The sequence below is a fragment of the Streptomyces sp. NPDC091376 genome (assembly GCF_044757085.1).
GTDB classification, from domain to species: Bacteria; Actinomycetota; Actinomycetes; order Streptomycetales; family Streptomycetaceae; genus Streptomyces; species Streptomyces pratisoli.
Genome location: NZ_JBIVUF010000026.1, coordinates 1 through 56,177, shown reverse-complemented (window position 1 = coordinate 56,177; position 56,177 = coordinate 1). Strand labels below are relative to the sequence as shown.

52 protein-coding genes and 1 riboswitch are annotated in these 56,177 nt (G+C 71.5%); of the genes, 32 read left to right on the top strand and 20 right to left on the bottom strand.

Annotation, left to right across the window (positions count from 1 at the left end):
* Positions 1–254: 254 nt before the first annotated feature.
* On the bottom strand, positions 255–428 hold the full coding sequence (locus ACIQMR_RS34610; RefSeq protein WP_401396038.1) for a PGPGW domain-containing protein: 174 nt from the start codon (positions 426–428) through the stop codon (positions 255–257).
* A 435-nt stretch (positions 429–863) separates the two neighbouring features.
* On the opposite strand from ACIQMR_RS34610, the gene ACIQMR_RS34605 reads away from it, so the two are divergent.
* The 4 genes from ACIQMR_RS34605 to ACIQMR_RS34590 all read left to right on the top strand — a co-directional run bounded on the left by ACIQMR_RS34605 (position 864) and on the right by ACIQMR_RS34590 (position 3,092).
* Positions 864–1,355, top strand: a complete 492-nt coding sequence (locus ACIQMR_RS34605; protein WP_401396035.1) for a hypothetical protein — start codon at positions 864–866, stop codon at positions 1,353–1,355.
* Positions 1,356–1,449: 94 nt separating this feature from the next.
* Positions 1,450–1,977 (top strand): GNAT family N-acetyltransferase, encoded by a 528-nt coding sequence (locus ACIQMR_RS34600; RefSeq protein ID WP_401396032.1) that lies wholly within the window; start codon positions 1,450–1,452, stop codon positions 1,975–1,977.
* The gene (locus tag ACIQMR_RS34595) at positions 1,974–2,204 is read left to right on the top strand and encodes a hypothetical protein (RefSeq protein ID WP_401396029.1); all 231 of its coding nucleotides are present in this window, start codon (positions 1,974–1,976) and stop codon (positions 2,202–2,204) included. The genes ACIQMR_RS34600 and ACIQMR_RS34595 overlap by 4 nt, the downstream gene beginning before the upstream one ends.
* A 174-nt stretch (positions 2,205–2,378) precedes the next feature.
* Positions 2,379–3,092 carry a VOC family protein gene (locus tag ACIQMR_RS34590; protein ID WP_401396026.1) on the top strand — a complete coding sequence of 238 codons (714 nt, stop codon included), beginning with the start codon at positions 2,379–2,381 and terminating at the stop codon, positions 3,090–3,092.
* A 164-nt stretch (positions 3,093–3,256) separates the two neighbouring features.
* On the opposite strand, the gene ACIQMR_RS34585 is transcribed toward ACIQMR_RS34590, so the two are convergent.
* Complete coding sequence (locus ACIQMR_RS34585; RefSeq protein ID WP_401396023.1) at positions 3,257–3,643, bottom strand: MerR family transcriptional regulator; 387 nt, start codon at positions 3,641–3,643, stop codon at positions 3,257–3,259.
* A gap of 117 nt (positions 3,644–3,760) precedes the next feature.
* Between ACIQMR_RS34585 and ACIQMR_RS34580 the strand changes: the two genes are divergently transcribed.
* Together ACIQMR_RS34580 and ACIQMR_RS34575 are read left to right on the top strand one after the other, a co-directional pair.
* Positions 3,761–4,834, top strand: coding sequence for an alkene reductase (locus tag ACIQMR_RS34580; RefSeq protein ID WP_401396020.1), 1,074 nt, complete (start codon positions 3,761–3,763; stop codon positions 4,832–4,834).
* A gap of 337 nt (positions 4,835–5,171) precedes the next feature.
* On the top strand, positions 5,172–5,702 hold the full coding sequence (locus ACIQMR_RS34575) for a choice-of-anchor K domain-containing protein (RefSeq protein ID WP_401396018.1): 531 nt from the start codon (positions 5,172–5,174) through the stop codon (positions 5,700–5,702).
* A gap of 72 nt (positions 5,703–5,774) precedes the next feature.
* Here ACIQMR_RS34575 and ACIQMR_RS34570 read toward each other — a convergent pair whose 3' ends face one another.
* The gene (locus tag ACIQMR_RS34570) at positions 5,775–6,578 is read right to left on the bottom strand and encodes an SDR family NAD(P)-dependent oxidoreductase (RefSeq protein WP_401396015.1); all 804 of its coding nucleotides are present in this window, start codon (positions 6,576–6,578) and stop codon (positions 5,775–5,777) included.
* A gap of 82 nt (positions 6,579–6,660) precedes the next feature.
* Between ACIQMR_RS34570 and ACIQMR_RS34565 the strand changes: the two genes are divergently transcribed.
* Positions 6,661–7,287: a TetR/AcrR family transcriptional regulator gene (locus ACIQMR_RS34565; protein WP_401396012.1), complete on the top strand. Its 627-nt coding sequence runs from the start codon at positions 6,661–6,663 to the stop codon at positions 7,285–7,287.
* Positions 7,288–7,346: 59 nt separating this feature from the next.
* On the opposite strand, the gene map is transcribed toward ACIQMR_RS34565, so the two are convergent.
* The gene (map, locus tag ACIQMR_RS34560) at positions 7,347–8,114 is read right to left on the bottom strand and encodes a type I methionyl aminopeptidase (protein ID WP_401396009.1); all 768 of its coding nucleotides are present in this window, start codon (positions 8,112–8,114) and stop codon (positions 7,347–7,349) included.
* Between the two features lie 191 nt (positions 8,115–8,305).
* On the opposite strand from map, the gene ACIQMR_RS34555 reads away from it, so the two are divergent.
* On the top strand, positions 8,306–9,286 hold the full coding sequence (locus ACIQMR_RS34555; protein WP_401396006.1) for an alpha/beta fold hydrolase: 981 nt from the start codon (positions 8,306–8,308) through the stop codon (positions 9,284–9,286).
* A 299-nt stretch (positions 9,287–9,585) separates the two neighbouring features.
* On the opposite strand, the gene ACIQMR_RS34550 is transcribed toward ACIQMR_RS34555, so the two are convergent.
* Positions 9,586–10,341, bottom strand: coding sequence for a dienelactone hydrolase family protein (locus ACIQMR_RS34550; protein ID WP_401396003.1), 756 nt, complete (start codon positions 10,339–10,341; stop codon positions 9,586–9,588).
* Positions 10,342–10,616: 275 nt separating this feature from the next.
* On the opposite strand from ACIQMR_RS34550, the gene ACIQMR_RS34545 reads away from it, so the two are divergent.
* Positions 10,617–11,567 (top strand): hypothetical protein, encoded by a 951-nt coding sequence (locus ACIQMR_RS34545; RefSeq protein WP_401396001.1) that lies wholly within the window; start codon positions 10,617–10,619, stop codon positions 11,565–11,567.
* Positions 11,568–11,576: 9 nt separating this feature from the next.
* Here the strand turns inward: ACIQMR_RS34545 and ACIQMR_RS34540 are convergent, their stop codons facing one another.
* Positions 11,577–12,059, bottom strand: coding sequence for a peroxiredoxin (locus tag ACIQMR_RS34540; protein ID WP_401395998.1), 483 nt, complete (start codon positions 12,057–12,059; stop codon positions 11,577–11,579).
* A gap of 212 nt (positions 12,060–12,271) precedes the next feature.
* Entirely contained in the window at positions 12,272–13,678 is a 1,407-nt protein-coding gene (locus tag ACIQMR_RS34535) for a short-chain fatty acyl-CoA regulator family protein (RefSeq protein ID WP_401395995.1), read from the bottom strand.
* 442 nt (positions 13,679–14,120) lie between these two features.
* On the opposite strand from ACIQMR_RS34535, the gene aceA reads away from it, so the two are divergent.
* The 8 genes from aceA (at position 14,121) to ACIQMR_RS34495 (ending at position 26,165) form a co-directional block, all read left to right on the top strand.
* Positions 14,121–15,404 carry an isocitrate lyase gene (gene aceA / locus ACIQMR_RS34530; RefSeq protein WP_401395992.1) on the top strand — a complete coding sequence of 428 codons (1,284 nt, stop codon included), beginning with the start codon at positions 14,121–14,123 and terminating at the stop codon, positions 15,402–15,404.
* 103 nt (positions 15,405–15,507) lie between these two features.
* Positions 15,508–17,103 (top strand): malate synthase A, encoded by a 1,596-nt coding sequence (gene aceB / locus ACIQMR_RS34525; RefSeq protein WP_401395989.1) that lies wholly within the window; start codon positions 15,508–15,510, stop codon positions 17,101–17,103.
* On the top strand, positions 17,100–17,969 hold the full coding sequence (locus ACIQMR_RS34520) for a 3-hydroxybutyryl-CoA dehydrogenase (protein ID WP_401395986.1): 870 nt from the start codon (positions 17,100–17,102) through the stop codon (positions 17,967–17,969). The genes aceB and ACIQMR_RS34520 overlap by 4 nt, the downstream gene beginning before the upstream one ends.
* Positions 17,970–18,231: 262 nt before the next feature.
* Positions 18,232–18,453: riboswitch (cobalamin riboswitch) on the top strand.
* Between the two features lie 168 nt (positions 18,454–18,621).
* Positions 18,622–20,940, top strand: coding sequence for a 5-methyltetrahydropteroyltriglutamate--homocysteine S-methyltransferase (metE, locus tag ACIQMR_RS34515; protein ID WP_401395983.1), 2,319 nt, complete (start codon positions 18,622–18,624; stop codon positions 20,938–20,940).
* A gap of 209 nt (positions 20,941–21,149) precedes the next feature.
* Complete coding sequence (locus tag ACIQMR_RS34510) at positions 21,150–22,070, top strand: cobalamin-binding protein (RefSeq protein WP_401395981.1); 921 nt, start codon at positions 21,150–21,152, stop codon at positions 22,068–22,070.
* Positions 22,071–22,261: 191 nt separating this feature from the next.
* Positions 22,262–23,122 carry an ABC transporter ATP-binding protein gene (locus tag ACIQMR_RS34505; RefSeq protein WP_401395978.1) on the top strand — a complete coding sequence of 287 codons (861 nt, stop codon included), beginning with the start codon at positions 22,262–22,264 and terminating at the stop codon, positions 23,120–23,122.
* Positions 23,119–24,093, top strand: coding sequence for an iron-siderophore ABC transporter substrate-binding protein (locus tag ACIQMR_RS34500; protein WP_401395975.1), 975 nt, complete (start codon positions 23,119–23,121; stop codon positions 24,091–24,093). The genes ACIQMR_RS34505 and ACIQMR_RS34500 overlap by 4 nt, the downstream gene beginning before the upstream one ends.
* 5 nt (positions 24,094–24,098) lie before the next feature.
* Positions 24,099–26,165, top strand: a complete 2,067-nt coding sequence (locus tag ACIQMR_RS34495) for an iron ABC transporter permease (RefSeq protein WP_401395972.1) — start codon at positions 24,099–24,101, stop codon at positions 26,163–26,165.
* A gap of 50 nt (positions 26,166–26,215) precedes the next feature.
* Here the strand turns inward: ACIQMR_RS34495 and ACIQMR_RS34490 are convergent, their stop codons facing one another.
* The 3 genes from ACIQMR_RS34490 to ACIQMR_RS34480 form a co-directional block, all read right to left on the bottom strand.
* Positions 26,216–26,893, bottom strand: coding sequence for an NAD-dependent epimerase/dehydratase family protein (locus tag ACIQMR_RS34490; RefSeq protein ID WP_401395969.1), 678 nt, complete (start codon positions 26,891–26,893; stop codon positions 26,216–26,218).
* Between the two features lie 42 nt (positions 26,894–26,935).
* Positions 26,936–27,856, bottom strand: a complete 921-nt coding sequence (locus tag ACIQMR_RS34485) for an SDR family NAD(P)-dependent oxidoreductase (RefSeq protein WP_401395966.1) — start codon at positions 27,854–27,856, stop codon at positions 26,936–26,938.
* 154 nt (positions 27,857–28,010) lie between these two features.
* On the bottom strand, positions 28,011–28,901 hold the full coding sequence (locus ACIQMR_RS34480) for an alpha/beta fold hydrolase (protein WP_401395963.1): 891 nt from the start codon (positions 28,899–28,901) through the stop codon (positions 28,011–28,013).
* 259 nt (positions 28,902–29,160) lie between these two features.
* Between ACIQMR_RS34480 and ACIQMR_RS34475 the strand changes: the two genes are divergently transcribed.
* The 5 genes from ACIQMR_RS34475 to ACIQMR_RS34455 all read left to right on the top strand — a co-directional run bounded on the left by ACIQMR_RS34475 (position 29,161) and on the right by ACIQMR_RS34455 (position 34,729).
* The gene (locus ACIQMR_RS34475; protein WP_401395960.1) at positions 29,161–29,673 is read left to right on the top strand and encodes a CGNR zinc finger domain-containing protein; all 513 of its coding nucleotides are present in this window, start codon (positions 29,161–29,163) and stop codon (positions 29,671–29,673) included.
* Between the two features lie 128 nt (positions 29,674–29,801).
* Positions 29,802–31,523: an MOSC domain-containing protein gene (locus tag ACIQMR_RS34470; RefSeq protein ID WP_401395957.1), complete on the top strand. Its 1,722-nt coding sequence runs from the start codon at positions 29,802–29,804 to the stop codon at positions 31,521–31,523.
* A gap of 208 nt (positions 31,524–31,731) precedes the next feature.
* On the top strand, positions 31,732–32,088 hold the full coding sequence (locus tag ACIQMR_RS34465) for an ArsR/SmtB family transcription factor (RefSeq protein WP_401395954.1): 357 nt from the start codon (positions 31,732–31,734) through the stop codon (positions 32,086–32,088).
* Positions 32,085–32,339: a hypothetical protein gene (locus ACIQMR_RS34460; protein ID WP_401395951.1), complete on the top strand. Its 255-nt coding sequence runs from the start codon at positions 32,085–32,087 to the stop codon at positions 32,337–32,339. Before ACIQMR_RS34465 ends, ACIQMR_RS34460 begins: the two co-directional genes overlap by 4 nt.
* 236 nt (positions 32,340–32,575) lie before the next feature.
* A complete protein-coding gene (locus ACIQMR_RS34455; RefSeq protein ID WP_401395948.1) occupies positions 32,576–34,729 on the top strand; it encodes an MMPL family transporter in 2,154 nt (717 codons plus the stop codon).
* A gap of 138 nt (positions 34,730–34,867) precedes the next feature.
* Here the strand turns inward: ACIQMR_RS34455 and ACIQMR_RS34450 are convergent, their stop codons facing one another.
* Together ACIQMR_RS34450 and ACIQMR_RS34445 are read right to left on the bottom strand one after the other, a co-directional pair.
* A complete protein-coding gene (locus tag ACIQMR_RS34450) occupies positions 34,868–35,656 on the bottom strand; it encodes a CbtA family protein (protein WP_401395945.1) in 789 nt (262 codons plus the stop codon).
* 19 nt (positions 35,657–35,675) lie between these two features.
* Positions 35,676–35,903, bottom strand: a complete 228-nt coding sequence (locus ACIQMR_RS34445; RefSeq protein WP_266387249.1) for a CbtB-domain containing protein — start codon at positions 35,901–35,903, stop codon at positions 35,676–35,678.
* Between the two features lie 314 nt (positions 35,904–36,217).
* Between ACIQMR_RS34445 and ACIQMR_RS34440 the strand changes: the two genes are divergently transcribed.
* Together ACIQMR_RS34440 and ACIQMR_RS34435 are read left to right on the top strand one after the other, a co-directional pair.
* Positions 36,218–36,787 (top strand): histidine phosphatase family protein, encoded by a 570-nt coding sequence (locus ACIQMR_RS34440; protein ID WP_401395942.1) that lies wholly within the window; start codon positions 36,218–36,220, stop codon positions 36,785–36,787.
* Between the two features lie 299 nt (positions 36,788–37,086).
* Positions 37,087–39,663, top strand: a complete 2,577-nt coding sequence (locus ACIQMR_RS34435; RefSeq protein WP_401395939.1) for a Pls/PosA family non-ribosomal peptide synthetase — start codon at positions 37,087–37,089, stop codon at positions 39,661–39,663.
* Positions 39,664–39,691: 28 nt separating this feature from the next.
* On the opposite strand, the gene ACIQMR_RS34430 is transcribed toward ACIQMR_RS34435, so the two are convergent.
* Positions 39,692–40,411 (bottom strand): SDR family oxidoreductase, encoded by a 720-nt coding sequence (locus tag ACIQMR_RS34430; RefSeq protein WP_401395936.1) that lies wholly within the window; start codon positions 40,409–40,411, stop codon positions 39,692–39,694.
* A 192-nt stretch (positions 40,412–40,603) separates the two neighbouring features.
* Complete coding sequence (locus tag ACIQMR_RS34425; RefSeq protein WP_401396106.1) at positions 40,604–41,983, bottom strand: MFS transporter; 1,380 nt, start codon at positions 41,981–41,983, stop codon at positions 40,604–40,606.
* Positions 41,984–42,168: 185 nt separating this feature from the next.
* Here ACIQMR_RS34425 and ACIQMR_RS34420 point away from each other — a divergent pair, with 185 nt between their 5' ends.
* The gene (locus tag ACIQMR_RS34420; protein ID WP_401395933.1) at positions 42,169–43,104 is read left to right on the top strand and encodes a helix-turn-helix transcriptional regulator; all 936 of its coding nucleotides are present in this window, start codon (positions 42,169–42,171) and stop codon (positions 43,102–43,104) included.
* Between the two features lie 25 nt (positions 43,105–43,129).
* On the opposite strand, the gene aspA is transcribed toward ACIQMR_RS34420, so the two are convergent.
* A complete protein-coding gene (gene aspA / locus ACIQMR_RS34415) occupies positions 43,130–44,578 on the bottom strand; it encodes an aspartate ammonia-lyase (protein ID WP_401395930.1) in 1,449 nt (482 codons plus the stop codon).
* Between the two features lie 119 nt (positions 44,579–44,697).
* Positions 44,698–45,720, bottom strand: coding sequence for an asparaginase (locus tag ACIQMR_RS34410; RefSeq protein ID WP_401395928.1), 1,023 nt, complete (start codon positions 45,718–45,720; stop codon positions 44,698–44,700).
* 214 nt (positions 45,721–45,934) lie between these two features.
* Here ACIQMR_RS34410 and ACIQMR_RS34405 point away from each other — a divergent pair, with 214 nt between their 5' ends.
* Complete coding sequence (locus ACIQMR_RS34405; protein WP_401395925.1) at positions 45,935–46,390, top strand: Lrp/AsnC family transcriptional regulator; 456 nt, start codon at positions 45,935–45,937, stop codon at positions 46,388–46,390.
* A 35-nt stretch (positions 46,391–46,425) separates the two neighbouring features.
* On the opposite strand, the gene ACIQMR_RS34400 is transcribed toward ACIQMR_RS34405, so the two are convergent.
* A complete protein-coding gene (locus ACIQMR_RS34400; RefSeq protein WP_401395922.1) occupies positions 46,426–47,700 on the bottom strand; it encodes an MFS transporter in 1,275 nt (424 codons plus the stop codon).
* A gap of 134 nt (positions 47,701–47,834) precedes the next feature.
* Between ACIQMR_RS34400 and ACIQMR_RS34395 the strand changes: the two genes are divergently transcribed.
* The 6 genes from ACIQMR_RS34395 to ACIQMR_RS34370 all read left to right on the top strand — a co-directional run bounded on the left by ACIQMR_RS34395 (position 47,835) and on the right by ACIQMR_RS34370 (position 53,946).
* On the top strand, positions 47,835–48,866 hold the full coding sequence (locus ACIQMR_RS34395) for an ABC transporter substrate-binding protein (protein ID WP_401395919.1): 1,032 nt from the start codon (positions 47,835–47,837) through the stop codon (positions 48,864–48,866).
* The gene (locus ACIQMR_RS34390) at positions 48,856–50,073 is read left to right on the top strand and encodes an iron chelate uptake ABC transporter family permease subunit (RefSeq protein WP_401395917.1); all 1,218 of its coding nucleotides are present in this window, start codon (positions 48,856–48,858) and stop codon (positions 50,071–50,073) included. Before ACIQMR_RS34395 ends, ACIQMR_RS34390 begins: the two co-directional genes overlap by 11 nt.
* Entirely contained in the window at positions 50,070–50,852 is a 783-nt protein-coding gene (locus ACIQMR_RS34385; RefSeq protein ID WP_401395914.1) for an ABC transporter ATP-binding protein, read from the top strand. The genes ACIQMR_RS34390 and ACIQMR_RS34385 overlap by 4 nt, the downstream gene beginning before the upstream one ends.
* A 187-nt stretch (positions 50,853–51,039) precedes the next feature.
* Positions 51,040–51,864 (top strand): Rossmann-like domain-containing protein, encoded by an 825-nt coding sequence (locus tag ACIQMR_RS34380; RefSeq protein WP_401396103.1) that lies wholly within the window; start codon positions 51,040–51,042, stop codon positions 51,862–51,864.
* Complete coding sequence (locus tag ACIQMR_RS34375) at positions 51,861–52,976, top strand: GHMP kinase (protein WP_401395911.1); 1,116 nt, start codon at positions 51,861–51,863, stop codon at positions 52,974–52,976. Before ACIQMR_RS34380 ends, ACIQMR_RS34375 begins: the two co-directional genes overlap by 4 nt.
* Positions 52,909–53,946 (top strand): pyridoxal-phosphate dependent enzyme, encoded by a 1,038-nt coding sequence (locus tag ACIQMR_RS34370; RefSeq protein WP_401396100.1) that lies wholly within the window; start codon positions 52,909–52,911, stop codon positions 53,944–53,946. Before ACIQMR_RS34375 ends, ACIQMR_RS34370 begins: the two co-directional genes overlap by 68 nt.
* Here ACIQMR_RS34370 and ACIQMR_RS34365 read toward each other — a convergent pair.
* From ACIQMR_RS34365 to ACIQMR_RS34355, 3 genes are all read right to left on the bottom strand, one after another.
* Positions 53,915–54,742, bottom strand: a complete 828-nt coding sequence (locus ACIQMR_RS34365; protein WP_401396097.1) for an ABC transporter ATP-binding protein — start codon at positions 54,740–54,742, stop codon at positions 53,915–53,917. The two genes, ACIQMR_RS34370 and ACIQMR_RS34365, sit on opposite strands and share 32 nt — an antisense overlap.
* Positions 54,743–54,777: 35 nt before the next feature.
* A complete protein-coding gene (locus ACIQMR_RS34360) occupies positions 54,778–55,896 on the bottom strand; it encodes a FecCD family ABC transporter permease (protein WP_401395908.1) in 1,119 nt (372 codons plus the stop codon).
* Positions 55,893–56,177 (bottom strand): ABC transporter substrate-binding protein (locus ACIQMR_RS34355; RefSeq protein WP_401395905.1); only part of this gene is annotated, 285 nt, incomplete at its 5' end. The genes ACIQMR_RS34355 and ACIQMR_RS34360, both read right to left, overlap by 4 nt.

Below are 56,177 nucleotides of genomic sequence, written 5' to 3'. Positions count from 1 at the left end.
TCGAGGGGCCGCCGTCCGTGGACGCCTGCCGCAGGGCGAGTCAGGTCAGGGCCTCATCCATCCCGACGAAGACCCGGCCGTCCCTGTCGAGGGCTACCGACCGGACGGGCGGTCCAGGACTGAGCATTTCTCCCGGAGTTCTCCGATCCGGACACGAGACACAGGCGAGGAGGCTGCGGGTCGGCAAGCCATCCGAGGAGAGCCGCCGCCGCGGGTTCAGTCGATTCCCTTCCTTTGCGGGTGGCAGGAGGCTGTCAGCCCCGACGTTCTCGGCCGGCCCTGCGCGCAACGGCTCCTGCCGCAAGGAAGACCAGACCCACGACGAGTACCGGAAGTCCAGGCCCGGGAAGCACGTACATCGCTGCGCCGGCCACGGTGAGGACAGCGCCGATCGACATCAGCGTGATGCCGATTTGAGACTGGGACACGGTCATCTCTCCTTGTCTGATGAAGCCTTGCTACGAGGCGGTTCGCGGGAAGGAAAGCGGATGCCCTCCGGGCAGCGGGGCAGGGCCGATCAGCTACTGGCCCGCTCATCGGGCGTCAACTGGCGCCCCGGAGTGATCAGTATCCCCAGTAGATCTTCGACGAGTAGACGTAGATCCGGCGGTATGTGGTCCACCGCACAGAGGTCCTGGAGTTGGGTGGTGCAGACCGATACCATCTCGGCCGGCACCTTCTCGCGGCTCCATGAACGCAAGGTGCAGCGGACACGCGCTGAGTGCGCCAGCTCGTGTAGGACGACTTACCGGGCTAAGTGATCTTGAAGCTGCTCCGCCGGCCGGTCCACGCATACCACGGGATCTTGCACGGCAGGCGCCGCGAGCCCTGCCGGACGTGCTCGACGGATGGGTATCCAAGGGATGGCGATGATTCTGGAGTTGCTGCCGGACGTGGGAGTTGCCACGCTCAGGCTCGGTAAGTCGGCCGACGAGGCGGTCGCGGCCGCGCGCGAACTGGGCTTCGCCCCGTCCGACCTCGACTACGGCGACGCGCCGGGACAGGTGCTCTGCGAACACGGGGAGTCCCTGACGGAGTTCAATCTCGGCTTCACCAAGGGCGCGTTGACCGACATCCATGTGTACCGGTTCCGGATCGAGGACGCTGATGTGGCGGTCGTCCTCGACGGTCTCGACGTCTTCCGAACCCCCGGCGAAGAGCTGCTGGAGCGGCTTGAGGAACGGGGCCACACGGTCGAGCAGAACGACGACGGCGTGGACACCCTTCCCGACCTCAAGGTGATCCTGTCGAACGAGAGCAGCTTCGAGTACCCGATGGACGAGGAGGGAGACCCGATCTACTTCGACTACGCCCTCGTCACCTCGGTGGACTTCCGGGGGCCGCGCGGCGACTGACGCCGGCGGCCGTCGACCGGGTGGGGCGCGGGCCGGTGGGTCGATCGTTCCGCGAGTCTTGATCGCTGCCGGGCCTGCTGATTGGCTGGCCGGCATGACCGACCTCGGACCTGCCGCCTGGCCGCCTGCCCCGATCAGGACCGAGAGGCTCGTACTCCGTGAGCCCGAAGCCAGGGGCCGTGCGGCGTTCATCGAGTTGCTGGCCTCGCCAGAGGTGGGCACCTACCTCGGCGGCCCCCGGCCGCGTGACGAGCTTGAACGCGAGGTACCCGGGGTGCCCGAGCGGTGGCCCGGGAGCTTCGTCGTTGATGTCGGCGGGTCGATGATCGGCCAGATCCTGCTCAGGAGGGCAACGGGGCACCGGCGCCCGGCTGCCACGGGGAAGGCCGAGCTCGGCTACGTGTTCCTGCCGCAGGCGTGGGGATTCGGGTACGCCGCCGAGGCGTGCGCGGCGGCACTCGGCTGGCTCGCCGGTGTCCTTCCCGGCGAGCCGGTGGTGCTCACCACCCAGACCGCCAACGCCCGTTCGATGCGCCTCGCGGCGAAGCTGGGGTTCACCGAGGTGGAACGATTCGAGGCCTACGGCGCCGAGCAGTGGCTCGGGATGCGGTCCGGATCGTGAGCGGCTTGGCGGCGTTGTCGAAGCGGACCTGGGTGGACTGGGCTGTCTTCCTCTGGACGGTCGTGACCGCGGCCAGGTGCAAGAGCCCGTTTCTGGTCGTCTTCTTCTCGGTCGTCGCGCTTGCGGCCGCGGTCATCGGGGTCCGTAGGATCTGGCGGCTCGTACGCCCGGCCGGCTCGGCGCCGACGCGTTCCGCGAGCAAGGCGGGGGCACACCAGGGAAGTTGAGCGAGAGCCGGATTCCTCGGACATCTCGTCCCTCTCCAGAGAGCTGATGACGACCCCGAGCAACAATCCGGCAGCTCAGCGTTCCCGCGCAGCAGAGCCGCACCTATCCTCGTTCGAGGCGCAGACATGGCGCCCCGTCGCCAGTTGGCAACCGGACCGAGGAAGTGTGGCGCAATGACCAGCCGACTCATCGCGATCTCCTTCGACGCGCACCAGCCGCAGCGCCTGGCGCATTTCTGGTCCGGGGTCCTGAACGTGGTGAGTGCCGACGATTCCTACGACGGCGTCGCCCTGAAGTCCGGGAACGACGCCGGCTACCGCCTCGGCTTCCGTCCCACCCGGGCGCAGAAGTCCGCCCAGAACCGGCTGCACTTCGACCTGACCAGCTCCTCACTGGAGGATCAGCAGGAGACCGTGGCCAGGGCGCTCGACCTCGGCGCGCGGCACGCCGACGTCGGCCAGGGTCCCGACGCGGCTCACGTGGTCCTCGCCGACCCCGAGGGCAACGAGTTCTGCGTCCTCGAGCCGGGCAACACGTTCCTCGCCGGCTGTGGCTTCATCGGAGCGCTCGCCTGCGATGGTTCGCAGGCCGTGGGTTACTTCTGGAGCGAGGCGCTGGGCTGGCCGCTGGTCTGGGACCAGGACGAGGAGACCGCCATCCAGTCGCCGAACGGCGGTACGAAGATCACGTGGGGTGGTCCGCCGCTGATGCCGGACCCCGGCAAGGACCTGCGCTTCGACCTCGCGCCGGACGGCGATCAGCAGGCGGAGGTCGAGCGCCTGGTCTCCCTCGGGGCGAAGCGTCTCGACTCGGCCCGGGGCGAGGACGGCGCGGTGCTGCTGGCCGACCCCGACGGCAACGAGTTCCGCGTGCTCGCGCGCCGGTGAAGCCGGCACCCACGGCCGCGTTCAGCGTGCCGCTGCGGGTCCACGGTCCGAACCAGCAGCAGGCCGGCGTCCTTGCCCGGCCCCGACAGCGCCCCGCCCGTGGATGCGGGTGAGGGGTAGAGCTCGACGAGTTCGCCGACGTCGGCCGCTGCGAGGTTCGTTCATCAGGCTCGGGGGGCGGCCTCGGCTGCGCGCAGGCTCTCCCGGTGCGCCTGAGCCGCGGCCATCACCTGGTCGAGTGCGTCCCGGGTGCGGCTGAGGTCGGCGATGTGGTCGGAGAGCCGGTCACGTTCCTGGATCATCCGCTCCAGTGCGGCGTCGGAGTTCTCCTCGCTGGGCGAATCGACACACGGCAACAGTTCGGCGATGGTGCGGCTGGAGAGCCCTGCGGCATACAGGCGCTGAATGAACGTGACCCGCTCCACCTCGTCGTCCGTGTAATGCCGCTGGCCGCTGGCGCTGCGGGTGCTGGTGAGCAGACGCTGCTCCTCGTAGTAGCGCACCGACCGGACACTGACCCCGGCCCGCGCCGCGAGCTCCCCGATACGCATCTCGTCCTCCTGGCTATGACCCGCAGCACAACAGCTTGCCTCTGACGTCAATGTCAGGTTTTAGCGTAGCTGCTGTGCCCGAGGTCCGGGCGCTACGGAGCATGAAGGAGCCCCACAGTGACGACGCTTTTCGACAGCCATCGCCTTGGCGACCTGACCCTGCCGAACCGTGTGGTGATGGCCCCGATGACGCGGGTCCGGGCCGCCGCCGGCGGTCTGGCGACACCGTCGATGGCGACGTACTACGCCCAGCGGGCGACGGCCGGGCTGATCCTCACCGAGGGAGTGCAGCCGAGCCTGGTCGGGCAGTCCAATCCGGGGACGCCGGGACTCCACACCGATGAACAGGTCGACGCATGGCGCCCGGTGACTGCCGCGGTGCACGCCAACGGCGGCCGGATCTCCGCCCAGATCATGCACGGCGGACGGGTCTCCCACTCCGACACCACCGGTACGCAGCCGGTCGGGCCCTCGGCCGTCCCCGCCGTCGGTGACGTGTTCACCCCGGCCGGGCCCCAGCCCGCGCCCGTGCCGCGCGCCCTGGACACCGCCGAGGTGTCCGAGCACGCCCAGTCGTACGCCGAGGCGGCTCGTCGCGCCGTCGACGCCGGTTTCGACGGTGTAGAGCTGCACGGCGCCAACGGCTATCTGATCTCGCAGTTCCTCTCCTCCAACGCCAACGTGCGCACGGATCGCTACGGAGGCTCGGTGACCAACCGGATCCGGTTCGCCGTCGAGGCGACGGCTGCCACGATCGACGCCGTGGGCAAGACCAGGACGGGCATCCGCCTCTCCCCGGGCGGGACGTTCTGGAGCGTGACGGAGACCGACGTTCCCGCGCTCTACGCCGCGCTGCTCACCGAACTCGCCCGCCTCGAAGTGGCTTACGTCCATCTCGAAGCCACCACCGACGAACACGTGCTCCTCGGCCTGCGCCGAGCCTGGCCGGGCACCCTCATCGTCAACCCGACACTGCCGATGGGACCGAAGCAGACCAGCCGGACGGAGGCGGATCACTGGCTCGGCCTGGGCGCCGACCTCATCAGCTTCGGCCGCGCCTTCATCGCCAACCCCGACCTCGTCGAGCGACTGCGGCTCGGACTTCCGATCGCCCCGGTGGACGAAACCACGTACTACCAGGGCGGCGACGCGGGCTACCTCACCTACCCGGCGTATCAGCACGCGGGTTGATGCGGCAGGCGGGCTACTCGAACCGCCGGACGTCGAGGTTGAGTCGGCGTCCGGTCCGGTCCGGCCGGTCACGGCCGGACCGGTCCCGTCCGCGTTCCGTCCGGTCCCGTCCGTGTTCCGTCGATGAGGCGGAACGACGACCGTCATGGGCTGAGTCCGACAAGCGGGCCGGGCTCGCACACGCGATCGACGCTGTGATCACGCCATGTCGACACCTGTCTCATTCTCCCGTTCAGGTCCCCCTGTCCTTGCGCTTATGGTGCGTCAGGGGGCATTCGCGACAGCCCCGGCCCGATGGAAGTTCGCCGGATGAACCCGGGGAAGGAGCACTCCTGGCATGGTCAATGTCCTCAGCAGCGGCGTCTGGACGGGTGTCGACGTGGACGCATCGCAGTTCAGCGGTCTGCAAACCAAGCGTCTCGCCTGGGGCGACGTCACGGACGACGTGAAGAGCGCCTACGTCTTCGAGGGGTGCTCCACCCAGGTGTCACTCGACGGCACTCCGAGCGTGATCGGCACCTTCAAGCACTACAACCACGTGATTCCGATGCCGCCGAACCCGATGTTCACCGCGGAACTCACCGTCACCGTGGCCTTCGGCAACAAGGACAGGCGCACGGTCGGCCCGATGAAGTTCCAGCATCACGAGACGCCCAACGTCGGCGCGTCACAAGAAGACACAGTCGAACTGGAAGAGGTCAAGTTCGAGCAGGTCGTGGAAGTCGAAGGCCGCTGGTACGACATGCACGTCCAGGGATTCCTGCAGTTCGGCCAGATCACCAGGCACTTCGTCAGCATCGAGGACGCCAAGGACCCCAACACCGCCGAGCTGAGAGCCTCGTTCACCCCCTACCAGGGCCAGGCATAGCCTCGATACAGCGCCGCACACCGGGCTGACTCCGCGCCGTCTCACCAATCCAGCCGCAGGACGCCGTAATCCTCATGCCCCCTCGGCGGTGAGCCGGCCGATGGCCCGGATGACCTGCCGTCGGGTGGCCACGCGGCGGGCGAGGAAGGCCATCACCCGATTCATGCGTCCCGCGATGACGCTCGGGGGCGGGTTCCGGCGGTCCAGGGCGCTCAGCGCGGTGCGGACGACGTCGGCGGGCGAGGCGAGCCTGGCTCCGCCGGCGGCCTGCTCCGTGCCCGCCACGTCGAAGAATTCGGTCCGTGTGGCACCGGGCGACAGTGCCAGCACCCGCAGACCGGTGCCGCGCGACTCCTCCCACAGCGCCTCGGTGAGGCTCAGTACGAACGCCTTGGTCGCCCCGTAGAGCGCCATGCGTGGGTTGGGCTGGTAGGCCGCCATGCTCGCCACGTTGACCAGCACCCCGCGCCCCGCCGTACGCAGCTGCTCGATGAAGGCGCGGCTGATGTCGGCCACCGCGGTCACGTCGACGGCGATCTCCCGGCGCAGCCGTACCGGATCCGCCTGGTGGAAGGGGCCGAAGCCGCCGAACCCGGCGTTGTTGATCACGCTGGTGACACGCACGCCGAGCCGCTCCATCCGCGCGGCCAGCGCCTGCCCGGGGTTGTCCGTGGCCAGGTCCATCTCCACGACGTGGACCTGGATCCGGTGCCGTGCGCGCAGCTCGGCGGCCAGCTCCTCCAGGCGTTCCCGGCGGCGGGCGACCAGCACCAGGTCGGAGCCGCGGGCGGCGAGCCGGCGGGCGAACTCGGCGCCGAGACCCGCGCTGGCGCCGGTGACCAATGTGATCTGTCCGCGATAGTCGACGGCTGCCATGGCTACCTTCTTTCAGTCGATGCCTTCCTGGCAGTTAATGCCAACTGGTCGGCATCTGTCTAGAGGGGGTAGCCTGACGCCCATGACGACCTTGTGGGACCGTTCGCGGCAGATCGCCGTCCAGGCGATCCTGGACACCGCGGTCCGCCTGTTCGCCGAACAGGGCTACGAGCGGACGACGATCACGCAGATCGCACGGGAGGCGGGGATCTCGCAGCGCTCCCTGTTCCGCTACTTCGGCACCAAGGAGGACCTGGTCTGCGGCGACCAGGAGGCGCTGGGCAAGCTGCTGAAGCAGACCGTGGAGCAGCAGCCGGCCGAGATGTCCGCGTGGGATGCGCTGCGCGCCGGGTTCGAGGTCGTCCTGACCGCCAACCACACCCCGGAGCGGGTACTACAGCTGTCCCGCCTCATCTTCGACACCCCCTCGCTGCACGCCCGCTACATCGAGAAGCGACTGCGCTGGCAGGCCGACCTCGTCCCGGTCATCCAGGCGCGGATGGACACCGGCGCCCGCCCCGGCCCAGCACCCGCCCAGACCCCGGACCCTGCCACCGCCCAGACCACCGACCCGCGCGCCAAGGCGATCGTCGCGACGGTCTTCGCCTGTGTCGACACGGCAACCGAGCTGTGGACCAGACACGACGGACAACTCGACCTGGCAGACCTCTACGACCAGTGCCTCGCAGCGGTGCGGAGCCGCGACTGAGAGCGCCGAACCAGGCATCGAACGGTCCGGTCCCGGATCCGGCAGCGTCCGGGAGAACGTCAGGGCAGGGTCAGGATGCGGGGACCCAGGTCGGTGATGGCGACGGTGTGCTCGATGTGGGCGGCCCGGCTGCCGTCGGTGGTGCGCAGGGTCCAGCCGTCGATATCGGTGCGGTAGACGTTCTGCCCGCCGGCCATGAGCATGGGTTCGATGGCGAGGACCAGGCCGTGACGGAGAGGGAATCCACGGCCCGGGCGGCCTCGGTTGGGGACATGAGGGTCTTCGTGCATGCGGCGGCCGATGCCGTGGCCGCCGAAGTCGGCGGGCATGCCGCAGCCCGCCTTGCGGGCGACGGTGTCGATGGCGTGGGAGATGTCGCCGATGCGGCCGCCCACCCGGGCGGCGGCGATGCCGGCGTCGAGGGCCTGCTGGGTGGCGTCGATCAGATCGAGGTCACCGGGGCGCGGTGTTCCGACGGTGAAGGTGATGGCCGCGTCGCCCGTCCAGCCGTCGAGGTGGGCGCCGCAGTCGATGCTCACCAGGTCGCCGTCGCGCAGCCGGTAGCCGGTGGGGATGCCGTGTGACACGGCGTCGTTGACGGACGTGCAGATCACGGCGGGGAAAGCGACCGGGGCGAAGGACGGCCGGTATCCGAGGAACGGGGAGCCGGCTCCGGCCTCGGCCAGAACCGACCGGGCCGCTTCGTCCAGCTCTCGCAGGGACACCCCCACGCCGGCCGCTTCTCGGACTGCGGCCAGGGCGCGGGCCACCACCCGTCCGGCTTCCCGCATCGCGTCCAATGCGGCATCGGTCTTGATCTCCACCATGCGTCGGGCTCCCCACAGCACGTCGATCCAATACTTATACCGGTATTAGTATCACGGCCATGGAGCTCCACCGACACTCTCGGAACCCCCGCTTTGCCGAACCGGCAACAAGACTCGCCGCGCCCGTGCCGTCACGCGCATGATCGGGGACCGGTCCCGGCGCACGGCCGGCCGGCATCCCTGGAGGAGTCATGTCGCAGCAGGCCACGGAAGTCACCCACCGGCTGGTCCCCTCGCCCGCGGGCCGGACCCACCTGGTGGAGCAGGGCACCGGGCCGCTGGTGTTGCTCGTGCACGGCTTCCCGGAGTCCTGGTATTCCTGGCGCCACCAGTTGCCGGCCCTGGCCGCAGCCGGGTACCGCGCGGTCGCGATCGATGTCCGCGGCTACGGCCGTTCCTCCAGGCCCGGCGATCCCGAGGCGTACCGGATGCTGGAGCTGGTCGAGGACAACGCCGCCGTGGTGCACGCGCTGGGTGAAACGTCCGCGGTCGTCGTCGGCCACGACTGGGGGTCGGCCATAGCCGCCGACTCCGCCCTGCTCAGGCCGGACGTCTTCCGCGCGGTGGGGATGCTCAGCGTTCCGTACGCCCCGCGCGGCGGACCGCGGCCGAGCACGGTCTTCGCGCAGCTGGGCGGGGACGAGGAGTTCTACGTCTCCTACTTCCAGGAGCCCGGCCGGGCCGAGGCCGAGATCGAGCCCGACGTGCGCGGCTGGCTCGCGGGCTTCTACGCCGCCCTGTCCGCCGACACCATGCCCGCGCCCGACGCACCCGGCCCGCACTTCGTCGGCCGAGGCGGGAGGCTGCGCGACCGCTTCCCCGCCGGGCGGCTGCCCGTCTGGCTCGGCGAGGACGATCTGGACGTCTGCACCGGGGAGTTCGAGCGGACCGGCATGACCGGAGCCCTCAACCGCTATCGGAACATGGACCGGGACTGGGAAGATCTCGCCGACTTCGACGGCGCCCCCCTCACCCAGCCGTCCCTGTTCGTCGGTGGCGCCCTGGACGCCTCCACCACGTGGATGGCCGATGCGATCGCGGCATTCCCCACCACCCTGCCCGGCCTGGTCTCCTCCCGGATCCTCGACGGCTGCGGCCACTGGATTCAGCAAGAACGCCCCGCCGAGATCAACCGGCTCCTGACCGACTGGCTCGCCTCCCTGCCCGCCTGAAGCCTCTACGGAAACCGGGCACGTGTCCGGCAGCGGCCGGGCGCCGGCCCGCCGGAATGCTCGGCGTCGTCGTCACTCGTGACCTCTGCATCGCTGGCCGGCGCTCGGCCGAGTCCCGATGCATCGCTCACCGACACTCGGCGCCGACTCCCGAATCGCCGTCACAGTGCTGCTTGTTCCCGGGCTGTGGCACAACGGCCGTGGTGCGGTTGTGGTTGCGGTTCCGGACGTCGCCCCGAGGACGATGCGGGTGTGCGCCGTGTGGCGCTCGCGTCGTGGTGCCGGACGATCGGCCACGGTCAGAGTGTGCGGCTCAACAGGCCCAGCAGCGCTTGCCAGTGGCGTTCCTCCGCCTGGGCGTCGTGGGCGGCGGTGTCGGCCTGGGTGAAGCCGTGGCGGGCCCCGCGGTAGACCTCGCTGTGATACGTGACGCCCGCTGCGGTGAGGGTCCTCTCGAGGAGGGCGATCTGGTCGGTGGTCATGGACGGATCCTCGTCCGCGTGCCCGAAGTACAGCTCCGCCGTGATGCGGTCGGCCAGCAGGTGCGGACTGTCCGCGGCGTCCGTGGCCAAGCGTCCGCCGTGGAAGCAGGCCGCGGCCGCGACCCGCTCCGGGTACGTCCCTGCGGTGCGCAGCGCCAGAACGGCACCCATGCAGTAGCCGGTGAGACCGACCGGTCCGCCGCCGGCCACGGGTGAGGCGGCGAGGTACGACAGGTAGGCGTCCGCATCGCGCATGGCCGACTCGGGGGTGAGGGCCCGCATGACCGGGCCGAGGGCTTCGAAGATCTCGGGGCGCCGGCCCGGGTCGATGAAGTCCGGCAGTTCGACCACGGGGGCCCTGCCATGGCGGTAGAAGACGTTGGGGACCAGGACGGTGTAGCCGGCCGAGGCAAGGCGGTCCGCCATCGTCCTCAGCCCGGGGCGCAGCCCGAAGGCGTCCATGTAGAGCAGGACCGCCGGGTGCGGGCCGCCGTCGTCGGGGTGGGCCAGGTAGGCGTCGGCGGTGCCGTCCCGGGTGGGGATGTCCACGGAGGTTCCGCTCACAGCGGGCATGACCGATCTCCTTCTCGTCGGGGCCCCTTCACCGGGCCAACCGGCAGGCAGGAACGGCTGAACCCTGCGCCAGGACGTTACCTTGCCGTCCTCCCCGCCCGGGCAGGCACGCCAGCCCGCCGGCGCCGATCGCGGGTGGCCATGTCTCGCGACAATCCATGCCTTTCGCGATGATGCATACACAAGGGTTCCTCCACGGGACTCACCACGCCTGGCGCCGTACCGGTCCCGAGATCCACGAGGTCACCGCATGATGCCGAGCCGATCGAGCAGTCATGGCTGACGCGGCCTCACGCGCGGAGCAGCGGGTCGCGGGCGTGCGGGATCATCCGGCCGGCCGGTACGCGCTGGCCCAGACGTTCTACCGGCTCGCCACCGGACCCCGTCACCGGTACGGCCATGCCGAGCTGAGTTTCATGCGCTGGTCACTCGGGCGCGGCGTGCTCGCGCCGGAGACGGCCGACCCGCCGGGCAGTCCCTGGTGGCGCGCCGTCAACGAACGGCTCCTGCGGGACAAGACCGAGGCCCATCTGCTGTCCACCGGAGCCACCGGCACAGCCGGCGCCCGCAGCGTCGAGTACTGGGTGGACTTCATCCGCAGGCCCGGGCCAGGCCGCTGGTACCGCGCGCACAACGCCAGCATCGTCGCCGGCTATCTGCAGCACGAGGATCTGGCCGCCGCCGAGCTGCAGGTGGAGCGATTCATGATGAACGTCGCGCTGCTCCGCGTCCTGTTCACCCACGCGATGCTGGTGAGGCCACGACTCGCGCTCGGCCGGCTGGCCGCACTCGGCCCGCTGATGGCGGACCCCCGCCACCGGGCCGTCAAGATGTACCTCGACCTGGGCCGGTCCTTCCCTCCTGAGTACCCGGTGTCCGCGTCCGTCGAGGAGACCGTCCTCGACGAGCATCCCCTCGCCCGCATGCTCGACTACGGCGTGATCGCCCCACGTCTGCCCGAGATCTACGAGTTCTCCGCCGAGGCCCTGGAGCAGCCGCGGCTCGGTGCCCTGCTGGACGACGGTGTGCCGTCCTACGCCTGGCCGCACGCGGACCGGCCGATCTGGTACGTCGGCAACACGGGCCCCCACCTGCGCGCCATCGCCCGCGCCACCGGCGTACGCCTGCTCTGGGAGCCGTCGCCCTATGCCCCCGCCCGACGCGGACCGCACCGCACGGCACAGCGCACGGCACACCGCACGGCACGCCGCACCCCGCGCCGGTGACGACACAGGTCAGCGGGGCATGGTGTTCAGCTGCTCGGAGAGTGTGGCGATGCTCTGGAAGGTCGCTCCGAGCAAGGAGACGTGCTTCCAGTGCAGTGTCCCGTCCGGCGCGACGAGGAAGATCGCGCGCCGTAGTCCGATGCCCGGAGCCGCGATCCCGAACGACCGTGCCACCGCCCGGTCCGTGTCGGCAAGCAGCGGCATGCGGAGACCGTGTTTGCGGGCGAAGGCCTCGTGGCTGTCGACGCCCTGCGGGCTGATGCCCCAGACGAGGGCACCCAGATCGGCGAAGGCTTCCAGGCCGCTGGAGTAGGAGCACAGTTGCTTCGTGCACACGCTGGTGTCGTCACCGGGGTAGAAGGCCAGGACCACAGGCTTCCCCCGCTGCTCGCGCAGGTCGAACTCGGCCCGTTCGAAGGACTCCCCCACCAGGACTCCGCCCTTGAGGACGAAATCACCTACCGCCTCGCCCACCGCAGGTCCGGTTCCCATGGCCCACTCCCGTCGCGCTTTCGATGGTTTGCCGCACCTTGGTGTACACCACCGCTCCTTCCTCCCCCGAGGCCGCCCCCCACCAGTGGCTTCCCTCGGCACCGTTCGTTCTCCGGCCCACGCACGGCGACGTCGTCGGTCACGTCGTCGGTCACGTCGCCCGTGACGTCGTCCGCCACGTGACCCGTCACATGGCACCCGTCACATGGCCGTCACGGCGTGGCGGGCCGCACCGGATACGGGACGAAGGTGCTGCTGTTCTGGTCGATCCGCAGCGGCCGGCCGAGCGGTGGTGCGGCGCGCTGGGGGCAGTCGAGGCGCTCGCAGACGCGGCAGCCCATGCCGATGGGGGTGGCGACCGAGCCGCTGTCGAGGTCGAGCCCGTCGGAGTAGACGAGGCGGTGGGCGTGGCGGATCTCGCAGCCGAGGCCGATGGCGTAGGTCTTGCCGGGTTCGCCCCAGCCGCCCCGGTGGCGGGTGACGGCGCGGGCGGTCCACAAGTAGCGTCCGCCGTCCGGCATTTCGGCGATCTGGACGTGGATGCGGCCGGGTGCGGCGAATGCCTCGTAGATGTTCCACAGGGGGCAGGTGCCGCCGGCCCGGGAGAAATGGAAGCCGGTCGCGGACTGGCGCTTGGACATGTTCCCGGCGCGGTCGACGCGGACGAAGCTGAAGGGCACTCCGCGCAGCCGGGGCCGCTGGAGGGTGCTGAGGCGGTGGCAGACGGTTTCGTAGCCGAGGCCGTAGCGGTCGGTGAGACGTTCGATGTCGTAGCGCACCTCTTCGGCCGTGGCGTGGAAGCTGCGGTACGGGAGGATCAGCGCGGCGGCGAAGTAGTTGGCGATGCCGATGCGGGCCAGGGCGTGGGTGGACGTGCCGGCGGGGAAGTCCTCGGCCGCCCGGCGGTCCAGTTCGTCGCCGTGTTCGAGGAGGGCGAGCTGGGTGGCCATCCGGAAGGCGCGTTGTCCGGGGCGGAGCCGGGCGGACAGGTGCAGTGTGCGGGTCGCCTCGTCGTAGTGGTGGAGGCGGTCGCCGCTTTCGGCGGTGAGGCGGACGCCGTGGGCGTCGGTGAGCCGTGAGGTGAGGGCGCGTACGACGTCGCCGGGGTGGATGCCGATCTCCTCGGCCAGGCGTTCGGCCGCGAGATCGGTGTCGTGGAGGTAGTTCTGGCGGCGGTAGAAGAACTCCCGGATCTCCTCGTGGGGTGAGCGGGGGCCCTCCTGCGCGGTGTCGCGGCCGTCGGCGGCTCCGGCGAGCCGCTCCGACAGGAGCTGGTTGCGGCGGCCCAGGTCCAGCAGGACCCGGGCGACGGCGGGCATCCGTGATGCGAGTTCGGCGATGTCGGCCGGTGACACCCGGGATTCGGCGATCTCGCCGGTCAGTGCCTCGCGGAGATCGGCGACCAGCCGGGTCGTGTCGCGTTCGGAGAAGAAGCCCGGGTCGATGCCGAAGCTCTCGGTGAGCCGGAGGAGCACGGGCACGGTGAGGGGGCGGGAGTCGTGCTCCATCTGGTTCAGATAGCTCGCCGAGATGCCCAGGACGCGGGCCAGCTCCGCCTGGCTCATCCGGCGCTCTTCGCGCAGCCGCCGCAGCCGCGCACCCGCGTAGGTCTTGCTCACCGCGCGCTCCTCCGTCGTCGGGGCTCCGTCGTCGTCGGAGGCTCCTCCACGGGGCGCTCCGTGGCCGGGGCTCCTCCGTGGTGGTCGTCAGCGTACGGGAGAAGGCACCCGTCTCACCCTTCGCAAAGTTGGCAAATGCGGGGAGGAAGATTCGCAGAAGTTGGCAAGCGTCCACGGTTGATGGCACTCAGTGCCAGTGCCAGAGTTCAAGCACGGCCCGCCGGACCTTCGGCAGCCGGCGCACCAACCGGGCGCGATTCATGCCCTGACGTCGGAGATCCCGGCAGGGGCGCCACGCTGACCGGCAGCATTGCTCAGCTCCGCCCAGCGATGGTCCGGCGGGTTCAGTACACGATCGAGACACACAGTGCCATCCCGTTGCGCGCACCTTGCGTACGAGTACGGAGATTGGCAGTCAACACACCGAGGGACGGAGAAGGCCATGGCAGAAGCGACGACGAAGGCGGCCGAGGAACTCGCGCGGCGCTGGGCCACGGACCCGCGCTGGAAGGGGATCGAGCGCACCTACACCGCTGAGGACGTGGTCCGGCTGTCCGGCAGCGTCCGTGAGGAGCACACCCTGGCCCGGCGCGGCGCCGAGCGCCTGTGGCGGCAGCTGCACGAGCAGGACTACATCCACGCGCTCGGCGCGCTGACCGGCGGCCAGGCCGTCCAGCAGGTCAAGGCCGGACTGCAGGCCATCTACCTGTCCGGCTGGCAGGTCGCGGCCGACGCCAACCAGGCCGGCCACACCTACCCCGACCAGAGCCTGTACCCCGTCAACTCCGTGCCGCAGGTGGTACGCCGGATCAACAACGCGCTGCTGCGGGCCGACCAGATCGCCACCGCCGAGGGCGGCTCCGACACGACCGACTGGCTGGCGCCGATCGTCGCCGACGCCGAGGCCGGCTTCGGCGGCCCGCTGAACGCCTTCGAGCTGACCAAGGCGATGATCGCGGCGGGAGCGGCCGGCATCCACTACGAGGACCAGCTGGCGTCCGAGAAGAAGTGCGGCCACCTCGGCGGCAAGGTCCTGGTGCCGACCTCGCAGCACATCCGCACCCTGAACGCGGCCCGGCTCGCCGCCGACATCGCCGACACGCCGACCGTGATCGTCGCCCGTACCGACGCGCTGGCCGCGAACCTGCTCACCAGCGACGTCGACGAGCGCGACGCCGAGTTCGTGACCGGCGAGCGCACCGCGGAGGGCTTCTACCGGGTGCGCAACGGCATGGCTCCGGTGATCGCCCGCGGTCTCGCGTACGCGCCGTACGCCGACCTGATCTGGGTCGAGACCGGTACCCCGGACCTGGCCCAGGCCCGGGAGTTCGCCGAGGCGATCCACGCCGAGCACCCGGACCAGATGCTCGCCTACAACTGCTCGCCGTCCTTCAACTGGAAGGCCGCCCTGGACGACGACCAGATCGCCAAGTTCCAGCGGGAACTCGGGGCGATGGGCTACCGGTTCCAGTTCATCACCCTGGCCGGCTTCCACTCCCTCAACCACGGCATGTTCGACCTGGCCCGCGGCTACGCCGAGCAGGGCATGACCGCCTACGTCGACCTCCAGGAGAAGGAGTTCGCCGCGCAGGCCCAGGGCTTCACCGCGGTGAAGCACCAGCGCGAGGTCGGCACCGGCTACTTCGACCTGGTCTCCACCGCCGTCAACCCCGCCTCCTCCACCACGGCCCTCGCCGGCTCCACGGAGGAAGAGCAGTTCCACTAGGCAGCCGGGCCGGACACCCTCCCCGTCCGGCCGGCCGCTCGGCCGAGTGGAGGGGGACGAACCGTCTCCGTCCCCCTCCGCTCCCTTTCCTCAGGAGAGCCCGATGTCCACCATCACCGCACCCACCCAGCAGGTCCGTGTCCTCGCGGCTCCGGGCCACCGTCATGACGAGATCCTCACCCCCGCCGCTCTCGACTTCGTCGGCCGGCTCGCCGAGGCGTTCGAGCCGCGTCGCCGGGATCTGATGAGGGAACGCCGCCGGCAGGCACTGCGACTCGCCTCGGGCTCGCCTCTCGACTTCCCCGTGGTCACTTCCGCCGTCCGGGCCGACCCCGTCTGGCGGGTGGCGCCGCCCGCACCCGGTCTGACGGACCGGCGTGTGGAGATCACCGGGCCGCCGGAACGGCGGATGGCCGTCAACGCGCTCAACTCGGGCGCCAAGGTGTGGATGGCCGACTTCGAGGACGCCACCGCACCCCTGTGGGACAACGTCATCGGCGGCCAGCTCACCCTGCTCGACGCGATCGAGCGACGCATCGACTTCACCACGGCCGAGGGCAAGGAGTACCGGCTCGGCAACCGGCTCGCCACCATCATGGTCCGGCCGCGCGGCTGGCACCTCGACGAGGAACACCTGGAGTTCGACGGCCGGCCGGTGCCCGCCGCGCTCGTCGACTTCGGCCTGTACTTCTTCCACTGCGCGCAGCGGCAGATCGACGCCGGGTACGGCCCGTACTTCTACCTGCCCAAGCTGGAGAACCGCTACGAGGCCCGGCTGTGGAACGACGTCTTTCTCCTCGCCCAGGACCTGCTCGGCATCCCGCGCGGCACGATCCGCGCCACCGTCCTCATCGAGACGATCACCGCCGCGTTCGAGATGGAGGAGATCCTCTACGAACTGCGCGAACACAGCGCCGGGCTGAACGCCGGCCGCTGGGACTACCTCTTCAGCCTGATCAAGACGTTCGGCCACCGCACCGACTTCCTCCTCCCCGACCGCGCCCGGGTCACCATGACGGCCCCGTTCATGCGCGCCTACACCGAGCTGCTGGTCCGCACCTGCCACCGGCGCGGCGCGCACGCCATCGGCGGCATGGCCGCACAGGTCCCCGGCAAGGACCCGGACGCGAACGAGGCCGCGCTGGCCAAGGTGCGCCTCGACAAGGAGCGGGAGGCGGAGGACGGCTTCGACGGCTCATGGGTCGCCCACCCCGCCCTCGTCCCCACCTGCCGCGAGGTGTTCGACGGCGTCCTCAGCGACCGGCCCCACCAGATGGACCGCACCCGCGACGACGTGGAGGTGACTGCGGCCGACCTGCTGTCCGTGCGACGGATCAGCGGCCCGCCCACCGCGGACGGGGTGCGCACCAACATCGCCGTCGCCCTTCGGTACTACGCCGCCTGGCTGCGCGGTCAGGGCGCCGTCGCCATCAGCGGGCTGATGGAGGACGCCGCCACCGCTGAGATCGCCCGCGTGCAGATCTGGCAGTGGCTGCGCCACCGGGTCATCGACCGCGAGACGGTGACGGAGTTGCTCGACGACGAGATCACGGCGCTCGGCGCCGAGTACCCCTGGGCGCCCGTCGACGACATTCGCGCCCTCTTCGAACGGACCGCGATGACGGGCGAGTTGCCGCTGTTCTTCACCCCGGACGCCTACACCCGCCACCTCGTGCGCAGGCCGGAGGTGCAGGCGTGAACGCGGGCATCACGCGCGTCGGTGTCGTCGGCGGCGGGCAGATGGGGGCGGGGATCGCCGAGGTCTGCGCGAGGGCCGGGCTGGACACCGTGGTCTGCGAGGTGGACGCGGTCGCTGCCCGCGCCGCGAGGGACCGGATCGCCGCCTCCCTGGACCGCGCTGTCCGGCGCGGGAAGCTGGAGCGTGCGGCGGCGCAGGACGCCCTGGCCCGCACGGTCTTCACCGGCAGCCTGGACGATCTGGCCGACCGGCAGCTCGTCGTCGAGGCGGTCGTGGAGAACCCCGACGCCAAGACCGAGGTCTTCGTCGCACTCGACAAGATCGTGGAGGATCCGGCGGCGGTGCTGGCGACCAACACCTCCTCCCTTCCGGTCATGCGGCTGGGCATGGCGACGCATCGCGCCGACCGGGTGGTGGGACTGCACTTCTTCAATCCGGTGCCCGTGCTGCCGCTGGTGGAGGTCGTGACGTCCCTGCATACGTCGGCCGAGACGGTCGCCACGGTCGAGGAGTTCGCGACCTGTGCCCTCGGCAAGACCGTGATCCGCTCCCAGGACCGGGCCGGCTTCGTCGTCAACGCCCTGCTCGTCCCGTACCTGCTGTCCGCGATCCGCATGACGGAGTCGGGCTTCGCCTCCGCCTGCGACGTGGACGCCGGGATGGAGCTGGGCTGCGCCCATCCCATGGGACCACTGAAGCTGGCGGACCTGATCGGCCTGGACACGGTGGCCTCGATCGCGGAGTCGCTGTACGAGGAGTTCAAGGAGCCTCTGTACGCCCCTCCCCCACTGCTGCAGCGGATGGTGGAGGCGGGACTCCTCGGTCGCAAGTCCGGCCGCGGATTCCATACGTACGACCAGGGTTGAGCTGCGGGCACCGGGGCCGGGAGGGCCCTGGTGCGCCGGACTCGGCACCTTGGCCGGGCGCGGGTTGAGGGGCCGGCGTCCGGTAGCGGGGCGGGAAGCGCACGGAGGGCGCTTCCCGCCCCGGCGTGTTCCTCGCCTCACGTGCCTCGCCTCACGTGCCTCGCCTCACACGCCCCTCCTCGTCGTCCGCGTCGTCCGCGTCGTGCCTTTTCCCTTCGTCCGAATGACGGACACGGTGCCCTGCGGTGAGGTGCCGCCCCGTAGGCTGGCCGGTGCAGCTGGTTCGCCCCGTCCGCCAGGCGGGATGCGTCGTAAGAGGGAACCCGGTGGGAATCCGGGACTGCCCCGCAGCGGTGAGCGGGAACGACCGCCGTCATACGCACTGGGCCCGGTAAGGGGCTGGGAAGCGACGGCCAGTAGGTGTCCTCCGGCGAGGAGGACGTGCCCGCGAGTCCGAAGACCTGCCAACTGCCCGCGTGCGGACCGTTCCGTGCGTGGACATCCCGGTGACCTCGAGGGCGGGTCGGCGAACACACCAGACGGAACGACCGTGCTTTTGCCGCGCGGGGTCGTGGCCGTCCGGGTCCGTCACCCTTCGCGCTCTCGTCCCGTTCCCGGGATCTCAGGGATTCATCTCGCGAAGGAGATCTCCGTGACAACGAAGTCCGCAGCCGCGGCAGCACGGGCCACCGTGTACGGCTACCCCCGCCAGGGACACGACCGGGAGCTGAAGAAGGCCATCGAGGGCTACTGGAAGGGCCGCGTCAGCGCCGACGCCCTCCGGTCGGCCGCCGCCGAACTCCGGCGGAGCAACCGGCAGCAGCTCGCCGCCGCCGGCATCCACGAGGTGCCCACCGGCGACTTCTCGTACTACGACCACGTTCTCGACACCAGCGTGATGGTCGGCGCCGTCCCCGCCCGGCACCGCGACGCCGTCGCGGCCGACGCCCTGGACGGTTACTTCGCCATGGCCCGCGGCACCCAGGACGTGGCGCCGCTGGAGATGACCAAGTGGTTCGACACCAACTACCACTACCTGGTCCCCGAGCTGGGCCCCGACACCGTCTTCACGGCCGACTCCACGAAGCAGGTCGACGAGTTCAAGGAAGCTCTCGCCCAGGGCCTCACCGCCCGGCCCGTCCTCGTCGGCCCGGTCACCTACCTCCTGCTGGCCAAGCCCGCCCCCGGCGTCGCCGCGGACTTCGACCCGCTCACACTGCTCGACCGGCTGCTCCCCGTGTACGCCGAGGTGATCGCCGACCTGCGCGCGGCCGGCGCCGAGTGGGTGCAGCTCGACGAGCCCGCCCTCGTCCAGGACCGCTCCCCCGCCGAACTGAACGCCGCCGCCCGCGCCTACCGCGACCTCGGGGCGCTCACGGACCGGCCGAAGCTGCTGGTCGCCTCCTACTTCGACCGGCTCGGCGACGCCCTCCCCGTCCTCGCCAAGGCGCCCGTCGAGGGACTCGCGCTGGACTTCACCGAGGCGGCAGCCGCCAACCTCGACGACCTCGCCGCGGTCGGCGGGCTGCCCGGCAAGCGCCTGGTCGCGGGCGTCGTCAACGGACGCAACATCTGGGTGAACGACCTGAGCAGGTCGCTGGCGACACTCGGCACCCTGCTGGGGCTGGCCGACCGGGTCGACGTCTCCGCTTCCTGCTCGCTGCTGCACGTGCCGCTGGACGCCGCCGCGGAGCACGACATCGACCCGCAGATCCTGCGCTGGCTCGCCTTCGCCCGGCAGAAGACGGCGGAGACCGTCACCCTCGCCAAGGGCCTCGCCCAGGGCACGGACGCCATCGCGGGCGAACTCGCCGCGAACCGGGCCGACCTGGCCTCCCGCGCCGCGTCACCCATCACCCACGACCCGGCCGTGCGCTCCCGCGCCGCCGCCGTCACCGGTGCCGACGCCCGCCGCTCCCAGCCGTACGCCGAACGTGCCGCCGCCCAGCGCGCCCACCTCGGCCTGCCGCTGCTGCCGACCACGACCATCGGGTCGTTCCCGCAGACCACCGAACTGCGTACCGCACGCGCCGACCTGCGTGCCGGCCGCATCGACACCGCCGGGTACGAAGAGCGCATCAAGGCGGAGATCCAGGAGGTCATCTCCTTCCAGGAGAAGACCGGCATCGACGTCCTGGTGCACGGCGAGCCCGAGCGCAACGACATGGTGCAGTACTTCGCCGAGCAGCTCACCGGCTACCTCGCCACCCAACACGGCTGGGTCCAGTCCTACGGCACCCGTTACGTCCGCCCGCCGATCCTGGCCGGCGACATCTCGCGTCCCGAGCCGATGACGGTGCGCTGGACGGCGTACGCGCAGTCCCTCACGGCCCTTCCGGTCAAGGGCATGCTCACCGGGCCGGTCACCATGCTCGCCTGGTCCTTCGTCCGCGACGACCAGCCGCTCGGCGACACCGCACGGCAGGTCGCCCTCGCCCTGCGCGACGAGGTCGGCGACCTGGAGGCGGCGGGCACCTCCGTCATCCAGGTCGACGAACCCGCCCTGCGCGAGACACTGCCCCTGCGGGCGGCCGGCCGCGCCGCCTACCTCGACTGGGCGACCGAGGCGTTCCGGCTCACCACCGGCGGGGTACGTCCGGACACCCAGATCCACACCCACATGTGCTACGCCGAGTTCGGCGACATCGTCCAGGCCATCGACGACCTCGACGCCGACGTCATCAGCCTGGAGGCCGCCCGCTCCCACATGCAGGTCGCCCGGGAACTGGCCGCCCACGGCTACCCGCGCGAAGCCGGCCCCGGCGTGTACGACATCCACTCGCCCCGGGTTCCGGGCGCCGAGGAGGCCGCGGCGCTGCTGCGCACCGGGCTGGAGGCCATCCCGGCCGAACGGCTGTGGGTCAACCCCGACTGCGGGCTGAAGACCCGTGGCTGGCCCGAGACCCGCGCGTCGCTGGAGAACCTGGTCACGGCCGCCCGCACCGTGCGCCTGGAGATCGCCGGGTCCTGACCCGCCGACGGTCGTGCGTGGTGCTCGTGAGAGCGGCCCGTCGGCCGGTCCGCCCGTTCGGGGGCCCGCCTGCCCGCGTGAACCGTCACGTGGGCGGGCGGCCCCGATGATGCCGTCGTCACCGTCCTCGCCGCCCCGGCGTACGCACGTGCTTCCTCGCCGTCCTCGCGACCTGCGCCTCGGCCGGGGCCGGGCATAGGGTCTGGCGCATGCGCATCGTCTCGCTGCTCCCCGCCGCCACGGACATCGTCGCCGAGCTCGGGCTCGCGGGAGACCTCGTGGGGCGGACCCATGAATGCGACTGGCCGCCGGAAGCCGTCGCGTCCGTGCCGGTGGTCACGTCCGCGGGGTTCTCGGCGGACACGATGAGCAGCCGCGAGATCTCCGAAGCGGTGGGCGGCGCGCGGCACTCGGGTTCCTCGCTCTACGCGCTCGACACCGACAGGCTGGCCTCCCTGGCACCCGATGTGATCCTCACCCAGGATCTGTGCGACGTGTGCGCCGTCTCGTACACGGGGGTGTCCCGGGCCGTACGGGTCCTGGACGCGGACGCACGCGTACTCAGCCTGGAACCGAAGACCCTGGACGACGTGCTCGACTGTCTGCTGCGTGTCGGGGCGTTGCTCGGCGTGGAGGAGGTCGCACGGCGGCGCCACGCGGAACTCACCGCCCGCCTGGCGGCGGTTCGCGAACGCACGGCGGGACTGCCGCGGCCCCGGGTGGTGGCCATCGAGTGGCTGGCCCCGCTCTGGCCCGCCGGGCACTGGGTCCCCGAGCAGATCGCCTGCGCCGGAGGGCAGCCGCTCCTCGCCGCGCCGGGTGAACACACCAAGCCGATGACGTGGGAGGCGGTCGTGGCGGCCCGGCCCGATGTCCTGCTCGTCCTGCCGTGCGGCTTCAGCCCGGACCGTACGTTCCAGGAGCGGGAGTTGCTGACGCGGCTGCCCGGCTGGGAGGAGCTGCCGGCGGTGCGGCGCGGCGCGGTCTGGGTCCTCGACGGGCCGGCCCACTTCAACCGTCCGGGACCGCGCGTGGTGCGGGGCGCGGAGGTCCTGGCCCATGTCCTGCACGGCGAGCAGGCGGGCGCCGCGGTCACACCCGGCGAGGCACGGCGGCTGGCCGAGGCCTGACCCGTTCGCCTTCCGGGCGCTTGCGGTTCGGGACAGGGAGGCGACGGACCCACGGACCCACGGACGCACGGACGCACGGACGCACGGACGCACGGACGATCCATGGCGCAAACTCTGGCCGGTTTTCGTCTTGTGTCTGAATCTCCACCCCCTGTCGTGGATCGTCATAAGGTTAGGCTAACCTTCGCTCCGTGAATGTCGGTGAAGAGACGTCCGCGGCCCAGAGTCCCCGCGGTCATGAACTGTCCGCCACGGGGGTCACCGTGGCGTACGACAGTGTCGATGTCGTGCACGACGCGTCGTTGACACTGCGGCCCGGGGAAGTGACCGTCCTGGTGGGTCCGAACGGCAGCGGGAAGTCGACGCTGCTGCGCACGATCGCGCGCCTGCAGCGGCCCAGGACCGCCACGCTCGTCATCGACGCCGACACCGACGGCCTCACCCTGAGCCCCCGTGAGTTCTCACGACGCGTCGCCCTGCTGACGCAGGGACGGCCCACCCCCGGCGGGCTGACCGTACGGGACGTCGTGGAGTTCGGCCGCTACCCGTACCGGGGCCGCTGGGGCAGGGCGGACCCGGGTGGCCGGGCCGCGGTGGACCGCGCGCTCGCCATGACCGGCGTCGCGGACCTCGCCGAGCGGGGCGCCGAGCATCTCTCCGGAGGCCAGCTCCAGCGCGTATGGCTCGCCGGCTGCCTCGCCCAGGAAACCGGCGTCCTGCTCCTCGACGAGCCGACGACCTACCTCGACCTGCGCTACCAGATCGAACTCCTCGACCTCGTCCGCGACCTGGCGGACGAGGTCGGCATCGCCGTCGGCGCCGTCCTGCACGACCTCGACCAGGCCGCGGCCGTCGCCGACAGGATCGTGCTGCTCCACGAGGGCCGGATCATCGCCGACGGCCTCCCCGAGGACGTACTCGAGGCCGAGCGGCTGACCGACACGTACGGCATCCGCATCGAAGTCGACACCGATCCCCTCACGGGCCGGCTGCGCACCCGCGCGATCGGCCGACACCACACGCGAAGCGAAAGGCTCAGCACCACCTCATGAGACGCCTCCTCCTCACCGCCACCGCCACCGCCGCGGCACTCTCCCTGACCGCCTGCGGGACCACCGAGCCCGCCGCCGACGACGCCAAGAAGACCGCCGAGGCCATCACCCTCACCGACGCCTCCGGCGCGAAGGTGAAGCTCGACGGGCCCGCCAAGAAGGTCATCGGCACCGAGTGGAACGTCGTCGAGAACCTGATATCCCTGGGCGTCGACCCCGTCGGTGTCGCCGACGTCAAGGGCTACACGACCTGGGACACCGCGGTCCCGCTGAAGAACGAGCCCAAGGACATCGGCACCCGCGGCGAGCCGAGCATGGACACCATCGCGTCCCTGAAGCCGGACCTCATCGTCGCCACCAGCGACCTGCCGCCGGCCGCCGTGAAGCAGCTGCGCAAGGTCGCCCCGGTCCTGGAGGTGCGGGCCGCCGACGCCGCCGACCCGATCGGGCAGATGACCAAGAACCTCGACCTGATCGCGCAGGCCACCGGCACCACGGAGCAGGCCGGCAAGCTCAAGAAGGACTTCGAGGCGAAGCTCGCCGAGGGCAGCAAGGCCCTCGCCGACGCCGGTCTCACCAACACGAAGTACGCCTTCGCCGACGGTTACGTCGTCTCCAACCAGGTCTCGATCAGGCCGTACACGAGCGGCTCGCTCATCGGCGCCGTCAACGAGAAGATCGGTCTGAAGAACGCCTGGACCGTCAAGGGCGACCCGAGCTACGGACTCGCCGCCACGGACGTCGAGGGCCTCACCAAGCTCGGCGACGTGCAGTTCGCCTACATCGGCAGCGACGGCGACAAGGCCAGCACGCCGTTCGCCGGTGTCCTGGCCAAGGACAAGGTGTGGACGTCGCTGCCGTTCGTGAAGAAGGACAACGTCCACCGGCTGCCCGACGGCATCTGGATGTTCGGCGGACCCGAGTCGATGAACAAGTACGTCGACTCCGTCGTCGCCGCGCTGACGAAGTAACACCCATGGCCGTCACCGCTTCCACCCCCGCCACCCGTCCGTCGGCGGTCACGTCCCGGACGGGCGCGGCCGCGGTGACGGCCGCACTGGTCCTCCTCGTCACGGTCCTCGCGGTCCTCGACATCACCCAGGGCACGGCCGCCGTCGGCGCGCCCGAGGTCTGGAAGGCACTCACCGGACGCGCCGACCCTGAGGACGCCTCCGTCGTCATCGCCTCCAGGCTGCCGAGGATGACCGCCGGGCTGCTCGTCGGGGCCGTGCTCGGCATGGCGGGCGCCGCCCTGCAGGCGGTGAGCCGCAACGTGCTTGCCTCGCCCGACACCCTCGCGGTGAACGCCGGTTCCTACCTGGCCCTCGGGCTGGTCGCGGTCAGCGGTGTCTCGCTGCCGCTGTTCGCCTCCTCCGGCGTCGCGTTCGCCGGCGGCCTCGCGGCGGCGGCCGTCGTGCTCGGACTGTCGGGCCCGGGCACGGGCACCGTACGGCTCGTGCTGGCCGGCAGTGCCCTCGCACTCGGCCTCACCGCCGTCACCGAGAGCCTGCTTCTGCTGTTCCCCCGGCAGACCGAGGGCCTCTACCGGTGGAACCAGGGCAGCATCTCCCAGAACGGCTTCGACGGCGTGCTGCAGATGGCGCCGATCGCCCTCGCCGGCCTCGTCGGTCTGCTGCTCGTCGCCCGCCGGATCGACGCGCTGGCCCTCGGCGACGACGCGGCCCGCGGCCTCGGCGTCCCCGTCCGGGCCACCCGCGTCACGGCGGTCGTGCTCGCGGCGCTCCTCTCCGCGGCGGCCGTCACGCTCGCCGGACCGATCGGCTTCGTCGGCCTGTGCGCCCCCGCCCTGGTCCGCCCGCTCAGCCTCAGGTTCCGCGCGTACTCCCGGTCGCGTACGGCCGTTCCGGCCGCGGGCCTGGCCGGTGCGGTGCTCGTGCTCGGCTCGGACGTACTCCTGCGCGCCCTCGTACCCGCCGACGTGGCGGTCGCCGTGCCGACAGGTGTCGCCACCAGCCTCGTCGGTGCCGTGTTCCTGGTCGTGATGGCCACCCGCGTCCGGAACACCTCGGGCGCCGACGCCTCCGACCGGCTGCGCATCAGGAGCCGGGCCGTCTTCCTCACCACGACCGCCGTTCTGGTGGCGGTGCTCGTCGGCGTGACGCTCGCCGCCGTGCTGCTGGGCGACAGCAAGCTGCTGCTGGGCGACGTGGTGAACTGGGCCCAGGGCAGGGCGGGTCGTACCGTCCAGTTCGTCCTCGACACCCGGGTGCCCCGGGTCCTCGCGGCGCTCCTCGCGGGCGCGGCACTCGCCCTGGCCGGAACGCTCGTCCAGGCCGTGACCCGCAATCCGCTCGCGGAACCAGGTGTCCTGGGTGTCTCCGGCGGGGCCGCGCTCGGCGCCGTGCTCCTCGTGACGACGGTGCCCGTGGCCGGGTCGTGGAACGTGGCCGGTGCGGCGTTCGCCGGCGCCGCGGTCAGTTCGGTACTCGTCTTCGGACTCGCCGCGCGAGGCGGATACCAGCAGAACCGGCTCGTCCTCGTCGGGTTCGGCGTCGCCACCGCGACGGCGGCGCTGATCAGCCTGCTGATCGTCCTCACCGACCCGTTCAACGCGACGAAGGCCCTCACCTGGCTGTCGGGCTCCACCTACGGGCGGACCCTGCCCGACGTGGCCCCTCTCGCGGCGGTGCTCGCCGTGAGCCTGTTCCTCGCGGTCCTCCGGCGCACCGAGCTCGACCTCGTGTCACTGGACGAGGACACCCCGAGGCTCCTCGGGCTGGATCCGGCACGGGGGCGTCTCGGCTTCCTCGTGCTCAGCGTCCTGCTCAGCGCCACCGCCGTGGCGGCCGCCGGGACGATCGGCTTCGTGGGGCTCGTGGCACCGCACGCGGCCCGGGCCCTGGTGGGCCGTCAGCACACCCGGGTGGTCCCGGTCGCGGTGCTCCTCGGCGCCCTGCTCGTCTGCACCGCGGACCTGATCGGCCGGACCGTCATCGCGCCGGCCCAGCTCGGCGCCGGCGTGATGACCGCGGTGATCGGCACGCCGTACTTCCTCCATCTGCTCGTACGCAGCCGCCGGTAGGTGACCTGCGAACGTCCCGGTCGCGCGTCGGCTTCGGGCCGCGGCGCGGATCAGCCGCCGGCCGCGGCTGCGTTGATCTCCCGGGTGCCGAGGTGGGGCCGGGGTGCGCCGGCCGCGGTGACGGCGATCATCGCGCGTCCCAGGGTCTCGGTGGTCGTGACCTGGTCCGGCGCGAGCCTCCTGAGAAGCGGGTACAGGGGTGCGGCCACCGTGTAGAGGGCGCGGTACAGGCGGGTCCTCGACCTGACGCCGTGCATCGGCTGGATGTACCCCGGGCGGAACAGATAGGTGGCCATGGGGAGTTCGAGCAGGTGGTTCTCGGTCGTGCCCTTGACCCGGGCCCACATGCTGCGGCCCTGTTCGGTGCTGTCCGTGCCCTGCCCGGACACGTACACGAACCTGAGGCCGGGGTTGCGGCCGGACAGGGCGCGGGCCACCGTCAGGGTCAGGTCGTAGGTGATGCGGCGGTAGGCCTCCTCGGTCATGCCCGCGGAGGAGACACCGAGGCAGAAGAAGCAGGCGTCGTACCCGGACAGTTCCTTCACGACGTCCGTGCGGGTCATCAGCTCCGTCAGGTCCGGAGCGACGATCTGCCGCAGTTTCGGGTGCTCGACGCCGAGCTCCGTACGCCCGATCGCGAGCACGTCGCTCACCCGCTCGTCGCGCAGACACTCGCGCAGAGCGCCTTGGCCGACCATGCCGGTCGCACCGAGCAGAATCACCTTCATCGGTTCGTGGCCCTTTCGTTTCGCTTCGGTGGTGCCGGCCGGTCAGACCGGGTGGACGACGCCGGTCAGTTGCTCGGAGACGGACCAGAGCCGGCGCTGGTCCTCGGCGTTGTGGGACTTCCTGCTCGACGTGACGACCTCGGGGTTGCCGCGCATGCCGCCGATGCCGTCCGGCCCGTAGAACTGCGCGCCGCTCGCCCGCGGATCGGTCGCGGCCCGAAGCGTCGGGAGCGCGCCGGCCTGGGCGTCCTGGGCGAAGAGGGGGACGATGACCCTGTCGAACAGCACCCGCACCGGCGGGCTGGAGTTGCGTGCCAGTTCGGTGCCCGCGCCGCCGGGGTGGGCCGCCAGGGAGATGGTGGCGTGCTTGCCGGCCAGGCGGCGCTGGAGCTCGTAGGCGAACAGCAGATTGGCCAGCTTGGACTGTCCGTACGCGCCGGTCCTGCTGTAGCCGCGTTCCGACTGGAGGTCGTCGAAGTCGATCGAGGCACGCAGCCGGTGGGCCCCGCTGCTGACGGTGACGACGCGCGAGCCGGGGACGGTCAGCATGTGGTCGAGCAGCAGGCCGGTGAGCGCGAAGTGGCCGAGGTGATTGGTGCCCAGCTGCAGTTCGAACCCGTCCGCGGTGGTGGACTTCGGCGTCCACATCACACCGGCGTTGTTGATCAGCAGGTCGATGCGGTCGTGGCGGGCACGCAGCTCGGCGGCGGCGGTGCGGATCGAGTCGAGCGAACTCAGGTCGAGCCGCTGGACGGTGACCGCGGCCCGCGGGGTCCTGGCGGCGATCCGGGCGGCGGCCTCGCGGCCCTTGCCCGTGTCGCGCACCGCGAGGACCACATGCGCGCCGCGCTCGGCGAGCGCCGCGGCGGTCTCGAAGCCGAGGCCGGTGTTGGCTCCCGTGATCACCGCGGTGCGACCGCCCTGATCGGGAATGTCGGAGGTGTTCCACTTGTTCTTCGCCATGGCCACAATGTAGCCATCGCCAACAATGATGTCAACGCCAACATCGGGCCGGTTCCGTCCGGGTGCGACGGTGTGGCGCCGAGACCGCACCCCGGGGTGCGCGGATGGAGCGAGTGGGGCGCCGGCAGCGTCCGTCCCGGCCCCGCCGGCCCGGTCAGGCGGGGCGCCGGTCCGGTCGGTCGAGGACGCGTCCGAGGAAGTCGCGGATGTACTCGGCGATGGGTTCGAGGTGGCTCTCCAGGGCGAAGTGCCCGGACTCCAGGAGGTGGATCTCGGCGTCCGGCAGGTCCTGGCCGAACGCCTCCGCGCCCGCGGGGCCGAAGATCTCGTCGTTGGCGCCCCAGACCGCCAGCAGGGGGACCCGGGAGTCCCGGAAGTACTGGTGCACCCGCGGGTAGAGGTCCACGTTGGTCGGGTAGTCGCGGAAGAGCCTGAGCTGGATCTCGTCATTGCCCGGCCGGTCCAGCAGCGCCTGGTCGTGAACCCAGTTGTCGGGGCTGACCAGGGTGTGGTCGGCGACTCCGTTCACGTACTGCCAGCGGGTGACCTCGGCGGTCAGGGCGGCGCGCATCGGGGCTTCGGTCTCGGGCCCGGGCGCCTGCGTGTAGGCGAAGACGCCGTCCCAGAACGGCTTGACGAAGCCCTCGGTGTAGGCGTTGCCGTTCTGGGTGATGATCGCGGTGACGCGGTCGGGGTCCTGCAGCGCGAGCCGCCAGCCGATGGGGGCGCCGTAGTCGTGCACGTACATCGCGAACCGGTCGACGCCCAGCTGCCGGAGCAGTCCCAAGGTGACCTGGGTGAGCGCGTCGAAGGTGTACGGGAAGTCCTGGAGGCCGGGCATCGCCGACTGACCGAACCCGATGTGGTCGGGTGCGATGACGTGGTACCGGTCGGCGAGAGCCGGGATCAGCCGGCGGAACATGTGCGAACTGGTCGGGAACCCGTGGAGCAGCACCACGACGGGTGCCTGGGGGTCGCCGGCCTCCCGGTAGAAGACCTCCAGGCCGTCGACGACGGCGGTGCAGTGATGGACTGCGGAAGGCATTTCCATAACCCTTCTCATGAGTTTCAGTGGTTATAGATCCAGTGAAGCCCGGTCGGTGTAACCTGTCAAGGCGATCTAACCGGTTAGAACTGACCGTGGGCCGAGGGGCCGCCGCCCCACCCCGTCCGGAACCGGCCGCCCCGCTCAAGCCTCCGCCCCCAGACGGCCGTCGGCCACCGCGGCAGCCGCGGTCGCGGCCCCGCGAATCCCGCGTCACGTAACCTGTCGAGCGAGTCGATACGGTGAGGAGGGTGTCATCGTGACCGAGCGTGAGCAGCAGGACGCGCTTGTGGATCTCCTCAACACGACACCGGTGGTCCGCGGCACCGTCCAGGACCTGCTGGGGGATCCGGAAGCGGCGAGGGCCTGGCAGCAGGAGCACGGCGGCAGCGGCACCGCGGAGGAGCGCAGGCACCTCCTGCAGGTGCGCGACGCGCTGCAGGACGTGGTGCGCGGAAGCCGGCCGGCCCAGTCACTGGCCCCGTTCCTCACCGGCGTCACCTCCCGCCCCCAGGTCTCCGCGGCGGGGGTGTCCTGGCGGCTGGTGGCCCCCGAGGAGCGCCGGGCGGCGGTGGAGGCGGTGCTGGCCTGGGGCGCACTGCAGGAGAGCGCACCCGGGCGGCTGCGACCGTGCGGCAACCCCGAGTGCCGGCTCTTCCTCCTCGACCGGAGCAAGGCCAACAAGGCCCGCTGGTGCTCCATGGCCGTGTGCGGCAACAGGATGAAGGCCAGGCGCCACTACCAGCGCACCCGCGACGGCGCGAGCGCGTAGCCGCCGGACGTACGCCGGGATTCTCCCGGTATGCCGGGCAGGAGGGCCGCGCACTAGTATCGGGCGCAGCGCGGATCACAGCGCCATGAGGGGCTTTTCCGGCCGGTCATCCACGCAGGAGAACCACAATGGCGACGCTGCTGTCTCTCAACGCAGGAATGCCGAAGGACGTCCCCTGGCAAGGGAGGACCGTCCACACCGGCGCGTGGAAGACACCCGTGAGCGGCCCCCGGATGGTGCGGCGGCTGAACATCGACGGCGACGGCCAGGGAGACCTGGCCGGGCACGGGGGCGAGATGCGCGCCGTGCTCGTCTACCAGCTGCAGTCCTACCGGCACTGGCGACAGCACCTCGGCCGCGACGATCTGACCTTCGGGATCTTCGGCGAGAACTTCACCGTCGACGGTCTGCCCGACGACGAGGTGTGCATCGGTGACCGCTACCTCATCGGCGAAGCCGAGTTCGAGGTCACCCAGCCTCGCGTCACCTGCTACCGCGTGGGTATGCGCCTGGGCGAGCCCGCCATGGCATCCCTTCTGGTGTCCCACCACCGCCCCGGCTTCTATCTGCGCGTCATCACCGAGGGACACGTACAGGCCGGCGACGAGATCACCCTCGTCCGCAGGGGCCCGGAACAGCTCAGCGTCGCCGACGTCGACGCACTGCTCTACCTCCCGCACCGCGACCCGGCCACGCTGCGCAGAGCGCTGAACATCCCCGCGCTGAGCCCCGGTTGGCAGGAGTCCTTCCGTGAACTGGCGGACGCCGGGCGGCCCGGCGGGGGACCGGGGTGGCCGGGCTTCAGGACGTTGCGCGTCGCGCGCATCGTCCCCGAGACCCCCACCGTCACGTCGTTCCACCTCGCGACCACCGACGGCACACCGCTTCCCGAAGCGCGTGCCGGCCAGTACCTGTCCATCCGCCTGCGCACCGCGGACGGCGCCCCCGCGGTGCGCAGTTACTCCCTGTCCGGCGCACCCGGGGCCGGCAGCTATCGCATCAGCGTCAAGCGCGAGCCCCACGGGCAGGTCAGCGGCTACCTCCACATGCGCCTGCGCCAAGGGGATCTCGTGGACATCGCAAGCCCCCGCGGAACCTTCGTGCTCGAAGAGGGGACCGGCCCCGTCGTTCTGATCTCCGCGGGGATCGGCGCCACTCCCGTGCTGGCGATGCTCCACCGGCTCGCCGCCACAGGAGACCCACGCCCGGTGTGGTGGATCCACACAGCCCACGACCGAGCCCATCACGCCTTCGCCGCCGAGGCCCACGCGCTCCTGGAGCAACTCCCCGACGCCCATGAGCACACCCGCTACACCGCGGGCGGTGAACCCGCCCCGCACTCCGGCGGCCTCCACGCCGGGCGGGGCCGCCTGACCGCCCGGTCGCCGGCGGAGCTGGGCATTCCCGCCGACGCCGACGCCTATCTGTGCGGGCCTCGCGCGTTCATGGAGGACCTCGGCGGCCATCTGCGCGATCACGGCCTCCGGCCCGAGCGGATCCACACGGAACTGTTCGGCGCTCCGTCCGCCGTCAATCCCGGCGTCGCGCCGACCGCCGGGGTCCGGCCGCACCAGCCACCCGGCCCTGCGGGGACCGGTCCACTGGTCACCTTCGCCCGCAGCGGCATCGCCACCCGCTGGCCACCGGCCCGTGCCACGCTCCTGGACCTGGCGGAGGCCTGCGACATCCCCACGCGCTGGTCGTGCCGTACGGGCGTGTGTCACACCTGCGTGACCTCGATCGTCACCGGTGACACCACCTACACCACCGAGCCGCTGGAAGCCCCTGAGGCCGGCTCCGTTCTGATCTGCTGCAGCCGGCCGGCCACCGACGTCGTCCTCGACCTGTAGCCGGGCCCGACCGGTCCCCCGTACGCCGGCGCGAGAGCGTGGGCGTGCGCACCCACGCTGTCCCGAGGCGCCCTTGAGCCGTCCCTGAGGCGGCCCTGAGCCGCCCCTGAGATGTCCCTGGTCCGCCCCCGAGATGGTCCGGATCGGTTTGACAGGCGTTCCTGACAGCTGTCAGCTTCTACTGACAGGTACCGAAGAAGGGGGCGTGATGACCGGAGTACCGGCCCCGCACCCGACCGGGGACGAGCTGCTGAGGATTCTCGCGGCGCTCGGCAATCCGCACCGGCTGCGGATCGTCGCGGCGCTGGCCGAGGGCGGACGCGACTACGTCAGCAGACTGGCCCGCGAGCTGGGCATCGGCCGACCGCTGCTGCACATGCACCTGCAGCGGCTGGAGGCCGCCGGGCTCGTCACGGGGTCGCTCGAGGTGTCGGAGGACGGCAAGGCCATGAAGTACTTCGAGGTCACCGCGTTCGCCCTCACCCTGACCCCGGGCGTTGTCGTGGAAGCGGCCCGGACGATCACCGACGAGGAGAAGGCAACCGTGAAGGAGACAGGGCGATGAGCGGAGACTGGGCGGGAGTGGTCGGCGCCGGTGGTGTCTTCCTCTTCCTGATCGTGGTCGCGTGGCAGATCGCCGCGACCTGGCGGGCCAGGATGCTCGCGGCCCGCGAGGAGCAGTACAAGCAACTCGCCGCGAAGTACGCCGCGTTGCTGGAGGACAACGTCGAGCTGCACCGGCGCACGCTGGAGGAGCTGACGCAGGCCCGCATCTCGATCGTGTCGATGGAGAAGATGATGCGCTCCATCGAGTAGCCCCGCACCGGCACCGGCACTGGCACTGGCACCACGAGCACGGTCGCGCACCGCACACCGCATGGCGCACACCGTGCACACCGTACGTACGGCCGGGAGGGCCAACTCCCGGCCGTACTCATGGAGAACAGATCCCGGCAGCACCACCCCGTGACTCCGCGGCAGGCAGGTCGGCAAACCGTCACGCCGCGGTGCGGGTTCCGTGCGCCACGAACTCCACTCCCAGGAGAGTACTCATGAAAGCGCTGCTCACGCGCGTGGCCGTCGCCCCCGGCGGCCACCGTGGCAAATGGCTCGTCCTTCTCGCATGGCTCGTCCTCGCCGTCGCCCTCGGCCCGCTCGCGGGCAAGGTGGGCGAGGTCGAGGACACCGGCGCCAACGCATTCCTGCCGCGCGGCGCCGAGTCCGCGCAGGTCAACACGGAGCTGGAGAAGTTCCGTACCGACACGGTGATGCCCGCCGTGGTCGTCTACACCGGCGAGGGCGCGGACGCGAAGGCCGCCACGGACCGTGCCGCCTTCGCGGAGTTCGCGGCCAGGGGCGAGCGGATCCCGCCCGCCGTTCCGTCCCGGGACGGCAAGGCGCTGATGACCGTCGTGCCGCTGTCCACCGAGGACGCCGACATCACCGCCAGGATCGACGAACTCCGTGAGATCGCGGGCGCCAACGCACCGCCGGGTGTCGAGGTCGCCGTCGGCGGCCCCGCCGGGGCCCTCACCGACCAGGTCGCGGTCTTCGCCACCCTCGACTCGACCCTGATGATCGCCACCGCACTCGTGGTGGCCGTCCTGCTGCTGATCACGTACCGCAGCCCGGTCCTCTGGCTGTTCCCCCTGCTCTCGGTCGGTCTCGCCGCGGTCCTCACCCAGGCGGGCACCTATCTGCTCGCGCAGTACGCCGAACTGCCCGTCAATCCGCAGAGTTCGGGCATCCTGATGGTGCTCGTCTTCGGTGTCGGCACGGACTACGCGCTGCTGCTGATCGCCCGCTACCGCGAAGAACTGCACCGCCACAAGGACCGGCACGAGGCGATGCGGCTCGCCCTGCGCCGCTCGGGACCGGCGGTCCTGGCCTCCGCCGGCACCATCGCCGCCGGACTGGTCTGTCTCTCCCTCGCCGATCTCGACTCCTCGCGCTCCATCGGTCTGGTCGGCGCGGTCGGCGTACTGTGCGGCTTCCTCGCGATGGTCACCGTTCTGCCGGCGCTGCTCGTGATCGCCGGCCGCTGGGTGTTCTGGCCGTTCGTGCCGGCGTACGGCACACCGGCCCGCAAGGCCCGCACGGTCTGGTCCCGTATCGGAGCGGCCGTCGCCCGCCGTCCCCGCTGGTCCTGGATGATGTCCGTCGCCGTCACCGGCGTCCTCGCGCTCAGCGCCGGCGGGATCGGCATGGGCCTGCAGCAGTCCGAACTGTTCCAGGACAAGCCCGAGTCGGTCCTCGCCCAGGAACGGATCTCCGCGCACTACCCGTCGGGCGCCTCCGACCCCGCGAGGATCGTCACGCGCGCGGCCGCCGTCCAGGAGGTGCGGGCCGCGGCCTCCGGGGTCGACGGCGTCGCCCGTGTCGAGGACGGCGAGCGCACCCCCGACGGCGAACTCGCCACCCTGTCCGTGGTGCTGAAGGACGTCCCCGACAGTGAGGCCGCGAAGGGCACCGTCGACGACCTGCGCGCGGCCGTGCACGGGGTCGACGGCGGTGACGCGCTCGTCGGCGGCACCACGGCGCAGACCCTCGACACCCAGCGCGCGAGCGACCGCGACCTGAGGACGGTCATCCCGGTCGTGCTCGCCGTCGTCCTGCTCGTCCTGGTCTGGCTCCTGCGCGCCCTGATCGGTCCGCTGCTGCTGCTCGGCACCGTCGTACTGTCCTTCTTCGCGGCACTCGGCGCCTCGAACCTCCTCTTCGAGCACGTACTCGGCCATGCGGGAGTCGACTGGTCGATCCCGCTGCTGGGCTTCGTGTTCCTCGTCGCGCTGGGAATCGACTACAACATCTTCCTCATGCACCGGGTACGGGAGGAGACCGGCCGTCTCGGCCACAGTCGTGGCGTACTGGAGGGCCTGACCAGCACCGGAGGCGTCATCACCTCGGCCGGTGTCGTCCTGGCTGCCACCTTCGCGGTCTTCGCCGGGCTGCCGCTGGTCACCATGGCCCAGATGGGCGTCCTCGTCGGCATCGGCGTCCTGCTCGACACCTTCCTGGTCCGCACCGTCCTGGTCCCGGCCCTCGCGCTCGACCTCGGCCGCTGGTTCTGGTGGCCCGGCCGTCTCTTCCAGGACCCGGCCCGGGAGCCGGGCGCCACGCGGGCACGGCCGTCGCCGCCGGGTGACGCGGCTGCCACGCCGCACGGCACCGCTTCCACGCCGGACGGAACGGCCGTTCGGCCGTAGGGCCTCGGTGACCATCGGACCCCGCCCGGGCGCGCCCCCGGGCGGGGTCCGACGTGCCGCACCGGTCCGGTACCGGACCGGTGCCCAAGGCACTGAGCACGGACGTACCGGAGTTGCCGACGCAGGCGGTACGGAGCCTCAGTGCGCCGTCACCGAAGCGCCGGGAGCCGTGTCCCCGGTCGTCGCGGCCGCCGTGAAGGCCGCGGGCTCCAGGACCCGCTGCGCCAGATGGCCGAGGATCAGGCCGAGGGCGGTCCACAGCAGGGCCTGGACGCCCAGCGAGGCGAGCCGGAACTGCCACAGGACGTCGGCCGGGAAGTCGTGCGGGATCGGGTCGCCCGCCGGAAGGAAGGCCAGGGCGAGCCCCACCGCCGCCGTGAAGGCCGCACAACCGGCGACCGTGGCGTACCAGTTGCCCCAGCGTGGGGCGAGCTTCCTGCCCAGCAGTGCCGCCCCGACGGCGAGCAGCACCCCGAGGGCGATCATGAGGAAGTACAGGGCGGTGCGCTGGTTCAGGGTGTCGGGGTCGCCGACGGCGGGCGGGTTCGCCGGGTACTTCAGGAACGGCACCAGGGCCACCGTGACGAAGCCGCCCAGGGCGACGAGGGCGGCGGTGGCGCGGGACCGGAGGGCCCCGACGCGGCCCAGTGCGAAGCAGAGGGCCAGGGCGGTGATGCCGCCGAGCGCCGTTCCGTAGACCAGGACGGCGGTGGCGAGACCGGCGGTCGACTGGACGGCCCTGCTGACCAGTTCTTCCGCCGGCTCACCGCCGTGGCCGTGCGCGTGGGACGCCGATTCCTCGACGGCTATCGCGGCGTCGACCTGAGGTTCGCCGATCAGGTAGGCGAGGCCGAAGGCGAGCAGCCCGGCGAACACGCCCGCGATCATGCCCCGGACCAGGAGGGTCCGGACGGTTGCGGAGTTCATGAGTGTGTTCCGCTCCGTCTCAGTGGCAGGGGAAGCCGAGCAGATGGCGGCCGTCGTGCACCCACTCGTGGACGCTCTCGCCGGAGAAGACGGAGAAGGCGCCCTGTTCGGCGCCGACGAAGTACAGCAGGACGAGCATCAGCAGTCCGAAGAAGGCCGCCCAGGGGACGATGGCCCGGATCGGTAGCTTGGCCACGGCGGGCGGGGAAACAGGAACTGCGACGGGCGTGATGGCGGACTGGGCCATGCCGGTACCTCCTCGGGAACACGCGTCCCGCATCGTGTGGAGCATGCGACGACGGCCGCGGGTCTGACTCGCCCTGCGGTGCACCCGTGAAGGGTGGGAGCCGCCTGGCACACAGTGGCGCGACCGTGCCGGTTTCTCACCGGTCTTCCGTGAGCGCCGTCGTCCTTTCGGGGGAGAGGGTAGCGGCCCCCGGTTCCCGCGCCAATACCGCCTGTGAGCAGCGATCTTCATCACAGTGACGGTGCGGGGTGCCGTCGTAGGATCCGGGCGGGCACCCGGTGCGGTGCCGCTGCCGCACGGGGAGGTTTCCGGCCATGTCCATCCGGCTCACACTCTGGTGTGCCGCGGCGGGGCCCGCGGTGCGTGAGGCGCGGTTCGGGGACGGTCCGCTCGACGCGCGGGGCAGCGGCGAGGCGCGTACCGCCGCGGCGGCACTGCCCCCGTACTCCACGTGCTTCCGCGGTCCCTCGGTGCGGTGCGGACAGACCGCGCAGGCCCTCGGCCTGGCGGCCACGGCGGAAGAGCGCCTGCGCGACCTGGACTTCGGGACCTGGCAGGGCCTCACGCTCTCCGAGGTCGCCGCAGGCCACCCCGAGGCGCTCGCGGCATGGGCCACCGATCCAGGGACCGCACCGCACGGCGGCGAGTCGGTGCGGACGCTGTGCGGACGGGTCGGCGGATGGATGGACGCGCTCGGGGACGACGCGGGTCGTGTGCTCGCGGTCGTCGAACCGGCCGTGGTCCGCGCCGCGGCCGTGCACGCGCTGGCCGCACCCCTGACGGCGTTCTGGCGCGTCGACGTACCGCCGCTGTCCGCGCTGACCCTGACCGGCCGGTCGGGGCGCTGGAATCTGCGGCTCTCGGCGGCTGCCTCTTCCGGATGACGAGGCGACGAGCCGGTGACCGCACGTGTCCGGTTCGTCATGTCTGGTTCTGATTTCAATCAGACAGGACAGACGTCCTCCGATCAGGCCTACTGGAAGGGAGAGGTGTTCGGCTTCTGCCGTGTGGCCCGACAGGCACGGCTGTGCCCGGACACGCAGACATGACCGACGATGGACTGCAGTGACTGCAGGTGAAAACTGATGTTGTCGTGGATCGACGAACAGAACAGCACTTCTGACCTTGCGATTCCCGGGAGACGCGCCAGGGCCGTCGGCCGCCGCGTCCCGGGAGAAGTGTCGTGACCGGCAAGAGCGCTGGGGCAACGGTCAGTACCGAGGAGCGGCTCGCCGAGGTGCTGGCCGGTGTGGTGGACACCGAGGAGGTCCCGCTCGACAGCGACTTCTTCGCGGATCTGGGGGCCGATTCCCTGGTGATGGCGCAGTTCTGCGCCCGCGTCCGCAAGCGCGACGACCTGCCCACCGTGTCCATGAAGGACATCTACCAGCACTCCACGATCGAGAGCCTGGCCGCCGCCCTCCCCGACACCACCCCGGACCCACCACCGACCGGCGCCGCATCCGGCGCCCCTACCGGCGTGGAATCCGACGCCCCTTCCGACGCAGCGTCCGGCGTGGAATCCGGACCGCAGACGGGTCGGACGTCCGGGACCGGTGCCTGGCGTCACGTCCTGTGCGGGACGGCCCAGCTGCTGACGTTCCTCGGCTTCTCCTGCTTCGGCACCCTCGCCCTCCTCCGCGGCTACATGTGGATCGCGGCAGGTTCCGGGACGGCCGACGTCTATCTGCGGGCGGTCGCGTTCGGCGCTGTGGTCCTCCTCGGCCTGTGCGCCCTCCCCGTCGCGGCCAAGTGGATACTCATCGGCCGATTCACCCCGCGGAGCATCCCGGTGTGGAGCTTCGCCTACCTGCGTTTCTGGTGGGTGAAGACGCTCATCCGAACCAGCCCGGCACGCCTGTTCGTGGGATCACCGCTGTACGTGCTGTACCTGAGAGCCCTCGGTGCGCACACCGGAAAGGGCGTCACCGTGCTCACGCGCTTCGTTCCGGTCTGCCCCGACCTGCTCACCATCGGTGACCGCACGGTCGTCAGAAAAGACGTGCTGTTCTCCGGCTACCGGGCGCGCGACGGCCGGATCGAGACGGGCCCGCTCACGCTCGGCAGGGACGTGACCGTCGGTGAACAGGCCGTCATCGACATCGGGACGTCGATGGGCGACGGATCCCAGCTGGGCCACGCCTCCTCCCTGCACTCGGGGCAGAGCGTGCCGCCCGGTGAGGGGTGGCACGGGACACCGGCACGGCCGTCGAGCGTCGACTACCGGGCCGTGGGCCCCGTGGAGTGCGGCACCCTGCGCAGGGGCCTCTACAGCCTGTGGCGAGTGATGGCGATCGTGCTGGTGTACCTGCCGCTGACGGTGGCCGGTGTGAGCCTGCTCCTGACCGTCCTGCCGCAGCTGAACGCGGTGGTGTCCGCCGGACCGCCGGTCTTCACGAGCCTGGCGTTCTTCCTGGAGACGCTCGTCGCCTCCCTGGTCGTCTTCTTCGGCGGCCTGCTAGTCGTCCTGCTGACGGTGAACACGGTGCCGAGACTGCTCAGCCGAGTGAACGAACGCGGCAGGATCTATCCGCTCTACGGATTCCACTACGGCGTCCAGCGGGCGGTCACCCGGATGACCAACATCAGGTTCTTCACCACACTGTTCGGGGACAGCTCCGCGATCGTGCACTACCTGAGGTCCCTCGGCTACGACCTGAGCCGTGTCCAGCAGACCGGGTCGAACTTCGGTCTGCTGGTCAGGTACGACACCCCCTACCTGAGCCGGGTCGGCAGGGGAACGATGATCGCCGACGGCCTGTCGGTCATCAACGCCGACTACTCCAGCACGTCGTTCCGCCTCTCCCCCGCCACGATCGGGGCGAAGAGCTTCCTCGGCAACAACATCGTCTACCCTCCGCGCGCCAGGACCGGCGACAACTGCCTGCTCGCGACGAAGGTCATGGTCCCCGTCGAGGGACCGATGCGCGAGGGCGTCGGACTGCTGGGCTCACCCAGCTTCGAGATCCCGCGCACCGTGCTCCGCGACAGCAGGCTCGACCACTTCGCCCGGGGCGAGGAGTTGCGCCGCCGGCTCGCCGCCAAGAACAAGCACAACGCCCGGACCGCCGGCCTGTTCCTGCTGACGCGATGGCTGCACTTCTTCGCGCTCGCGCTCATCGCCATGGCCGCCGTGGATCTCTACCACGTCCTCGGCGCCGTGGTGTTCGCCCTGTCGGGCCTGCTGTCACTGGCGTTCACCGTCGGCTACTTCGCGCTGGTCGAATGGGCCTCCATGGGATTCCGCCGGCTCAGGCCGCTGTACTGCTCGATCTACGAGCCGGACTTCTGGGCACACGAACGCTTCTGGAAGCTGGGGGCGATCCACGTCTACATGCAGATCTTCAACGGCACCCCGTTCAAGGCCGTGGTCTGGCGGCTGCTGGGGCTCAGGATCGGCCGCCGGGTCTTCGACGACGGCTGCGCGACGGCCGAGCGCACCCTCATCGGCATCGGGGACGGCTGCACCCTCAACGCCGGGACCGTCATCCAGTGCCACTCGCAGGAGGACGGCGCCTTCAAGTCCGACCACATCAGCATCGGGGCGAACGTGACGCTCGGCGTGGGCGCGTTCGTCCACTACGGGACCACGGTCGGCGACCACGCCCAACTCGGCGCCGACTCCTTCCTGATGAAGGGCGAGGAAGTGCCCGCCCAGGCCCGGTGGAGCGGGAACCCGGCGACGGCCCTCGTCGCGGGTGACCGAGCCAGGCCGGAGAGGCACCAGGGCGAAACAAGAGAGGGCGTCACGGACTCATGAGGCAGGCGCGGGGCACCGGGCCGCGGATTCAGGCGCTGTTGCGGCCGATGCTCGCACCGCCGTCGACGCGCAGGACCTGGCCGGTGATGAAACCCGCCTTCTCGGAGAGCAGGAAGGCGATGGCGGCGGCGAGTTCGTCCGGTCGCCCGAACCGTCCCATGGGAACACCGGCCAGATAGCGGGCGGCTCCGGCCGACCCGGGCGGGTTGTTCTTCCGGAACAACTCGGTGTCGGTGGGGCCCGGGGCGACGGCGTTGACGGTGATCCCGTGCGCGGCAAGCTCTCCGGCCCAGCCTCGCGTCAGGAACTCCATGGCGGCCTTGGCCGCGCCGTAGGACGTGCGATCGGGCAACCCCAGGGTGACCAGGCTGGTCACGTTCACCACGCGGCCCCAGGAGCGTTCGAGCATGCCCGGCAGGACGGCCTGGACGATCTGGACCGCGGTGCGCACGTTCATGTCGAGGACCGCGTCGAGGTCGGACAGGGCGACCTCCCCGACGGGCGCGGGTAGCACCGTCCCCACATTGTTGACCACGGCGTCGACCGGCCCCGCGCCCAGTACATCCCCCAGGACCTGGTCGGTGGCCGCACGGTCGGCAAGGTCGGCTTCGTGGAACTCGCCGGGAAAGGACTGCGGTGCGCTGCGGGCGATGCCCACGGGAGTATGGCCGTCTCCTGCCAACTCCTCGGCGAGGGCGCGGCCGATGCCCTTGGACGCGCCCGTGATGAGTACTCGCCTGCGGGTCATGGGGTCACTCCGTCGCTGGGCCGGTCCGCGCATCGTTTGTGTGGGGGCGTAGGGCCTCGCCCTCGACGAATGGACACCTTTTCGTGTCGTTGTGCGGCACGTGTCAGGGTAGCCAACCGCGGTTCCCCGGCTGCGTGACCACGACGTCACGACGCTCCGCGGCCGTCTGGGCCCGCAGCGTCCCGGCGGCCGCTACGGTGCGGCCTGTTCGAGGATCCGTCTCGGGAGCCGCAGGCTCAGCAGCACCGTCAGCGCGATCCCCGCGAGCTGCACCAGCAGCGTCGTCACCAGTGCGTCGCGCATGCCCAGCGCGGGGACGAGGCCGAGGAACAGGGAGCCGAGGGTGGCGACGCCGAGGGCGAGGGCCGACTGCTGAGTGGTGATCATGACTCCGCCGCCCACTCCGGCCCGGGCCGCGGGCACCTCGGAGAGGATGATCCGGAAGAGGACGGGGAGCTGGAGCGCCTGGCCCAGGCCGGCCACCGCGACTCCCGGCATCAGCGGCAGGACACCCAGGTGCGGCCAGTCCCGCCAGGTGGCGAGGGCGATCAGGGCCACGCCGAGGCCCTGGACGAGTCCGCCGGCGGTCACCACCCGGGTGCCGTACCGGGCCACGAACCGCGGGCCCGCCAGCGATGCGGCGAAGAAGACGACCGCCATCGGCACGAGCGTGAGTCCCGCGGAGACGGGGCCGAGTCGCGCGCCCTGCTGCAGCGCCACGGCGATGACGAACATGAAGCCGCTGAAGCCGATCGAGAACGGCACGATCATGACGAGTCCGCGCCGCAGCGACAGCAGCCGGAACAGGCTCGGCGGCACCAGCGGTGTACGGCCCTTCCGGTCGGCCCGCAGCTCCACGCGGTAGAAGGCGTACGCCGAGAACGGGAACGCGGCGAGGGACAGCCAGGTCCACAGGGGCCAGCCCGTGGCGCGCCCCTCGGTCAGCGGTGCGAGCAGCGTCAGCAGTGTGGTGGCCAGCAGCAGGGTGCCGGCGACGTCGACGGGCTCGGGCCGCTGGGAGCGGGTCTCGGGCACGGCGCGTGCGCCGAGGAACAGGCCGGCCAGGACGACGGGGACGTTCACGAGGAACACGGAGCGCCAGCCGGTGCCCGCGATGTCCCAGGCGACGAGGACGCCGCCGAGGATCTGCCCGGCGACCATGGAAAGCCCCGCCGTCGCCCCGTACAGGCCCATGGCGCGGGCCCGCCGGGTGCCGGTGGTCGCCGCCTGGATGGTGGCCAGGACCTGCGGCAGCATCAGCGCGGCCGCGGCGCCCTGGGCCACTCGTGCGGCGACCAGGGACCACGCGTTCGGGGCGATGCCGCAGGCCAGGGAGGTGATGCCGAAGGCGGCCATGCCGACGAGGAAGAGCCTGCGGCGGCCGAGCATGTCACCGAGCCGGCCGCCGAGCACCAGCAGCACGGCGTACGAGACGCCGTATCCGGCGACGACGAGTTCCAGGACCGCCGCTCCCGCGGCGAGGTCCCGGCCGATCGTCGGCAGGGCGACGTTGACGATGAAGAAGTCGATGAGGGGCAGTGCCGCTCCCAGCAGGACGGTGAACAGTCCCAGCCGGTCGAGTCCCGGTCCGGCGAGGGCATGCGTACGGGACGCACTGCCGTGGGTCTGGAGGGTGTTGGTTCGGGTTTCACTCACGTGCCTCAGCCTGCTCCGCGGCTGAGCCTGGTACCAGAGCGTACTTATCCTGGTAGAAGGAGTACCTGGAAACAGGATCGGCGGTCCGGCAGGCTGGACGTATGAGCACCACGGCAGCGTCCCCCACGTCTGCGGAGCATCCCGCACCCCTCGCGCCCGCCGCGCCTCCCGCGCCCGCCACGGAGGACTCCGAGATACGGCGGCACGAGCTCGCCGCGTTCCTGCGCAGCCGGCGGGAGCGGATCAGTCCCGAACGGGTGGGGCTGGAGCGCGGCCGCCGCAGACGTACGCCCGGGCTGCGCCGTGAGGAGGTCGCCCAGCTCTCAGCGGTCGGCGTCACCTGGTACACCTGGCTGGAGCAGGCCCGGGACATCCAGGTCTCGGTGCAGGTGCTCGACGCGCTCGCCCGCACCCTGCTGCTCGACACGAGTGAGCGCACGCATCTGTTCAACCTGGCGGGCGCCGTCGACCCCTCGCCGCGTACGCCGTGCCCGTCCCTCACGCCCGCCATGCGCGGCCTCCTGGAACAGCTGGAGCCGTTCCCCGCCTGCATCCAGAACAGCCGGTACGACATCCTCGCGTTCAACCGGACCTACGGGCGGCTGCTGTGCGACCTGGACGACGTGCCGCAGGAGAACCGCAACTGCATGCTCCTCACCTACACGAACGAGCAGTGGCGCTCCTCGGTCGTGGATCTGGAGGGGTCGGCGCGGATCATGGCCGCCAAGTTCCGCGCCTCCATGGCCGAGCATCTCGCCGAGCCGGCCTGGAAGGTGCTCCTGAAGCGGCTGCAGGCCACGTCCCCCGAGTTCCGCGAGGCGTGGGAGCGGCACGAGGTGGTGACGGCGCGCAGCAAGCGCAAGCAGATCCGCAACGCGTACGTCGGTCTGCTCACGCTCGACCACGCGGATCTGTGGCTCGGCCCGGACAACGGCCCCCGCATGGTCACGTACGTCCCCGTCGACGAGGAGTCGCGGCTGCGTCTGGAGCGCCTGCACGAGCTGGCCGTCGCCCCTCACCGACGACCCCGCCGGTGAGGGGCGCGCAGGGCGTCCGCCCCGTCTACCCCTCGGCGGCGGTGCGCAGGTGCGGGCGCGCGAGGTTGTCCGGCAGGAGGATGCGCCGGAGTTCGTCCTCGGTCAGCAGGCCCTTGTCCAGGACGAGTTCCTGGACGCTGCGGCCCGTCCTGAGTGCCTCCTGGGCGACGGCGGTGGCCTGCTCGTAGCCGATGTGCGGGTTCAGCGCGGTCGCCAGGCCGATGGAGTGGGCGACGAGACCGGCGAGGTGCTCGCGGTTGGCCGTGATGCCGGTGACGCAGCGCTCGGCGAGGGTCAGACAGCCGGCCCGCAGATGGGTGAGGCTCTTCAGCAGGCTGTGGGCGATGACCGGTTCGAAGGCGTTCAGCTGGAGCTGGCCCGCCTCGGCGGCCATCGTCACGGTCATGTCGTTGCCGATGACCTCGAACGCGATCTGGTTGACCACCTCGGGAACGACGGGGTTGACCTTGCCGGGCATGATGCTCGAACCGGCCTGTACCGGGGGAAGGTTGATCTCGGCGAAGCCGGCCCTCGGCCCGCAGGACAGCAGCCGCAGGTCGTTGCACGTCTTGGAGAGCTTGACCGCGATCCGCTTCAGCACGCCGGACAGCTGGACGAACGCGCCGGCGTCCTGGGTGGCCTCGACGAGGTCGTCGGCGACCGTCAGCGGCAGGCCGGTCACGGTCCGCAGGTGCCCGGTGGCCAGTGCCGCGTAGCGGGGATGGGCGTTGAGTCCCGTACCGATCGCCGTACCGCCGAGGTTGATCTCGTGGATCAGCGCGCGTGCCTCGGTGAGCCGCCTGTGGTCCTCGCCGAGCATGACGGCGTACGTCGCGAACTCCTGGCCCAGGGTCATGGGCACCGCGTCCTGCAGTTGGGTGCGGCCCATCTTCAGGACGTCCGCGAACTCCGCCGCCTTCGCCTCGAACGCGGAGCGCAGCACGTCCATGGCGTCCAGCAGCCGGTGGGCGGTGAGGTCGAGCGCGACCTTGACGGCGGTCGGGTAGACGTCGTTGGTGCTCTGGCCCGCGTTGACGTCCTCCAGCGGGTGCAGTCGAGTGTAGTCGCCCTTGCGGTGACCGAGGAGTTCCAGGGCGCGGTTGGCGATGACCTCGTTGGCGTTCATGTTCGTGGAGGTGCCCGCGCCGCCCTGGATCACGTCGACCACGAACTCGTCGTGCAGCTTGCCGCCCCGGATCTCCTCGCAGGCGGCCACGATCGCGTCGGCCTTGCGGCCGTCCAGCAGCCCCAGTTCACGGTTGGCGAGGGCCGCGGCCTGCTTGACGCACGCGAGGGCCGTGACGAGGTCGGGGTAGGAGGAGACCTTGGTGCCGGTGATGGGGAAGTTCTCCACCGCCCGCAGGGTGTGGATGCCGTAGTAGGCGTCGGCCGGGACGTCGCGGTCGCCGAGCAGATCGTGCTCGCTACGGAACTCGCCGGGTGCTTCTGACTGGTCGTGGTCGTGCCTGGGCATGGCGGTACGGACTCTCCTGTCGGGCGCGTACGCGAAGGGGCGAGGCGGAGGGTGCGGACGGAGCGGGGCGCGGTGGCGGGGCGGGGCGGGACGCGGACGGCCGGCGTCCGGAACAGCGGTTACGCCTCGACGAGTTCCGCCGCCGGGTGGGCGCCGGAGGGCATCTCCTCGCCGAGCGCGTGGCGCAGCACCCGGTCCCGCTCGCGCGGGTCGGTGGTGGCGAGCAGGGCGCTGAGCACGGCGATACGGGCCTGGCCGGCGCGGAGCGTTCCGGTCGGTACGGCGCCCGCGGCCACGAGGTCGACCGCGCCGCCGTGGGTGTAGATCTCGGTGACGGGCCCGGCCTGGACCCTGGTGGTGAGGGCGACGAGCACACCGCGGGCGGTGGCGGCGGAGACGGCCTCGACGAAGTCGGGGGTCGCGTTGCCGGCGCCCGTGGCCACCAGGACGATGCCCTGGGCCCCCGCTTCCACGGCCGCGTCCAGCAGCAGCGGGTCGGCGTCGGCGTGGTGCATCACCATGTCGACGCGCGGCGCGGTGCCGGGGATGCCGGGCAGGGCCAGCGGGGCCGGGCGCCGCGGCTGACGCAGTACGGAGACCCGGCCGAAGCCGATGTTCCCGATGCGGGCACCGGACGGGTCGCCGAAGGCGTCGGGGGCGAGCGTCTGTGTCTTGACGGTGCCGCGGGCCGGGTGCAGCTTGCCGTCGAAGGCGACGACGACGCCCAGACCGGACGTCGTCGCGGCGGTCAGCAGTGCGTCGTGGAGATTGCCCGGGCCGTCGCCGTCGGTCGCGTCGAGCGGGAGCTGCGCGCCCGTGAAGACCACCGGGCGTGGGTCGTCGTGGTGGAGGTCGACCAGGAACGCGGACTCCTCCAGGGTGTCGGTGCCATGGGTGACGACGATGCCGTCCACGTTCGGATCGGTGAGCACCTCGTGCACCGTGTGGAGCAGGGTCAGCTGGTGGTGGGTGGTGAGGCGCGGGCTGTTCACGCTGAACAGGTCGACGACCTCGATGGCGACGCCCTCGGGTACGGCGGCGGTCGCCATGACCTCACGGCCGTGCGCGTCGGCGGCGAACCCCGTCCCCTGCCAGCGGCTGGCTATCGTCCCACCGGTGCTGATGACGACGATCCGTCCCACAGTGCCCTCTCCTCGTCTCGTCCCTCGCCGCAGTGAGGCGGCGCATCCGACGGGGCACGCGGCCCGGCGGTCGCTCTTGGCGCCGGCCGGGCTGCGCCCCATGGCTGATCCGGAGGTGGCCGGAGCAGTCGTACGCAATGATAGAAGTTGCAGTACGCAATCGGATCGCGATTTCAGCCCAGTCTCCGGGGCAGCCGTGGTGAATAATTGCGCCATGGACGAGATCGACAGGGCTATCTTGCGTGAGCTCCAGGACGATGGCCGGCTGAGCAATCAGGAGCTGGCCCAGCGGGTGGGCCTCACACCGTCGCCGTGCATGCGGCGCGTCCGGCAGCTGGAGCAGGACGGTGTGATCCAGGGCTACCGGGCGGTGATCGACCCCGACGCGGTGGGCCGGGCCTTCGAGGTACTGGTCTCCATCGAGGTGAAGCGGGACCGCGAGGTGGTCGAGTCGTTCGAGTCCGCCCTCCAGGACATCCCGGACGTCATCGAGGCGTACCGGCTCTTCGGCAGCCCGGGATGCCTGCTGCGTATCGCCGTGGCGGATCTGCGCGCCTACGAACGGCTGTGGATCGAGCGGCTGACCGCGCTGTCCGGGGTCACCGAGGTCAACTCCCAGATCATCATGAAGCGGATCAAGGAGCCGCGCGGACTGCCGGTCGACGGCTGATCCCGGTCACCGCCCGGAGCCCCGCCGGTCACCGCTCAGCGCCCGCCGTCCGGGCCCGGCTCCGTCGGCGCGGCTCGCGAGAAGTGGCGGGCCGTGGGCACCAGGGCCGCGAGGGCCGGGACGAGGAAGCAGATCAGGGCGCAGGCACCGAGGACCGGTGCGGCGCCGAACGCGCCGATGGCCGGGGCGATGAGCGCGAGTCCGACGGGGGCCAGTCCGTAGGACAGCATGAAGTCCAGCGAGGAGACACGCGCCAGCTTGCCGGGCTCCACCTCGCGCTGAGTGGCGGTGAACCAGGGCACGTTGAACAGTTCGATGCCGATTCCGGCCACGGCGTAGGCGCCTACGACCACGGCGGGATGCACCGGCAGCATGAGGCTGAGCGGGGCGAACCCGTAGGCGGCCAGCCCGGCGAGGGCCGCCCTGCCCTGCGCGCGCGGCCGCCAGCGGGCGATGAGCAGAGCTCCGGCGAGGGCGCCGACGGTGTACGCGGTGGTGGCGGCGGCGAGGACGACCTCGCTGCCGTAGCGGTCCCGGCTGATGAGCGGCAGCGCGACTCCCGTGGCGGAGTAGCCCGTGGCGATGACCGCGGTGAGCGCGGCGAGACCGGCGACGAACCAGGGATGCCTGCGGGCCTCGCGTATCCCTTCCATGAACTCCGCACGGAACGAGGCGCGTTCCACCGATGACGCCGGTGCGCCGGCGAGACCCCGGCCGGGGACGAGCGCCGCCACGAGCCAGAGCAGCCCGATGCCCAGCAGCAGCGCCGCGATGTCGAGGACCACGGCGAGCAGTGCCGTCAGCGCGGGCCCGGCCAGGGCGCTGACCCGGACGGACAGCGTCATCGCGGCGTTGGCCTGCTGCCTGCGGCCGGCGTCGACGATCTCGGCGGTCAGAGCCTGGAACGCCGGCCGGCACGCGCCCTGACCGGCACCGGCGAGAGCCGCGGCGGCGGCCATCAGCGGCAGTGAGCGCCCGAGTCCCGCGGCGAGCAGCGGGGCGGCGACCGCGGCGGCGAGGGCCGACCACAGCACGACGGCGCGGCGGGAGTGGCGGTCGGCCAGCACTCCGCCGACCGCCACCGCCACGAGGAATCCGGCGGTTCGGGCGGCGAGCACCAGACCGAGTCCGGCGGGAGTGAGCGAGCGGTCGAGCACGGCGAGCCCGAGGACGAACGGCAGGGCCCAGGTCGCGAGCCCCGATGCGGTGGTACCTGACCAGAGCCGCAGGAACGCGGTGTCGCGCAGGACGGACGGCCGCTTCGGCGGTGGTTCCTGCCTGAGGTCGGTCGGTGCGGGCGAAGTCGGCACGGTGGGGCTCCTGTTCCGGCGTGCGGTCTGCCACAGCAGAGTGTTAATGAAAATGATTACCATTACAGTACACTCTGGCTCGACCGCTCCCGACCGGTGCGTGTCACCCCCTGCCCACATCCCATGGAGGACCCATGCGCCACCCCGCCCGCCTAGGCATCGCCCTCACCATCGCCCTCTCGACCGCGGGTTGCACGGCCTCGACCGGCGGTTCCGCCCCGCCGGACAGGGCGGACACGGCAACGGCCGGTGTGACCACCGTCATGAGCTGCGGCCGGAAGCTGACGTTCGACAAGGCGCCGGAGCGCGCCGTCACGCTCGACCAGAACGCCACCGAGACCCTGCTGGAGCTGGGACTCACGGGCCGCATGGCCGGCACGTCCAATCTGAAGACGCGGATCCCGGATCAGTACCGGGCCGCCTACGCCCGCGTCCCGGTGCTCAACCCCCGGATCCTCACCGGTGAACAGCTGCGCGCGGCCGCCCCGGACGTCGTCGTCGCGTCCTTCGCCGACCTGTACACGAAGGACCGTGCGGGCACCCGCGAGGAGCTCGGCGCACTCGAACTGCCCGCGTACACCAGCGCGGTGGACTGCCCGGAGCGCAGCGAGCCGGGCAGGACGCCGTTCGACCTGCTCTTCGACGACTACCGGAACTACGGGCGGATCTTCGGCGTCGAGGACCGGGCCGCCGCGCTCGCGAAGAAGCAGCGGACGGCCGTCGAGAAGGCCGCCGCCACCGCCGCGAAGGTCAGGGGCAACGGCGCGCGGAAGCCGACCGTCGTCTGGGTGTACTCCGTCTTCAACGGGGCGCCCTACGTCGCCGGCAGGAGCGGGATGCCGAGCGCGATGAGCGCGATCGTCGGCGCGAGGAACGCCTTCGACGACGTGAACGAGGACTGGCCGGAGGTCACCTGGGAGGAGGTCGCCCGGCGTGACCCGGACTTCATCGTGCTCGGCGATCTCTCCGAGCGCGGCAGGCCGGGTGACAGCGCCGAGGAGAAGCGCGCGCTGATGCGCGAGGACCCGGTGGTGTCCCAGCTGAAGGCCGTACGGGAGAACCGGATCATCGAGGCGCCCGGCATCGAGATGGACCCGTCGGTGCGCTCGGTCAACACGCTGGGACTGCTGGCGAAGGGCATGAAGGACCTGGGCCATGCCCGCTAGCCGGGACAGCTCCCCCGGGGGCGGCGCGACCGTGGCGGACCTGCTGCACCCGGCGGCCGTTCGGACGGCGCCGGACCGGAGGGCCCCAGCGGCGCCGGGCCGGGAACCCGCGGCGGCACAGGGCCGCGAACCCGCGGCGGCACCGGTCCGGGACGGCGTGCCGGCGGGTCCCGGCACCGTGCCGGTCCCCGGCCGCTCCGCCCTCGCCCGGGCCGTGCTGTTCCTGTGCGGCGCCGCGGCGCTCGTCGCGTCGGTCGCGGTGTCCGTCCGGATCGGCACCACCGACATCGGTTACGCGGATCTGGCCAGGACCTTCGGCTTCCATCTGGGCCTGGACGTCGAGCCGTTGCCCCGGCTCGTCGACTCGCTCGTCTGGGATCTGCGCGTCCCCCGCGTACTCATGGCCGCCCTCGTCGGTGCCTCGTTCGCGGTGTGCGGCGCCGTACTGCAGGCGGTGACCCGCAACGCGCTGGCCGACCCTTACCTCCTCGGGGTGTCCTCGGGCGCGTCGACCGGGGCCGTCGCGGTCGTCGTCCTCGGGGTCGGTGCGGGCACCCTCGGGGTGGCCGGCGGGGCGTTCACCGGCGCCCTGCTGTCGTTCGCGCTGCTCGCTCTGCTGCTCAGGCGCAGCGGTCCGGACTCGACGCGGATCGTCCTGACGGGTGTGGTGGTGGGGCAGCTCTTCACCGCGCTGACCTCACTGGTCCTGATGGCCTCCGCGGACGCCGACACCACACGGGCCGTCACGCACTGGCTGCTGGGTTCCATGGCACCCGCCCGCTGGGACTCGGTGGTCCTGTGCGCGCTCGTCACGGTGTGCGGGCTCGTCGTGATCGGGCTGTACGCACACACCCTGGACGGGCTCTCGTTCGGTGCCGACACCGCCTCGTCGCTCGGGATCGACGTACGCGCCACGCGCCGGGTGCTGCTCGTCGTCACGGCGGTGCTCACGTCCGTGGCGGTCGCCTCCGTGGGCGCGATCGGGTTCGTGGGGCTGATCGTGCCGCACGGGACCCGGTTCCTGGCCGGCCCGCTGCACCGGGTGCTGCTTCCGTGCACGGCGCTGGCCGGTGCCGTGTTCCTCGTGTGGACCGACGCGCTCGCCAGGATCGCGTTCGCCCCTCGGGAGGTCCCGGTCGGGGTCCTCACCGCCCTCCTCGGGGTGCCGCTCTTCCTTCTCGTCCTGCGCAAGCGAGGTGAACTGTGAGGATCACCGCCGAACGCCTCAGCTGGTCGGTGTCCGGCACGACCGTCGTACGCGACGTCGGTCTGGACATCGCGGCGGGCGAGACCGTCGGCCTGCTCGGGCCCAACGGATCGGGCAAGTCGTCGCTGCTGCGGTGTCTCGCCGGGCTGCGCACCCCGTCCGCGGGCACGGTCCGCTACGACGGCGAGGCCATCGGGGACTGGAGCGCGCGCCGGATCGCCCGGCGGGTGGCGTTCGTCGAGCAGACCACGGGCACCGACAGCGAACTGCGGGTCATCGACGTGGTCGGGCTCGGCCGGACGCCGTTCCGGGACGGCTGGCGCGGTCCGACCGCGCAGGACCGGGCCGTCGTGGCCGCCGCGCTCGACCGCACCGGGCTCACCGCGCTGGCGGACCGTCCGTGGAAGGCCCTTTCGGGCGGCGAGCGGCAACGCGCCCACATCGCACGGGCACTGGCGCAGCGGACCTGGTGCCTGCTGCTCGACGAGCCCACCAACCACCTCGACGTGCGCCACCAGTTGGAGCTCATGGAGCTGCTGGCCCGCACCGAGCAGACCGTACTGGTCGCGCTGCACGACCTGTCACTGGCCGCACGGTTCTGCGACCGCGTCCTGCTCATGGACCAGGGGCGCCTGGTCGCCGCGGGCGCTCCCGACGACGTGCTGAGTCCCGACCGGCTCGCGGAGGTCTTCCAGGTCGACGCCGTGGTGGGGCCGGACAGCCTGGGCTACCCCGCCGTCGCCTACCGCGGCGTCGCCGCGCCGCGGGTCTACGGCTGAGGACCCGGATCCCCGGACCCCCGGACCCCCCGGGCCTGTCTCCCCGTCCCCGAACACCACGTCCCGCCAACCGATTTCCCGTCCCGCCGACCGATTTCCCGTCCCCGCACCCGCACCCGCACCCGCACCCGCTTCAAGACTTCCGAGAGAAGGAGTACCCGTGGACACAACCGACCGCGGCCCCGCCGTGACGACCGTGGACGAGCTGCTCGGCGCCGTCCTGGCCGCAGAGCACGGCCCCTGTCCCTCCACACTGACCGCCACGAGCGTCTTCTGGATCCATCACGGCACCCGGCTGGCCGGCGGCGAGGTCACCTACCTCAACCAGTACGTCCTGGTGCGCCTCGGCGGTTCATTCGGCGGCTGTGCCTTCGAGGCCGGTGAGATCGACCCGGCGATATGCCGCGACGCCTCGGGCACCAGCCTCGACGTACTGCTGCGGGACGGGCCCCGCCCGCTGCGGATGGCCGCCCTGGACGCGTATCTCGCCGAAACCCTGCCGCACCGGGACGCCGCCCGGTCCTCGTGGGCCGAGCCGGTCACCCTGCCGGCTGGTCCCCCGGAGGTCCGGGCGAGGGCCCGGGACGCCGCGATCGCCGGGCTGCTCGACATCGAGGACGGCGCGCGGGTGGCCCTCATCGGCGTCGTCAACCCCCTGCTCGCGGCGATCAGGGAGCGCGGCGGCACACCCCTGCCGTGCGACCTCAATCTGCGGACGACGCAGTGGGGCGAGCCGGTCACCGACGACATGCACGCCGTGCTGGACGCCGCCGACGCCGTCGTGGCGACCGGAATGACGCTGAGCAACGGCTCGTTCGACACGATCGTGGCCCACTGCCGCGAGCGCGGCGTCCCGCTGGTCGTGTACGCACAGAGCGGCAGCGCGGTGGCCAGGGCCTTCCTGGGGGCGGGAGTGACCGCACTGTCGGCGGAGCCCTTCCCGTTCTCGCAGTTCAGCGCCGAGGAGACCGTCCTCTACCGCTACCGTCAGCGCGCCGCGAGCGGCTCGTGACGGCGCGAACCCGCCGGGCGAGGGCCGACGCGGGCACTGCCGGGGTCGGCACCGGGCACGCCTGCTGCCACCACGGGGAGATCCTGCAGGGCGTGTTCCTCGACGGACGCGGGCGGCGCTGCGCCGGGCTGGTCACCCTGCCGATGCACGGGCCGGGCACACGGGCCCGGTTCGTGCGACGGCCGAAGGCCCCGCCCGGCGCGTTCACGGTCACCCCGCCCGGCCGTACGAAGGCGCTGCGCGCCGTGGCCCTGGCCGTCGACGAGTGTGCCCGGCGGTGCCGCGAGCCGGTGTGCGGCGGGGAGTTGCGGCTGACCGGCGACATCCCGGTGGGGCTCGGGATGGGCTCCTCCACCAGTGATGTCATCGCGGCCGTACGCGCGGTCGCCGACGCCTACGGTCTGCGGCTGCCGCCGGGGACGGTCGCCCGGCTGTCGGTACGGGCGGAGCTGGCGTCCGACCCGCTCATGCTCGGCGCCCGTCCCGTGCTGTTCGCACAGCGGGAAGGGCGCGTCCTGGAGATCCTCGGCGACGCCCTGCCGCCGGTCGTCGTCGTGGGCTGCGCCCTCGGCGGCGGCGGGCCGGTGGACACCCTGTCCCTGCCCGCCCGGGTCCACGACGACGAGGACGTACGCGCCTACGAACGTCTGCGGGCGATGCTGCGCCGGGCCGTCGCCACCGCGGACCCGGGGCTGCTCGGCGCGGTCGCCACGGAGAGCGCCCGGCGCGCCCAGCCCGTCCTGCGGCACCCGGAGTTCGACGCCCTCGTCGCGATCGCCGGGCACACCGGCGCGGTGGGCGTCCAGATCGCCCACAGCGGCACCGTGGCCGGCCTGCTCTTCGACCCGGCGGCCCCCGCGCTCCCGCACCGGGTGGAGCGCTGCCGGCACGACCTGGAACGCGAGGGCATCCCCGCCACCCGGACCTTCACGACGTACACCCCGACCGAGGAGTTCACGAATGGACCAGCACATCGCGGAATCGATCGGCAGGCCGGACCTGATACGTCTGGACGACCGGCTCGTGTGTCTGCGCTTCGAGACCATGAAGGTCGTCTCGGCCTCGGCGGCCGTCCGCCATCTGCTCGACACCGGAGCGGTACGGCCGGGTGACACGCTGCTGGACAGTTCCAGCGGCATCTACGCCTATGCCCTCGCCCTTGCCTGCCACCGCCACGGAATGCGCTGCCACATCGTCGGCTCGACGACGGTCGACCACACCCTGCGCACCCAGCTCGCGGTGCTCGGAGCGACGCTCGAGCAGATGGAGCCGTGCAGCGACCTGAAACTCGATCAGAAGCGGCGCGTCGCCCGCATCCAGGAGATCCTGACGGAGCACCCCGACTACCACTGGATGCGCCAGTACCACGACGACATCCACTACCTGGGCTACCGGGACGTCGCCGAGCGCGTCCGGCGGGAGACCGGGGACGTCCCTCTCACCGTCGTCGGCGGGGTCGGTTCGGGGGCCTCGACCGGTGCGCTCGCCCGCCGGCTGCGGGAGGACGGGCACGGCGTGCAACTCGTCGGCGTACAGCCGTACGGCAGCGTGACGTTCGGCGGCGAACACGTCGCCGACCCGGACATCATCATCGCCGGGATCGGCAGTTCCATCCCGTTCGCCAACGTCGACCACGGGCTGTACGACACCGTCCACTGGCTCGCGTTCGAGGCGGCGCTCGCGGGCAGCGTCGATCTGCTGCGCCGGCACGCGGTGTTCGCGGGGCTGTCCACCGGGGCGGGCTATCTCGCCGCCCGCTGGGAGCGCGAGCACGACCCCGCGCGCACCGTCGTGTTCCTCGCCGCGGACACCGGCCACCGCTACGTGGACACCGTCTTCGCCCGGCACCGGGAGGCCGCCCGTGTCGAGGACCTCGCGCCGCGCACGGTGACCGCACCGGCCGAACTCGCCCTGCCCTGGTGCCGGATGAGCTGGGACGGCGCTCCGGCACCCGCCGCCGCGGTGGCGTCGGCGGGGTCGGTGGCGTCGCCGAGGCGGGCGGAGTCGGCAGGGCCGGTGGCGTCGGTGGCCGGTGGCGTCCGTGATGCCGTCACGGGCCCCCCGCACCGGGTGGGCCGGTGAGCAGGGTGATGTGCGGGACGCCGGTGCGGGGGTGTTCCACCACCTCGGCGTCGACGCCGTAGACCTCGGCCAGGAGCGCGGGGGTGAGGACCTCGCCGGGTGCCCCGGTGGCCACCACACGTCCGCCGGCCATCACACAGATCCGGTCGCAGAACGCGGCGGCCAGGTTGAGGTCGTGCAGGGCGACGACGGCGGTGACGCCGAGCCGGCGGACGAGGCGCAGGGTGTCGAGCTGATGGCGCATATCCAGGTGGTTGGTCGGCTCGTCCAGCACCATCGTCCCCGCTCGCTGGGCGAGCGCACGGGCGATCAGCACCCGCTGCTTCTCGCCCCCGGACAGCCGGCCGAAGGGGGCGTACGCCAGGCCGGCGGCGTCGAGTTCGGCGAGCGCGTCCATGATGACGGCCCGGTCGTCGGCGCTGTCCCCTTCGAAGGCCCGCTTGTGCGGTGTGCGGCCCATGGCCACCACGTCGTACACCGTGAGGTCGAAGTCCCCGGCGGACTCCTGAAGGACGGCCGCAAGCCGGCGTGCCAGGGACTTGCCGGACATCCGCCGGACGTCCTCGCCGTCCAGCAGGACCCGTCCCGACGTGGGGCGCAGCGCCCGGTACACCGTACGCAACAGAGTGGACTTCCCGGCGCCGTTGGGCCCGGCGAGCCCGACCACCTCGCCGGGCGCCGCCCGCAGGGACACCTGGTCCACGAGCACCGTGCCGTCGACGACGACCGACACGCTCTCCAGGGTCAGCGTGCCGGGCGCCGCCGCGGTCGTGCTCCTGCCCGCGTCCGTGGCCATGTCCGTGGCCGTGTCAGTGTCCGTGGCCATGTCCGTCATGAGGACCTCCGTCGCATCAGCCACAGGAAGAAGGGACCGCCGACGAGGGCGGTGAGGATGCCCACGGGGATCTCCTCGGGGCTCATGAGAGTGCGCGCGGCCAGGTCCGAGGCGATGAGGAAGGCCGCGCCGAGCAGGGCGGCGGCGGGCAGCGCGCGCCGGTGGTCGGCACCGACGAACAGCCGTACCACGTGGGGCATGATCAGGCCGACGAAGCCGATCTGCCCGCTGACCGCGACGATCGTGCCGATCATGAGGGCGACCAGGGTGAACAGCGCGGCACGGAAGCGGTGTACGTCCAGGCCGAGGGCGACGGCGGCCTCCTCCCCCGCGAGCAGCAGGTTGAGCGGACGGCAGACGCCGAGCAGGATGGCCGTGCCGAGCAGGACCGCGCAGGCGGGGATCCACACCACCGTCCAGGTGGTGCCGGCCAGCCCGCCGAGCATCCAGCGCAGTGCCGCCTGGGTCTTGTGCGGGTCGTCGGAGGTGACGATCAGGAAGCTCGCCACCGCGGAGAGCACCTCGGCCGTCGCCACCCCCGCCAGCACCAGCCGCACCGTGGTCATCCGCCCGCCCGACCGGGCCAGGAAGTAGACGGCGACCAGGGCGACGAGCGCCCCGAGGAACGCCGCCACGGGCAGTGAGAACACGCCGAACAGGCTGACGTTGAAGACGACGACGAGAACCGCCCCGACCGAGGCGCCCGACGAAACCCCGAGCAGCATGGGGTCCGCGAGGGGGTTGCGGACGAGCGCCTGCAGCGCCGTTCCGGACACGGACAGGCCCGCGCCCACCACGGCGGCCAGCAGCACCCGGGGCAGGCGGACGTCGATGACGATCGTCTCCCGGACCGGGGTCCAGGTCTGCTCCGCCAGTGCGGGATGGACGTGATGCAGCAGGATGCCCCAGACCTGCTCGGCGGGCACGCTGATGGAGCCTGCCGCGATCCCGGCGGTCGCCGCGGTCACGACCAGGGCGGCAAGCAGCGCGAGCACGAGCGGGTACGGAACGCCGGGACGCCGGACTGCGGCCGTACGCTCCGCCCGGCTCACGCCGGCCGGCCCCGTCGCCGCGGTCGCCTCCGTCGGCTCGGTCGTTCCCGTCGTGCCGGTCACCGGAAGCGTTCCGGGTGGAGTTGGCGGGCCAGGGAGTCGACGCCCGAGGGCACCCGGACGCCCAGCACGGTGGACGACAGCGGCAGCACCGCGAACCGCTTGTTCCTGATCGCGGGCACGTCCTTCAGCGCCGGGTTCGCCAGCAGGAACTTCTTCTTGTCCTCGACCGACTGGTCCCCGTAGTCGTAGATGACGATGACCTCGGGAGCACGCTCCGCCACCTGCTCGAAGGACACGTCACCGAACGCCTCGTCCAGATCGGCGAAGAGGTTCACCCCGCC

Excerpts from the sequence above, each read along its gene's own strand:
- ACIQMR_RS34465 (WP_401395954.1), top strand. The coding sequence starts at position 31,732 with ATGACCGGAGTACCGGCCCCGCACCCGACCGGGGACGAGCTGCTGAGG.
- ACIQMR_RS34570 (WP_401396015.1), bottom strand. The coding sequence starts at position 6,578 with ATGGCAGCCGTCGACTATCGCGGACAGATCACATTGGTCACCGGCGCC.
- ACIQMR_RS34370 (WP_401396100.1), top strand. The coding sequence starts at position 52,909 with ATGAAGGTCGTCTCGGCCTCGGCGGCCGTCCGCCATCTGCTCGACACC.
- aceA (WP_401395992.1), top strand. The coding sequence starts at position 14,121 with ATGGCAGAAGCGACGACGAAGGCGGCCGAGGAACTCGCGCGGCGCTGG.
- ACIQMR_RS34405 (WP_401395925.1), top strand. The coding sequence starts at position 45,935 with ATGGACGAGATCGACAGGGCTATCTTGCGTGAGCTCCAGGACGATGGC.
- ACIQMR_RS34485 (WP_401395966.1), bottom strand. The coding sequence starts at position 27,856 with ATGGCGAAGAACAAGTGGAACACCTCCGACATTCCCGATCAGGGCGGT.
- ACIQMR_RS34470 (WP_401395957.1), top strand. The coding sequence starts at position 29,802 with ATGGCGACGCTGCTGTCTCTCAACGCAGGAATGCCGAAGGACGTCCCC.
- ACIQMR_RS34510 (WP_401395981.1), top strand. The coding sequence starts at position 21,150 with ATGCGCATCGTCTCGCTGCTCCCCGCCGCCACGGACATCGTCGCCGAG.
- ACIQMR_RS34555 (WP_401396006.1), top strand. The coding sequence starts at position 8,306 with ATGTCGCAGCAGGCCACGGAAGTCACCCACCGGCTGGTCCCCTCGCCC.
- map (WP_401396009.1), bottom strand. The coding sequence starts at position 8,114 with ATGGTGGAGATCAAGACCGATGCCGCATTGGACGCGATGCGGGAAGCC.
- ACIQMR_RS34455 (WP_401395948.1), top strand. The coding sequence starts at position 32,576 with ATGAAAGCGCTGCTCACGCGCGTGGCCGTCGCCCCCGGCGGCCACCGT.
- ACIQMR_RS34365 (WP_401396097.1), bottom strand. The coding sequence starts at position 54,742 with ATGGCCACGGACGCGGGCAGGAGCACGACCGCGGCGGCGCCCGGCACG.
- aceB (WP_401395989.1), top strand. The coding sequence starts at position 15,508 with ATGTCCACCATCACCGCACCCACCCAGCAGGTCCGTGTCCTCGCGGCT.
- ACIQMR_RS34490 (WP_401395969.1), bottom strand. The coding sequence starts at position 26,893 with ATGAAGGTGATTCTGCTCGGTGCGACCGGCATGGTCGGCCAAGGCGCT.
- ACIQMR_RS34450 (WP_401395945.1), bottom strand. The coding sequence starts at position 35,656 with ATGAACTCCGCAACCGTCCGGACCCTCCTGGTCCGGGGCATGATCGCG.
- ACIQMR_RS34540 (WP_401395998.1), bottom strand. The coding sequence starts at position 12,059 with ATGGGAACCGGACCTGCGGTGGGCGAGGCGGTAGGTGATTTCGTCCTC.
- ACIQMR_RS34550 (WP_401396003.1), bottom strand. The coding sequence starts at position 10,341 with ATGCCCGCTGTGAGCGGAACCTCCGTGGACATCCCCACCCGGGACGGC.
- ACIQMR_RS34460 (WP_401395951.1), top strand. The coding sequence starts at position 32,085 with ATGAGCGGAGACTGGGCGGGAGTGGTCGGCGCCGGTGGTGTCTTCCTC.
- ACIQMR_RS34545 (WP_401396001.1), top strand. The coding sequence starts at position 10,617 with ATGGCTGACGCGGCCTCACGCGCGGAGCAGCGGGTCGCGGGCGTGCGG.
- ACIQMR_RS34585 (WP_401396023.1), bottom strand. The coding sequence starts at position 3,643 with ATGCGTATCGGGGAGCTCGCGGCGCGGGCCGGGGTCAGTGTCCGGTCG.
- ACIQMR_RS34600 (WP_401396032.1), top strand. The coding sequence starts at position 1,450 with ATGACCGACCTCGGACCTGCCGCCTGGCCGCCTGCCCCGATCAGGACC.
- ACIQMR_RS34575 (WP_401396018.1), top strand. The coding sequence starts at position 5,172 with ATGGTCAATGTCCTCAGCAGCGGCGTCTGGACGGGTGTCGACGTGGAC.
- ACIQMR_RS34440 (WP_401395942.1), top strand. The coding sequence starts at position 36,218 with ATGTCCATCCGGCTCACACTCTGGTGTGCCGCGGCGGGGCCCGCGGTG.
- aspA (WP_401395930.1), bottom strand. The coding sequence starts at position 44,578 with ATGCCCAGGCACGACCACGACCAGTCAGAAGCACCCGGCGAGTTCCGT.
- ACIQMR_RS34500 (WP_401395975.1), top strand. The coding sequence starts at position 23,119 with ATGAGACGCCTCCTCCTCACCGCCACCGCCACCGCCGCGGCACTCTCC.
- ACIQMR_RS34390 (WP_401395917.1), top strand. The coding sequence starts at position 48,856 with ATGCCCGCTAGCCGGGACAGCTCCCCCGGGGGCGGCGCGACCGTGGCG.
- ACIQMR_RS34495 (WP_401395972.1), top strand. The coding sequence starts at position 24,099 with ATGGCCGTCACCGCTTCCACCCCCGCCACCCGTCCGTCGGCGGTCACG.
- ACIQMR_RS34445 (WP_266387249.1), bottom strand. The coding sequence starts at position 35,903 with ATGGCCCAGTCCGCCATCACGCCCGTCGCAGTTCCTGTTTCCCCGCCC.
- ACIQMR_RS34420 (WP_401395933.1), top strand. The coding sequence starts at position 42,169 with ATGAGCACCACGGCAGCGTCCCCCACGTCTGCGGAGCATCCCGCACCC.
- ACIQMR_RS34480 (WP_401395963.1), bottom strand. The coding sequence starts at position 28,901 with ATGCCTTCCGCAGTCCATCACTGCACCGCCGTCGTCGACGGCCTGGAG.
- ACIQMR_RS34565 (WP_401396012.1), top strand. The coding sequence starts at position 6,661 with ATGACGACCTTGTGGGACCGTTCGCGGCAGATCGCCGTCCAGGCGATC.
- ACIQMR_RS34605 (WP_401396035.1), top strand. The coding sequence starts at position 864 with ATGGCGATGATTCTGGAGTTGCTGCCGGACGTGGGAGTTGCCACGCTC.
- ACIQMR_RS34430 (WP_401395936.1), bottom strand. The coding sequence starts at position 40,411 with ATGACCCGCAGGCGAGTACTCATCACGGGCGCGTCCAAGGGCATCGGC.
- ACIQMR_RS34395 (WP_401395919.1), top strand. The coding sequence starts at position 47,835 with ATGCGCCACCCCGCCCGCCTAGGCATCGCCCTCACCATCGCCCTCTCG.
- ACIQMR_RS34590 (WP_401396026.1), top strand. The coding sequence starts at position 2,379 with ATGACCAGCCGACTCATCGCGATCTCCTTCGACGCGCACCAGCCGCAG.